The organism is Phyllobacterium sp. T2-21 (assembly GCF_055378485.1).
Genome location: NZ_AP027916.1, coordinates 57,672 through 115,342, shown reverse-complemented (window position 1 = coordinate 115,342; position 57,671 = coordinate 57,672). Strand labels below are relative to the sequence as shown.

The window sequence follows — 57,671 nt, the reverse complement described above, 5'->3', positions numbered from 1 at the left end:
CAGAACCGCGTCGCCAACGGTTCCTGTCGTTCCATCTGTGCGAGTATATTGCGACGTTCCCTTGATGGACGAGCCATCGGTAAAGTTTTGCCCGCTACCCTTTGGCGTCAGGTCAATTGAAGCAATACCGAGCTCGCCCAGCGTCTTCATCTCGCCGTTGACCATCACCTTGAATTCGTTCCAGCGTGCATCGCCGGAATCGAGTTTGCCATTGTGGTTTGAATCGAAAACGTTCTTGATCGCTTCCAGATCACTCGATGCCGACTTGTCCCATTCGGTAAAGACGAACTCGTTCGACTGGTTGATTTTGCCGTCATTGTTCGTGTCGATGACAAGAACGCCAGTGCCCTTGCCCGCCCAGGCCGTGCGATGCAGATAGCCGTCGCCGTTCAGATCAAGGAACTGGGTGGAAGATGAAAGCGGATCGATGTTGATGCCATTGCCATCCACATCAATCAGCACAGGTTTACCACCACCTCCAACGCTACCAGTAGTGCTATAACCCTGTGGCTCTAAATCGTAGACGTCCTTCGTAATATCCATTTTTAATCCAGGTGAATCATCTGGATTGGTGCCCATACCGTCTCCATAGGTCGATTTTTCGCCTAGGCCGTTGCCTTTTGTCGCCTTTCCGTCCCCTAATCCATATCCACCACCTCCATTTGCGTTGGTACCTCCTTTACTTCCGCCGCTTGACCGGCCACCGCCGCCACCGGCACTACCAGTACTGCTCCTACTCCCGCCCCCGCTCCCGCTTTTTCCGCGACCCTGACTTCCACCAAAACCAGACATTCCTCCGCCTACGCTGGATACCCCGCCGCCGACATTGCCTCCGTTGCCTTCGCCACTTCGCCCCGAGGCAGTACCCCCACCGCCAAAGTCACCATAACCTGATGGCCAACCGCCAAGACTAGTTTCTCGTCCGCCGACTGGTCTGGAGGGATCAGACGGATTTCCTGGAGCGACCGGCATCCTTGGAGCATCAAGCTGAGATATGGGACCAGTCACATAACCGGGAGCGATACCGCCCGCCACTTGCGACGGTGTAGGTGTTGTTGCAGGAGCGAAAGCGATGTCCGATGGCGTGACGACATCAGAGATTTTTCGGGGTCCAAAGAATTCAGGATTGTTCCAAGGTTCGAACTTAAAGTATTCATTGGTCAAAGGATCAATATTTGGTCTCGGAAATGCTGGAGATTTGTCGCGAGGCACGTTTCCAAAGTAAGCGCTGTTCTGAGGCCACGGCCAAGGGAGGAGCTTAGTGCTACGTTGCGAGCTGGCGAGCAGTTATAGCCTCCGCGTGTGCCATCGCGGCAGCCTTGGTTTTGAAGGGGCCGACATCGTTTTCTTCGGTGTCAGGTAACCACTTCGGAAGGAACCACCAGCCTCCAGGACGATAACTGGAACTGCTCCTCACTGAGCCGACATCCTTGGCGAAGAACCAGCCGGAGTCAACTCCATCCTGCTCCCAGGAGATACTCTGCACTGTCATGACATATCCAATCGCTGCCGATTTTACCGGAGCATTTTATCCGTGCGATATGCCCAGGGCAATAACTCTTCGATCCGACTATTGGGGTGGCCGTTGACGATCCTGGTGAGCACGTCCGCGAGATAGCCGAGCGGTTCGACATCATTGAGCTTGGCGGTCTCGATGAGCGAAGCGATGGTCGCCCAGTGTTCCGCTCCGGCGTCGGAACCTGCAAACAATGCATTCTTGCGATTGAGAGCAATTGGCCTGATGGATCGTTCGACGGTGTTGGAGTCGATCTCGATGCGACCGTCGTCGATGAACCTAGTCAGTCCATCCCAGCGTGACAGGGCATATCGGATCGCTTCAGCCAGCTTTGTCTTCTGGCTGATGAGCCCGAGCTGTTGGGTGAGCTAGGGCGCAAGGTCATCGGTGATCGGACGGCTCTTCTCTTGTCTGATGGTACGACGATCATCCTGCGTCCGGCCGCGCACCTCGCCTTCAATCTTGTAAAGTTCGGCAATGCGCCGCAGCGCCTCGGCGGCAATGGGTGCGGGACCGGCGGCGGCCAATTCGTAAAAGCGCCGACGAACATGAGACCAGCAGAACGCCAACGAGACGGTGTTCTTGGCGGCCAACGGGCGATAGCCACTGTAGCCGTCGACTTGAAGAATGCCGACGAAGCCGTCGAGATGGGTCATCGGGCGCTCGGCTTTGCGGTCTGGTGCATAGACATAGACAACACCGGGTGGATCGGTTCCCAGCCATGGTCTGTCGTCGCGGGCATAAGCCCAAAGCTGTCCCGTTTTGGTCTTTCCTCGCCCTGGATCGAGCACCGGCGCTGTCGTTTCGTCGGCAAATAGCTTTGATGATGTCTTCAAAATATCGAGCAGCCTTTGATGAATGGGCCGCAGATGCCAGGCAGCGCGTCCGACCCAATCACCAAGGGTCGAGCGGTCGAGGTCGATTCCTTGTCGCTTGTAGATTTGCGCTTGCCGGTAGAGCGGTAAATGATCGGCGTATTTGGAGACCAGAACCTGGGCGACGGTTCCCTCGGTCGGAATACCACCTTCGATCAGCCGGGCGGGAGCTGCGGCTTGGACGACCACATCCTCGCAGGATCGGCAGGCATACTTGGGGCGACGCATCACCAGCACACGGAACTGAGCGGGAATGATATCGAGCTTCTCGCTGACGTCTTCACCTATCCGATGCAGATCATGACGGCAGCCTGGACACGTATGGTCGTCGATATCGATGATCATTTCGATGCGCGGTAAATGGGCTGACAAAGAACCCCGGTTCGCTCGCCGTTTGGCAACGCGTGCCTGGCGCTCAGCGACCGACGCCTCTTCCTTCGCTTCGAGACCAGCCGCCTCGACCTGTTCGGCTTCTTCCAAGCCTAACAGAAGCTGGTCTTCGGGAAGCGTTTCGGCGCGACGGCCAAAGCGATGACGCTGCAATTCCTTGATGATCTGGCGTAGGCGCTGGCACCCTCGTCAAGCGAAGCAATGGCACATGGACTCTTGACCAGACCCAGAACGGCCTCACGACCAGCGACACCCAATTTGAGGGCGGCGCCACGATCGTCAGAACCAACTGGAAAGCGCCAAGGTCGTGGCGATTTCAAGCAAACGGCGTGCGGCTCTTTCCGCCCGTTCACTTACCCAAAACCGCTACCCGGTCCTGTGCCTCGGCAAAACCCTTCAACGATACGCTCAGCATCACCGGCTTGTTGTCGGCACTGGCAACTGCATTGATCTTCAGGGCCTGCCCCTTGCGCAATGCAGCCAGCTTCGCCGCATCCAATGACAGCGGAACAATGCAACCGATTGGTAGGCAGGTTTTGAACGGTAAGGTTGCATCGGGCTTACCGTCATCGATTTGCAGGGTTGCGCCGGATGCCAGCGCCAGGCCAAAGGGCAGCACCAAATTGCCCTCGGCATTCTTTTCGCTCTGCATCGCCAACTCGATATTCAAAACGAGCTGGCCATTCTGCTGCGACTGCTGCTGCGAAAAGGCACAGTGCTTGGCTGCCTCCTGCTGCACGCAGGCAACGCGCCAATCCTGAAACATCTCCTGTATCGACGAGGCTCCACCCGGAAGGGTGGAAGCCGGAGCCTGCGCATAGGCCTGACCGCACACCAGGAGAGTGCCGGCCAGAAATCCCAATCGCTTTATCATGTTGTTACCACTTGATCCTGAAACCGGTCGTGCCATTCAGGCTATAGCTATCGCCGAAATTGGCAAGGCTGGTATTCACGGAAACCTCGCCGTAAACCGAATATTTGTCGTCGGCCCAATTGTAGCTGCCGCCTGCTCCGATGCCGCCCCAGAACCGCTCGTTGCCACTGACAAATTTCGTCGTGGATACATCAACCTGCGTGCCGTCGAGGAATTCGTAGTAGAGGTTAGCAATACCGTAGAGGTTTGTCCGGGTCATTTTGCCGGATTTGTCCGCCCAGGCGTTCTGGTAATTGGCGGCAAGGCCAAGACGACCCTTCAGGCTATCGCCGCTATCCAGCGATATCCTGGCACGGAACGGATCGGTAAAGCTGTCGAAATCGACGGCAGAATAGGAGAGCTGTGCCTGCGGTGTCAGCGTCCAGTTCTGGTTGATGGCGATCCGTTTACCGGCTTCGAGACTGAAGGCGTAGCCAAAGCCGTTATTGCCATGGGCCATGGTCCGCGCTGCGGTATCGGACTTCAGATCACTGTCGAACCATGTCGCCTGCGCCTGACCGTCGACATAGAAACCATTCTGGCCATACCATGTCAGCGTTCCGCCGAACCCATAGCCGTCGGTGTCGATCGTGCCTGTTCCATAAACCGATGAAATATCGGCAGAGACATTGCCGTAATGGGCGGTGATGCCGCCGATCAGAGTACCGGCGTCGCTCTCATACAGCTTTCCGTCGACACCCGACTGGAGCTTCCAGATGTCATACTTGTAGTCTGTGCCGCTGGTCGACGTCTTCGGCTCGGCGTTCATATGGGCCGCTTCGATACGGGTCCAGATCGCCCGGCCGTCGACGCGGGTCGTGCCTCCGTCGGACGGCAGAGGTTCGGCTTCCGGTGTACCCGGTCCGTCGCCCTGCGCAATGGCGGCATTTCCGGCGCCCATCCAATAGCGATTGCCCACACGCTGCTGCAGTGTCGGCAGCCCGTTCAGGCCGAGAAGCGTCTGGGCATAGGCTTCATAGAGCGGCACACCCGGTTGATAGAGCGGGTCAACAACCTGCGGCACGACAGGCGGAACCGAGGGCGGCGTAGCCGGGTTGGTCAGGCTCGAACGCAGATACCAGTCGCCATCGGTTGGCGTGGTCACGCCATTCTTGTAAAGCCGGTAGCCATAGGCGCCTGCGACGATCGCCTGCTGACCCTGGAAAATGTAGTCGCCTGCCAGCGCGAAGGTCGCGTTGGAAGCACCAGCGATATCGACGACCTTGATGCCGTTAACCGTCGCCGCGCCAATACCGCCGATATTGGTCACTTTCAGGGTTGACGTACCCTGCGTATCACCACCGACTTTCACGAGGTCGGTCACGGAGGAATCGTTGCCAAGCACCGTGTTGAGCGCAATCGTACCGTTGTTGCCGGTATAGCCGCCCGACATGGCAAGAACAGTGCCGGGTTTGCCGCCTAGCGTTACAAGACCGGCATTGCTCAGCGACTGTACCGTCTGATCATAGCCCTTCAGGTCGACCGACGCATTAGCGGCCACCGTGTAGGCCGAGGCTGCGCTGAAGACATTAGTTCCGCCGGCAACCAGCGTTCCCGCCTTGACCGTTGTCGGCCCACTGTTGGAGGCGTTGCCGACGAGAAGCATGGTGCCGCTGCCATCCTTGGTGATACCGCCTGCCCCGCTGAGCGTGCCATTCAGGGTCAGCGTCGTTCCCGCATCGGTGAGCAGCGTTCCCGTGCTCAGCGTATTGACCGCCCGCGGTGTCGCAATGTCCTTGGTGGTGTGGAGCGTGCCGCCGTCGAAAGTCAGGCCACCGGCAGCCGCACCGAGATTGTTGTCGCTGGACACCTGGAGGGTGCCGCCGCGGATGGTCGTTCCGCCGGTATAGCTGTTGGCATGGTTGAGAACCAATGTGCCGAGGTCGGTCTTGATGAGCTGAGAATTGCCGGTCAGCTCGGCATTGATGGTCGCGGTGTAGCCTGTACCGTCGGACGTACCGTCGCCCACACGGATAATGGACGATGGCGCCCCTACCAGCGTAATGGCATCGCCATTGACGACATAGCCGTCGGAGGCAAACTGCATGCCCGATACATTGACCTTGCCGAGACTGTTGTCCACCAAGACGGTGCCCGGCTTGGCCAGGAAGATGGCAAATGCGGCATCCTGGAACGGCGCATTGACCGATCCGGTCTGTTCCGTCCAGTTGTCGTTGCCGGCAAAGTTCTGCCAGACACCGTCACCGCCGTTGACCGCGCCATTGTTCTTCGGTCCGGCATTGCCATCCCAGTAGTTCAGCACGAGACCGTTGGTATTGACCAGATTGACCTGATTGGCCACCGATGTCTGCACGTAGAAGTCGGGCGACGGAATGGTTCCGATGTTCAGGCCGTTGTTGGTGAGGGCGCCGCTATAGCTGATCACCCGATAGACACCGGGGTCGAACGTACCGCCGGATGTGGTCGCCACATTCAAGGTACCATCGAGAACGAGATCGCCCTTGACCTTCGTTAGGTCGTTGAATGCACCACCGACGATGTTTGCCTGGCCGAAACTGTAATCGAGAATCGAGCCCGAGGTGAGGGAGAGGTTCTGATTGATCGTCAGCGTGCCGGGAACGGTGCCGAGATCGCCGGGCGACAGGTGGGCGCCATCGGCAACCACAACGCTGCCACCGATGGTACCCGTACCGCCAAGATTGGCGCCACTATTGACCGTGGTCAGGCCGGTCGCCGCCGATTGATCGCCGTTGACGTAGAGACTGCCAGTGGCAACTGTCGTCGCCCCGGTATAGCTGTTCGTGCCGGTCAGCACCGTATTGCCGGAACCGCTCTGGAGCAGAGTGCCGGTGCCGGAGATCACGCCGCCGAAATTGACCGTGTCGGACCGGTTGAACACCAGCGCACCGTTGTTGGCGACATTCCCAGTAATGTTGCCGGATGTTCCGCCGTTGCCAAGCTGCAAGGTGCCGCCGGCAATCGTAGTGCCACCGCTATAGCTGCTGCTCCCGGTCAACACCAAAGTACCGGTACCGGCTTTCGTCAGATTGCCCTGCCCCGTTATTCCCTGCGATACGGTCGAATTGAAACCTTGCGTGTCGATCGTTCCACCCGGCGCATTGACGCTAATGGCGCGCGATGCGGCCAAATTCAGCGCCGTGTTCAGTTGCAGCGTACCGCCGTTGAATGTCAGTGAACCGGACGCCGCGCCGAGAGCACTATCGGCGCCGATTGCAATCGTCCCCTGATTGATCCGGGTACCGCCGGAATAGGTGTTTCCACTTGGGGATGCGGGGCTGAGCGTCAGAACGCCAGCGCCTGTCTTCTCCACTGCACCCATGCCGGTGATGAGGCCTGTGTAAGTTCCAGCATCCGGCTGGGCAAACCGCACCAGACCATTATTGGTCACTGTTGGCGGCAAGCTTTGCGCGCGCGCCTCAAGTGTGCCAGGTCCGTTGACGGTAACGCTTCCGTTGAAACTGCTGTTGTTGCCGGTCAGCGCGAGCGTGCCCTGCCCGACTGTGACCGCCAGAGGCGTTCCGCCGCCATTGTTGCCGATCGTTCCGGAGAGTGTCCAGCGGCCGTCGCCTGCCTTCAGAAGCGTCTGGAAATTGCTGATGCTTCCGGCCAGAACGTCCTGCGAGCCTGCCACCCCGTCAAGGACCAGCGCGTTCGTCCCGCCGCCGCCGTTGAAACTGCCGGTGATGACCGACCCGGCTTCGAGTGTCAGTTTGTCGTTACCGCCGCCGAATGTGAGATTTCCCTCGACCCGCGCGCCGGTGCGATTGATGAAGTTCACATCGCTTGTGCCGCCATTGCCGATAACGTTGGCATTGCCGCCGTTCACCAGCGTCCGGATGATGCCGTAATTGTCGATGACATTCGGCGCGCCGTTGACCTGGTCCTCGAACCATATTGCAGCGCCTGATTTTGATTGAATCAATCCATTGTTGACGATGCGATTGCCAAAGCCGTGCACATTGATGGCTTCGGCATTACCTGCGGTGCCCGTCGACAGTATCTGGCCGCCCGTCTGGATGGTCAGCGTGCCGTTGCTGCCGAATTCGACAGTGTTTCTGCCGGTGCCGAAGCTCCCGCCGCTGGTCGTTGTTGCTGCATTCTGGACCGTTGCATTGGATCCGATGGTGATAGTGGCATTGTTGCCGAGGCTGATGGCATTGTCGTTGCCAGTGCTAACCTGGGCATTGGGATCAACATTCACCGTCGCACTGTTCAGGCCTGGACCGGTGCCAACCTTGCTGGCCTGGATACCATTCGTATTGCATGTTGTCGTTCCGCCGGTGACGGGTGCCGGTGCGCAGACAGCGAGCGCTTGCGAGGTCAGGAACAGGTCAGCGATGACAATGAGGGCAGTGGAGGCTAACAGTTTAGTGACGATCACTGATTTCTGGCTCAAGCTATAGACCCCTGTTTGAAATATTGATTCAAATTTTGAATTATATTTTAAGTACGGCGCTACAACCGGATCGTGCAACCTAAAATAGTATCGGTTGCAACGGCTTTGTTACCATCTGTGTCATCTGCGCATCACATGTGGCCATACATGTAGAAAAAAGAATGAGAAATTCCAATGTTGCCGATATTTCAAACTCAACCTGCAGAAGAAATATCAATCAAATCACGCCGCGAACAACATTCAGTCGAATCGCTCTTGACAACCATCCGCCACCTAAACGCGCGCTTGGCCAAATGCCGAAACATTTGCTGACAAGCATCGCCGCTCTCAAAGGTTGGGATTGGGGAGTATCCGTTATGATCAAGGGGTGATTTCTTGCCATTTTCCGTTGTGTTCAAGATAGGAGTTGGCGAGGATCAGGAGCTTGCGCATGATAGCGGTGTTAGCGACTTTCGTCGGTTTTCTAGCTTTTCTCAACGCCTCGTACTTGGCCTTTAGCTCGGGATTGAAAAAGATCGAAATCCAATCAAACCACGATCCGTGCACCAAAGCCCTCCTAATGGCTTAGGCTGTTGTGCTGCCCCGAGGAGGCGGATCGTGATAGATAACATCGTATCACTCCGCTGCTCGCTGAATATCAGCATAGATGGCCTCGATGCGCGCGGCCTCTGCGTCGCTGAGCGCCAAAAACTCCTTGTCGCGGGCCCGTTTTGACAGTTGTCCTTCGTTCTGGCGCAGGAAACGGAACAAGAGGTCCAGCAAGCGATCGGGCATATCGATCATCTGCTGGACTTCGATCTTGAACGTGTCATAGATGCGTAGGAATGCTGTCTCGGCCGGGAGATCTACGTCGATCGTTCGAGCTACGCACTCAAACAGGAATTCGGCGTGTGGTGTCGCGTCGAAGTAGCGGTAGAAGTCGGCAGTGTCGTTCAGCACCGTGATATTGCCGCGATCCGTTGATTGCCAACGAACAAGTGGCAAAAGGCGACGTGAGTAGCTTTCCAATACGGTCCGATAGGCATCAATGCGGTCCAGGATGACGGACGAGACCGGAAAGACGAGACCGGGAGGGTTAAACCCGCGCTCGGCGAGAACATGATGGACCAGGTAGCGGTGCAGTCGGCCGTTCCCGTCCTCGAAAGGGTGGATGTAGATGAAGCCGAAGGCAAGAGCCGTTGCGGCGAGAACAGGATCGAGGTGCTGCGCCGAGTTGCGGTCGAAAGAGGTCAGTCCATCGATCAGGGAGGGCAGATCTTCATGTCTGGCGCTGACATGATCGGGGATCGGCGCGCCCGTCAGGCGATCATGCTCGCCGATGAAGCCACCCTCAATGCGCAGGCCGAGATGGACGAAGCGCGCGTCGCCGATAACGATGCGCTGCAACCGCTCCAGTTCTGCGCGGTCTATCGGACGGCGGCCAGCCTCACCGATCACTTGCCCCCAACGCTGGACGCGATCTTGCGGCGGATCCTCTCCCTCTATCTGGAAGCTCGAGCGCGAATCCTTGAGCAGCAGGAATGCAGCGGTGCGTGCAAGCAGGTCCGCCGGCACTTCGGCGATCAACTGCCGCGCTTCGTTGCCAAGCCCACGCGCAACGAACGCTTCGAGCGCGGGCGTGCGAAAAATCAACGGACAGAAGGCCGGTGTACCAGGCAAATTGTTCTTCACCCTGTGTCGGGTGGAACTCGTTCCACCCGCCGCGAACTGCAGGTCCGGATCGACGATAAGGGCATAAGTGCCCTGTGTCGCATCAGGCAGATCAAGCCGTGTATCGAGCAGCCATTCGTAGATAAACCACAGCCGTCGCGCATAAGCGCCAGTGGGTGCGGCGCGCACTATGTTGGCGACCGATTCAGGACCTGTTTTTCGGAACAGTTCTTTCAGAACCGCGAGGTCCAGTCCTTCGTAACGTAAAGCGAATGTCAGGTGTCCGACAAGAGTATTGTCCGGCTGGTGGCGTGGGGTGTAAATGTTCCAATCCTCAGCCTGATAGACTTTGTGACGTGGACCGATCGCCGACAGGGTAATTGGCACAGGCACTGGTAATTCAAAAGCATCGATCAGGGTCGCATAGCCGACAGGGATGGCAGTTTCCGGCATTCTACGGCCGTGAAAAATGCTGACAGCACCTGAAAACGGCTTTCTTTGTCCCTGTTGCATGAATCCTGATATCCGTCACTGAAAATTAGTTTCACAGAGAAGCTCTCATGAAATTCAATTACTTGCAATGAATTTCGATAATAAAGAAGCTATCTTTGCGAAGACTGATTCTGGCGACACATTGGGCATGGCAATTTCCAAATACAGAAGATAAGGGGTTCTGTCGCAAATTTTTCGGTTGAATAGCCGCGACCTTATCTCTAGACGCACTTATGCTGCGAGTTCCGCAAAGACCTGAAATGGTGAGCGGTTGTCGTTGGCGAACTGGTTCTTACGGATCATGTGGGCCACTTCGACCCCCGCGATAATAGCTGAGGCGGAATGCAACGCCTTGAAGCCCACCATCGGCTTGGTCATCCGCTTGATGAGCCTGTGGTCTTGCTCAAGGATATTATTCAGATATTTAGCCTGCCGGATTTCAATGATGTCGCCCGTTCCAGTGAATTTCAGGATCGTGTTGACCGCCTGCAGCCCAGCCAGACTGGCTCCACTTTTGTCAATGACCACCTTGTCTGGAACGCCGTTGATTGCGATGGCTTTCTCGAAAAATCTGCGCGCCGCAGTTGTTGATTTGCATTGAGAGCTGACCCGGGATTGCGGGAGAAGCAGAAATAACACCCTCAAAATGGGATGGATTGAAGCGGCACATTGGGAACCCGTTCCTGCATTCAAATCACCACGTGTAACTGAGGCCTGCGCTGCCCCTGATGGCATTGCGCTTGCCACCACCTGAATCGCCCAGCGCAAACTGGTAGTCGGCATTGGCGTAGAGGCTCACGCCATTGCTGACTTTCGCGGTGACGCCAGCGCCGAACTCCAAGCGTGTGCCCTTTTCGATCAGCGGCACGAGGCCGGTGCCCGCATAGGTCGTCATGGAGCGCCCACCCCAATCCTGCCAGAGATTAGCCCTGAGATAGGGTTCCCAGACCCGCCCGCTCTCAGTCTGAACGTTCCATTTGGCCCGCACGCCGAGACGACCGCTGGCGCCAGAGCTAGTGCCGAGCCCAACTTCGCCCAGCCCGTCATAGCCGTGCTCGAAGGCGACCCGCTGCCAGAGAATCTGAGCCTGCGGCTCCAGCACGAAGCCGGGGCCGTAGGGCAGATGGAAGGGATAGCCGCCCTCCAGTGAGGAAATAAAGCCGGTGCCGGTGGTCGAGAGCTGGGCATAATCGGTCCTGGCCGAACCGCTATAGCGGGTCGCCTGCACGACCGCGTCCACATACCAGCCGTCGGGGCCGTAATGGGTCCAATAGGCGCCTCCCGACCAAGCATCGAGAGCGAGATTGCCGGTTTTGCGCAGGTCGTAGCCGGTGGCGGCCTCGTTGGTGACAAGGCCCTTGGCGTCGACATCGGCTTGACCGTAGGCGACATAGAGACCTGCCTGGTCGTGGTGACCGGGGGCAAGCGAGCCGCGCCAGAGATCGAGACCGGCTTGGAAACCGGCGATGTTACCCTCGGCGCGCGGATCGGTGAAGGAACGGTAGCGGTTATCAACATGTTCGCCAAAGACGCGAGCCCAGATGGCGGGACGCCATGCGCCAGTCGGATCAGCCTGGTTCGCACCGCTATCGCCGACACGGTCGTTGAGCGTGCCGAGTGACGCCATGCCCAACTGACGGGCCATCGGCTGTACGATGCTGTAGGTGGCGATCTCGGGACCGATGATCGGATAGACGCCGGGTGGCAGGACGGGGTCCGGCGGATCGGGCGGCAATATGGGGGGCTCGGGCGGTTCCGGAGGCTCGGGCGGCCCGACGACGAAGTCAGAGCGCAGGAACCAGTCCTGTGGAGCGACATCGCCGATGCCGCCACGGAACAGGCGATAATAATTGAAGCCGCTGCGCAACTGTCCAGGCATGGTGAAGGCGGTCGCGGTGGTGGTTGCACCGTTGATCGCCTTGACAACGAGGATACCGTTGCCGGTTGTGCCCTGACGATGGCCCCCGACATTGGCAACGGCGACGCGGGTGACGCCTGTGGCCGTGCCTCCGTCGATGACGAGCTTGTCGGAAGGCGACGTATCGGAATCAAGCACCGTGTTCAGCGCCAGCATGCCACCAGCACCTATATAGTTGCCGCGCACGGTGAACGTGCCGAACGTGCTGGCGCCTGCTACCGCGCTGCCAGGCGTTAAGGTGCCGGAATTGGTGAGATCGCCCACCAGGGTGCCGAAGCCGGCGAGCGTTGCTCCCGAGGCGATGGTCGCCGTCGGGACTGTCAGCGAGCCGTTCAGATTCAGAATGCCGCTGTTGAAGAAGGCGCTCGTCGCGAAAGTGCTCGCACCGGTGAGCGTCCACTCGCCGCCTTGCATGTTCAACGTCTCGAAATTGGAGAACTTGTCCAGGTTCTCCATATTGGATCCTTGCAGGGTGAGACTGTCGTCACCGGCTCCACCGACGACTCTGCCGTTGATCACCGAGCCGGTGGTCAGCGTCAAGCTGTTAGGAGACGTGCCGACCTGATCGAACGCAATCGCCGTGCCGCCCGTCCCGGTGATGGTGCCGGAGTTGGCGATATCCATGCTTCCCAGCGTGGCGCCGATGCCGGTGTTGCCGGAGATGGTGCCAGCATTGGCGACGACCGTGCCAGGAACGCTGGAGGCATTGATGAGCGGTCCCTGATAGATACCGTAGGCGCCGCCATTGATCAAGCCGCCTGCTTGGTTCGTGACGGTGACACCGCGCGACCCGCCAATGTATACGCCCGCGCCGGCGCCGAGCGACGGGCTGCCGTAGGTCTCATCGAGGGTCGTCGCCGTGCCGGTGATTGTCCCGGCATTAGTGACGGAGAAATTCGTACCGCGACCGAAGGCGACGCCGCCGGCACCGGTGATCGTAGCGCCAGCGCGGTTGTCCACGGTGCTGCTGCCGTAAAGATAGGCGCCGGCGCCGGCGCCACCCTCGACCCGACCCGAGTTGGTCAGCCCAACGAACGTATTCAAGTCGGCGCCGTAAATCCCCTGTGTCGTCCCCACGATCAGTGCGCCAGCTTCGTTGGTGATTGTCGTGGGGCCGCGCAGAAGCTGGATGCCCATCCCGCTCGTGCCGCGAATAACGCCGGTTCCCGTGTTGGTGATGGTGTTGGCGCCGAAACCGGAAAGGCTGATACCGACCACCCCCCGGATTGTGCCGTCGTTGCTGATGGTGGCGCCTCCGACACCGGCAACGCCCATCCACGCGCCAGTGACAGTGCCGTGATTTGTCAAGTTGATACCGATATCCGACGAACTCAGGCCGTGGCGGCCGCCGCTAATTAGGCCGCTCACCTCGTTGACGATGGGAACGGGCGAGTTGTCGAGACGGATAGCATCGTAGGTGCTCTGGATCGTGCCCGTATTGGTGATCGTACCAGTCGCGTTCGACAGCCATGCAGCGTAGCCGGACGGAGCTGAGCCCAGGCCGGTGCCGACGATCAGACCAGCGTTAGTCAGGTTCACGGCGGCGTTCACCGCCGAAACACCGATCCCACCGGCAATCTGTCCGCTCGCCCGATTGTCGACGGTCAGCCCGCCGCCGGCGCTAGAGATGCCGGCATCCGTGACATTAGTGTTGCCACCACTGATTGTCCCGGCGTTGGTGATGACCATCGGCGCGTTGTTCAGGCTGCTGATGCCAATTGTGCTGCCGGTGATCGAAGCGCCAACGGCATTGCTGACATCGGCCGTGCCGCCGGAGATTTGCACTGCAGATCCGGCAGTCCCGGTAACGGAGCCACTGTTGGTCAGCGTAGCATTCCGGCTGGTCGAGATGCCGGTTGAACCCGAGACTGAGCCCTGGTTCTCTATGTTCGAAGTGACGGCATTGGCAGAAATGCCGATGCCTGCCGCATCGACGATACCGCTCTGGAGAAGCTGAAACGTGCCGTTGTTCGTGCTACCCGTTATTCCGATAGCGGATAGGCCAGTCGTCCGCACCGTACCGCTGTTGTTGATAACGATATTGCTACTACCCGAAGCTGCTTGCCCATAGATCCCGTAGGCGCCGGATCCTGCCGTCGTGATCTTGCCAGCATTCGTGATATTGATGCCGCCGGTGGTGAAGACATGGATGCCGCGTCCATTTGAGCCTGAGGTCGTGATCTCGCCGTTATTGACTACCGTCCCCGATGAGGTGCCTGTCGAGCCACGGAGCATGATTCCGAAGGTATTGTTTTGCGTCGTGTTGATGCGGGCGCCCGACTCAACCGTGATCACTGCTGCCCCCGAAACAGTTGTGTTGGAAGTGGGAAGCCCGAAGCCGACCGTATAGCCGCCAGTCGGCGGCGCCCCTGTCGATGTGTCGACAATGGCTCCGGCGGACAGACTGAGGTTAACGTTCTGACCCGTATATCCCACACCATTGGCATAGGGGTTGCCGGATGGGCTGCAGGTGATCGTCGTGCCGGTGCCACACTCGTTCGCCGCCCAGGCAGCGGGAATCGCAGTGCCCAGCAGGATAGCAACGGCGCTCGTGGACAACACGAGCCGATTGCCGTACTGCCTGGCGGTGCCTCGTGATAAGCCAAAAGGAATCATGTTTCCGGCGCCCCCAGCGAAACAAAGTTACTTGATTAAGAATCAGGCAGAACATTAAAAGCATAGAAGAGGATTATTTTAACAGCAATATAAGCAAGTTGTTGATTGGGGAGAAGAAGAGAATTCTCGAGAATCGCTTCTATTCTCTATGTCATTCTTGCGATACAGCATCGTTGGCGAATAAGACGGCCATCACATTTCAGTACTCTGAGGGGAACCGAAAAAGTCACCAGCGACAAGATCAAGGCATCACGCTTTCGGAAATCAAATGTCTATTGACACTATTTTCCGATGCCAATTCACCACGCTGCGACTATATTCGCATTACCTGCTCGTAAAATGCAGAAGACCCAAACATCCTAAAGTGAATCAATATTCCACGTTTAATCACAATCGGACATGGCTTTCGGAATGGCAAGTTTAACAAGAGTTTCGATGAAGCCCATCTTTTGAGGGTCAATATATGAGCCTTGATGAAGCAACACATCCGATCTGATATTGTCCCCGTTAACGGCCTCATTGATACGATGAGAGATCGTGGCTGCCGCAGAGGCGGCGGCGTCGTACGATTCCGAGTCGGTGCGGTCGGAGCCACGAGCGACCAGCGCAATTATGTGACCTTTCTGGCGTATGATCATGCCTGGAAGCACAGCCTTTAACGGGCGGCTTAGCTGCATGAGCGCTGCTGCGTGGATCGCGGCGAAAGAGGGTCGTGGCACGGAATCGCCCTCGACATTGAACGAAACACAGTTCACTAGAACGTCAATCCGCCCAATCGATTGGCACTGACGATCCAGTTCCTCGATTATCCCGGCTTCGCTTTCAGTGGAAACCACTCCTGACCCGTCAGTTGAAACCGTGAATGGTACATCAATCCAATATACACCGCTTCCCCGTGCCTCGAACGCCGTGGCCAGGTCAGGCCTGACTTCCTCGTCAACTCCAACCAGGAGGATCGCGTGTTGTTTTGGCTTTAACATATCAAAGTCAACTCCGATAAGAACAGCAGTAAGCTGCGGTGCCGGCGATACTCTGGATTGATTTGAGAGGCCGGAATGGCCGTTAATTCGCGCAAAACGTGTCCAATGTCGCAGGAAACACCTTCCACATTGGAGGCAAAGGCTCTCAAGCTGAGGAGTTAAAATCTAACCAATTGTTTTATATAATAAAAAGTGCTGCCAAAATGGGTGTTTTTGCTGGCGGAAATGTGTCCTGAACGTCAGGACGGTTGGATTTTAATCGTGGAAGCAATGCATATTCTGATAACCTTTTTATTACCTCGTGAAATCGCAAGAGTGTCCGTTTTCAAGACTTCATCGGTTAACCAGTTGGCCGGTTAGCGCAGCTGCCGGTGCAGCGTATAAAGATAGGAATTGAGCAGTTCCACTGCACGATCTGTCAGACGGGCATATTGGCGACGTCCGTCGTCAGGATCATTCCACTTTTCAATCAATCCCGTTTCTTCCATCTCATCCAGCCTGCGGGATGCCGTCGACGCTGATACTCCGGATGCAATGTAGAGGCTCGAAATCGAAACATTGCGTTGCAGCAAACGGTTCTCCATAAGATCGAGAAGCATATACCATGCCGGATCTGCGAACAGTTTGTCGGTGAAATAGCGAGTTCGAATGTCGCGTGTTTGCAGGAGTTCGAGCAGCCGTTCCGTAGAAGGCGTATCATTTTCACTGGGATTGTTGCTGATATTCTCAACCGGCACAACAGCCGACTGCTGCATCTTGTCAGGAAACGACATCAGCATCTCGGAGAGGCGCTTTGCTTCCTCGCTGATACGGTGCAGATGCTCTTTTCCTTCGGTCCACGCATTTACGGCGCTTCGTTGTTCTCTTGCCCGGAGCGCACAACGCTCGACAGCTTCGAGCAACTGTTCCCGGCGCACAGGTTTTTGGAGAAAATCCACTGCCTCCAAGCGCAGCGCTGCAACCGTATTATCAATCGTGGCGTGGCCAGTGACGAATATCACCTGCAGCCATTTCCGATCATCATAGCGCTCACGTATCGCCTTGAGCAATTCAATTCCATTCATGCCAGGCATGCGGATATCGCTGACAATGACGTCTATATCTGGGGTCGTTTCAAGAAAACGGAGCGCATCCACGGCCCTATTGGCCCGAATGCAATCATACCCGCCATCGGTCAGTGCCGTGCCAAGCACACCGAGCAAAGCGATTTCATCGTCCACGAGCAGCACTCTCGATTTCGATGCAACAGTGACGGGAACGCTCATGAGCCTAGCCTTCTAATTCGTAGATAACTGTTCAACAGATTCCGCATTTTCGTATTCTCGCATCAGAATGCGAAACTCTGCGCCGCTGCCCGTGTTGCACGCTTCGATGCTACCACCGAGATCACGGGCCATTCCATAGCTGAGTGACAATCCCAATCCCGTACCTTTGCCAATCGGCTTCGTCGTAAAGAACGGTTCGAAAAGGCGGTCAAGAACACCTGATGCGATTCCGGGGCCTGAATCCGCAATCCTTATCTCGATCATACCTGGATGATCACTATCGACAATACTGACCTCAATCCACTCGTAGGAGTCAAAGCTCTCGTTCACAGGGCCTGGCTTTTCAAGGATTGCATCGCGGGCATTCAAGAGGATATTCAGCACGATTTGTTCCAAGAGAGTTAAATCGCCCAGTATTTGAAACCGACCAAACTTATAGTTCTTTATTAATCCAATTCCCGAGTTCTCAATCTGCGTTTGCGCCAGCGACAGAGCTCCATCTACGGCACGAGCTGGATCAAGCGGATGCGCGCGTCCATCTGTACGGTGACCATAAATTCGCATGTGCCCCACAATAGCTGCAGTTCGTTCAATCTGCTCGCTGACCAACTGGAGACTGGTATCAACAAATTCCTGCTCAGCGTTGCCCGTTTTGATCCTTTCGCGGAGATTATCGAGCGCCATGGTGATTGTTGCCAATGGCTGATTGATTTCGTGGGCAATGCCTGTTGCCATCTCACCGAGCGTAATCATTTTGCCGGACTGGTAGATCGCCAGCTCGGCCGCACGCCGCTCGGTGATGTCGAAGCCGATCGCCACCAAGTTTTTAATTGATCCGTCATTGGCGCGAATGGACGTTACCGTCCACGAGAGTTCACGCTTCTGGCCGCTGCGCGAAACAACATTGCGGTTTGTTTGATAAGGCAAACGGTCGATGATGGACTGCAATTCATGGCCAAGCGCATATTCAAGAGGATTGGTACCCGTGTCCATCGCTGCGGCTTGAACGGTCTCGAGCTGGAAGATTTCCCGAAAAGCCGAGTTGGCAACGACAAATTGACCCTGAGCGTCCGTAACCGCCACGAGCGCACCACCGGTGTTCAGGATCGATTCCAGAAACTCCCGCTCCTGGCGCTCCCGCGCAATATCGAGCGTACTTGACATCAGTGAAGCGCGATTTTTGATGTATTTTCCAAAGATTATGCCAAGTGCAACAAGCGCAGCAAACAATGCGAGTAGAGCAGTGACTATTATGCCCGATACCGTTAGCCACGCCCGATAAATCGGCCCGGTTGGAACCCCAACATAGGCGAGTAGTGGGGCCGCCGATGATTTACTATAGGCGAATATCCGCTCGATACCCGTTCGAACGGAAGGGCCAACAACGATCCCCCCACCGTCTCTGATAACGGTTTGGGCCAACGCGCTAAGGTTTCTTCCGATTACTTCCGTAACGTTCGACGCACGAACAACTCCATCCTGTCCAACAAGACCAACGACGCGTCCGCTCTGTTCCTGCAGAGTGTTATAAAAGCCGTAAAGATATGGCCCATCAACAACGACCAGGATGAAACCATTGAAGCTCCCGTCCTCGGAAAGAATTTTCCTGGCATAATTCATTGTCCAGCCGCTCCAATCCTTCCTTCCTCCAAAGTCTGTCTGATAGGGTGGGCTGACGTATCGAACCAGCCCGGGTTCTGTACTCAATATCTTAAATGAAGCGTCCGCGGACAAATCCCGGCCAACTGGATAGGTCAGAACGTTGCTCGCAACGACGTGCCCGACCTTGTCCACGATGGCGATGGCGGTCGCTGCCGGTTCGGCTTTCGCACGACGATTTAACACTTCCGACAACATGTCCTGTGAAACGATCGGATTGGCACGGTCTTCCATCACGGCACGACTGACTGCTTCCAATGAGACAAAAATTTGAGTGGTGTGCTCCGATAGAGCTCTCGCCAGATTCATTGCGTCCTGGCTCGCAGCGTTCATCCTGCTATGATAATCCTGCCAGATCATTGTGACTGCGCCGATAAAGGCGATCGACATAACAAAAGTTACTGCCGTCCAATAGGAGGCAATTGTCCGCCGGTCCATTTTTCTATGGAGACTCATTTTCCCACGCCCGCTCGTTGATCGGCCATACTAGTATATGCGCCGCTATCAATAGCAACTTTCGGTGGCTGGGGGTACGTCATGCAATCGTCCCAACCTTTGGCTTCAATTACATCAATGCATTTCCGGATGCTCTTCGCTGGACACCAGGACAGCGCAGACCCATATCAGACTGTACTGGCTGCAATCAAAACTGTTTCACATTTGCTGATTTCCTTGGAAGACAGGGCTGTTCAGTGTTTTTTCGTGAGATGAACGGAAATCACGCTCATTCCGCACAGGGTGACGCGGCCCTAGTCGGAATTCCGGCCGAATGCCTTTCTAGCATCCGGCCGGAACAATGTGCACCATTTCTACCCGGTAATCAGAAGTCGAACCGGGCAGGTGCTGCGTCCGGACGTCGTCAAGAACTGGCGTCCGGTTTTCGTTACCAGGTGATCTTGAGACCGCCCGAAACCGTGCCGGCCACATTGGTGCTGCCACCAAACTCGACCGATGCCCGACCAAACAGGCCGACATTCTTGGACAGTTTGGCTACTGCGCCGACACCAACATCATATCGCGTGCCGCGCGTATCATTGCCAATGGCATTGTCGGACGCGGTGAGACCGTTCCTGCCCTTGAACTCATGCTTGACATTGGCATCGACGTAGGTCGTGACCGACTTGACGAATTTCTTCTTCTTCGGCTGTTCGACAACAACCTTGGTCTTCACCTTGCCATTGGCCTTCGCTTTGCCCTTTGCCGGCTTTTCTGGAGCTGGCATCAAGGAGACCTCATCTTCCTGATCATCACCAAAGAAGAAGGTCTTCTCCAGGCGGATACCAAGACGTCCGCGCAGAGATTCTGCTTCCTGACCCCGAACAGCAACGCCGGTGCTGTCGACAAAATTGTCCGCTGTCACTTTCGACCAGGTCAGCTGTGCCTGCGGCTGCAGAACGACATTGTTGCCAAGATCAAAACCATACCCTGTCTCAATCGATGCCGAGCTGGCCTTGCCATGATAGTTGTGGCCAATATCGAAACCTGAAACAGACTTGGCTGAAACACCGAAATCGAGCCAATCCTGCTTGACGACCGCATCGACATAGGCGCCGGTGCCGGGCTTGGTTGATGTTGGCGCATTCTGCTGCCACGTCGCATAGGCTCCAATGCCCTTGCTGGAGATCGAGCCACTTGCGGTGCGACCACGAACATCAAAGTTCGAATGGGCATATTCACCGAACACGCCAACGGTCAACTTGTCGCCGGGGGTGAACGCACCGCCAAGCGAATAGTCGCCGCCAATCTGCACGCCGCCTGTCGTCAGATCAAAACCATGGCCATTGTAGCCGGTGATGCTCTTCGGCGAATAGGAACCGGTCTTGCCAATGCCGCGGGTCCAGGCATGGAAGCCATCTTCCATATCCTCCGAACGCAGTTCACCAACACGCTCGTGGAACGTGTCAAGCGTCGTCAGGACGTGCTCCTGTGCTCCGGCAAGCGCGACGTTGTAGCCCGGAACCGTATCAACGACGTGGCCGGCGCCAGGATTGCCGGGGTCGGTTGGATCACTCTCACGCGACTGCAGATACCAGTTCTGGCCGTCGGCCTTGTAGACATCGTAGTCGTAGATGCCTGCGACGACGGCATGCGCCAGCTTGAACTCGGCATTGCTTTCGCCGCCGATCTCCACGACCTTGATGCCGTCGGTTGGATTGGAACCAGTCAGCCCTCCGGTGCCGCCCATATTGTTAACGGCGATTTTTCCCGTGCCTGACGTGTCGCCGGCGATCACAACCTTATCGGTCTGCCCGTTAGCGCCACCCTCGTTGAGAACCGTGTTGAGAACAAGTGTGCCCCCACTACCGATGTAATTGCCGCCCACCGTTAATTGGTTACCCACGCCGGAGCCGGCAACGATAACACTGCCACTGTTGGCAAGATCACCGAGGATACGGAAGTTGGCCTCGCCCTTGGGGCCGCCGGTCAAGCCGATCGCATCGCCGACCGCAATCACACCATCATTGGTCACATTGCCTGCAATGCTACCATAACCGCCGAGCACGGCACCCGCTGACACATTCACCGCCGTGCTACCGGAAAGTGCGGCATCCGTGCTTGTCGCCGTGCCGACGACAAGCGCGCCCCCCTTCACTGCCGTATCGCCCGTATAGGTATTATTGGCCGTAAGGATCAGTGTGCCGTAATCGGTCTTCACCAGACCTCCGGAACCGGTCAGTTCCGATTTGATCGTCGCGGTCATATCCGCACCTGCACGCGAGCCAACACCAACACGAACAACACTCTCCTTTTCGGAGAGCTTGATCGCATCACCTTCGACGACATAACCATCGGTTGCGAACTGCATGCCCGCAGCGGCAACCTGGCCCTTATTGTTGTCAACAGTCACGGTTCCGGCCGCACCCTGGAAGATGGCGAATTCACCATTCCACTGACTATTGATCGCTCCATTTGCGTCGGTCCAGTTCACATTTGAAGCGTCCCAGATGCCATCCCCGCCGGCAATCACGCCGTCGCCGCGCTGCATATTGCCATCGACAGGCGTGATCGTGCCGTCCCAGAAATTGAGCTTCACTCCCGCAGCACTGATCAGATTGACTTGCTTATCAATCGCCGTCTGGATTGAAAGATCAGCCGAATTGATGCCGCCAGGCAACGTGCCAAGAGCAAAGCCGTTATCAGTAAGCGAGCCGCCATAGTCAAAGATGCGGTAAACGCCCGCGCCGAATCCACCGAGATCCGAGACATTGAGCTTCCCGGCAATTGTCAGATCGCCCTTCACATCGAACAAGCCGTTGCTGCTGGGCGCGCCCAGTGCCACGTCAACATTGGCATATTCATTCAATGCCAGATTGCCATCGATCGTCAGAACCTGACCCTGGCGGCCGACAAGCGTCCCCCCGTAGCCAACGTCAACTTCACCAGCAATCACGCCAGAACCTGCTAACATTCCGTCATATTGCACAGTCAGATTTGGTGTTGCCAACGCACCGTCGACAACCAATGTTCCGGATTCAACTGAGGCCGATTGTGAGAAGGTGCTGGAACCCGTCAGGGTCCAATTGGCCGGAGTATTATCCGGATCCATCCAATCACTATGCAGCTGCAAAACCTGAAAGTTCTTGAACTTCGAGATATCCTCGCTTCCCGTTCCGGTTAGCTCTAGAGAGTTATATGCATTGTTGCCGACGCTGCCGATGACATCACCCTTGATGACGGAACCGGTCTTGAGCCGCAGGCTGTTCCAGTTAAACGAATCGGACTGGGCAAAGGCAATGGCAACGCCGCCCGTACCTTCGATCGTACCGGCGTTGACGATGCTCATACCAACACCATCAACCCCAATGCCGGTATTGCCAGTAATCGTGCCCGCATTGTCTAAGGCAGAATTACCAGGGGCAGTACCGTACAGGGCACCCGTATAAATGCCATAAGCACCACCTTCGATGCGGCCGGACGCGAGATTTTGAATATTGGCAAAGCCGCCGCCAATATAAATGCCGGCACCTGCTCCTAGATCGTCATAGCTGGCGTCTCCTTCGACAAGGGTCGTACCGGTTCCCTTTATCGTTCCGGCATTGGTCAAGGTATGATAAGAAGACCGCCCCAACATAAGGCCGCCGGCTCCGCTGATCGTTGCGCCTTCCTTGTTGTTGACCGTGCTGCTCGCATAGAGGTATGCACCGGCGCCAGTTCCGCCCTCGATCGTCCCGGCGTTATCCAGATTGACCCACGTATTAAAATAGGCCGAGCTAATCCCGCGACGGCCACCACTAATGGTGGAGCCAGCTTCATTGGTTATGTTGAACGAACCGGAATTCGCTACATCGATACCGTCACCACTGGTCCCGCCAAGAATCTGACCGCCACCGGCATTAAGAATCTCGGTTCCATACCACAATGAGATCGCTGTCCTTCCACCGGAAATAGTTCCGTAGTTGGCAATGGACTTTGACTTGTCACCGTCTGTCTTGCCGCTGTTGGTGCCATATACGCCTACATTACCGCCGGAAATCGTGCCGTGGTTTTCAACCTTCAAGCCATCCCAAGCATTGATCCCATTGCTGCCGCCACCGATCGTCCCGCCCGCCAGATTGGTGATTGAAATTGTGTCCAAATTGCTGAGGTAATTGGTTCCGCTCTGTAGGCCAATATAACTGCCATAAATAGAGCCTGCGTTTATAACTGCGCTCGCGTCTCCAATAAGCTGAACGCCATATCCGCCACTGCCAGGGTCGTAGTTAATCGTTCCGTTATTAACGACAGTCCAGTTCAGGGCGTCAATTCCGCCAAGAGCAAAACCGGCAGCTGGCGTGTTAGGACTGACCGTCACCCCGTCCTGTACCAGAACCGCGCCCCCAGATGCAGGAAGCTGCACCGCGGATGTCTGGTCAGAGTCAATGACAAGGTCATAGCTTTGACCAAATGCAGGAACAGCCAACACTGATACGAGTGCCGTCGACAGTCCCAGTCGCTTGATGGAGGAGCTGATGGAGAGCCCTCCTCTGCGTTTAGATTTCGTTTGCATGTTATGAACTCACTGTTGTGCGCTGACGCCACTGGCCGGCAGCTGGATCGTTTGATTGTTGTGTAAGTTGGCGATAATCGGCGTGGCGAAGCATCGGGCTCTTCCGATGAAGAGCCCGCCACATGCCTTCAGTTGATTGATCGCCTTAGTTTTTCAGCGCGACAGCGCGGTTGAATGCGCTTTGGAAGCCATCAAGGGTGATGGTGAAATTTGCATCCTTACCCTCATCCGTCATAGTTTTGACCGCCGCCGCCTTACCGTTCCCCAATGCAGCTAGCATTTTGGCATCGGCTTTGATGCCGACAATGCAACCCGCAGGAACGCATGTTCGGAATGGATTGGCTTCACTCGCCTTGCCATCATCGATTTGAAGAATGGCGCCACTGTCCAACTTAAGACCAAGTGGCAACACTAACAGAGCGTCTGCCTCTTTCCCCTTAGGCTGAATCTCAACGGCCAAGAAGCGCTGGCTTGGGCCATTCTTGACCTGACGAACCTGCTCCTGTTGCAGGATACAGTTCTTGGTCTGCTTGTCGTCAACACCACAGATGACTGTCCAGGCGCCATACTGTTCACGCAATGATGTTGCACCTCCTGGCAGCCCACTGTCGGAGGCTAGGGCCGGGTTACAGATTGCAAGCGCGGCAATGCCAGCGCCTGCGAGAGAAAGTAGAACTGATTTGAGCATTTGAATTTCCTTTTAAGCACGTCGAACCAAGAGGTCCGCACGTGCATTCGTTTTTCTGTATCCCGGCTGGCCAAAAAGCGCGGTCGTGCCAAAGGACTCTGAATGTCATTTCTATGGGGCGTCGCTGCGCACCCTCGCCCTCAGAAATCCAGCAAGAGTGTCGCGATGAATACCCAGAACAACAGGCAGACAGCGATCACTCCGATCCAGATCGGCAGCAAAATATGAGGAGGGCCTTTGATTTCCTGCTCTGCCCTTGCTTCCGAACACGATGTCGTCAGGTGCTGCGGATGACCTTCCCCGCTGCAATCCGCCTTCAGCACAGCGCGACGAACCTTTTGCTCCGGGTGGTCACAACTGGATGCATTTCCATTGGATCCCTGTTTCATCATGACAACGCCCGCTCCCGTTACGATGCAGTCAACACTGTCATCGGGGCGACATTCACATGCGTTTGGAAGGCCGCTTGGCCTGCTATTTCTTATAAAAATGCCCAAAAGTAATTCGGAACTGGTTCCATTTCGGGACCATTTCAGATTGAAGAAGGCTCTGATCCTCCAACCTACTGAAATTGCTAAATTGTTATGCTTTCATATTGGAAGCGATTATAGGCGATAAGCGGTTCTGCGGCGTCATGCTAAGTGGGGAGCATGAGGATACGTAGTGCAGTCCGGGACGACGTATCTCGTCGTCGTTGAATTTCAACAGCATCGGCCGCGGTGAAACGACGCGTTGTAAGATTGCGACGCTGAGTGCGGTCAATTGTTATAAACATATTTTATTTTCACCACCTGGGGTCAGCTCTCAGTGCAAATCAACACACCGGTGTACCCACAATTCCACAGACAGATGCAATCGTTACAGCATTGAGGCCATCCGTATTGGGCATGCCCAGCGTATTTGCCATGTAGCTCAATGTGAAAGCACTCAGCAGATAGACATTGGCATGGTGGGTTCCGTTGCAAATGAAGAAGCTGGGTCAGGTTATTATTCTGAATATGTAATATTCTGGCATCTATGCCAGCAGTTACTTTGGCATGCCTTGCGGGCGAATATGGCGTTTCTGGGCAGCGATCCGAAAAATGGCATTCGGTCCTCCATATCCCCCGTAACCGCGCCGCTCGACGATCTCGAAGAAGAAACCCTCGCCATAATTGGGACTATAGAGCTGGAAATACTCGCCGTATTCATCGCGGTCATAGAGAATATTGGCCGCTTTCAGCCTGTCGGACAGATCGGGATCAAGCCCGAAACGCGCTTCGACGTCATCATAGTAATTCGGTGAGATTTCCAGAGGCGTAAAGCCGTTGGCATTTAGCGCCGCGGCGGTCGCAAAGATATCACCCGTTTCGAATGCAAGGTGCTGCATGCTGGAGCCAAATTTTTCCGCGAGAAAATGACCCGCGAGGGTCCGGCGATTTTCCGCGCCGTTCATGGTGATGCGCAGCGAGCCCGCCTCGTTCTCGACGACCTGGCTGCGAACGATGCCCGAGGGATCGATAATATCGACCATCGGTGTCTTCTTCGCCTTCAGAATGGAAGTGTAGAACAGAAGCCATGTGAGCATTTCATCGAAATTCATGGTTTGCGCCACATGGTCGAAACGCAGCAACCCGGCATCCCCCAATGCCCCGGCGTCATCGACCGGGTCGAACTCCTCGTCCCAAATGCCGGCAAGTCCGGGCTTGTTGTCGACGAAATAGAGAATATCCCCGCCGACACCACGAACCGCCGGCATGCTGATCCCGGACGGTCCCGCGGGCTGTTCAAAGGGTTCGGCGCCCAATGCCAGTGCACGTTCAAATCCAGCACGTGCATCGGCGACATCGAGACCGAGCGCATAGGCCGACATGCCGTGGACCGCGTGGGAGGAATGGGCAAAACCCTGCCGCTCGGTATTGATTATGAGGTTGATCGCGCCCTGGCTGTAGCGGTCGACGCGCTTGGTTCTGTGTTTGCCGGTCTTGCGGAAGCCCAACACCCGTAGAAGCGAGGCAAGGTCCTCCGCCTCATCCGCACTCGCCGCAAATTCCACAAACGCAACACCGTTCACCTCGACCGCATCGGGCATGGGCGGAACGATCATGGCAACGTCCGGTTCACGCCGCACCACCTGATCGCCGAGATAAACCAGCGAGCGGTGCCCGTCGACGGCTATGGATTTCGGCGAGCCGCCGCGGAACTGGTCATTGAAGATTTCGAGGGACAGATAGCCATCATATCCTGTTGCCGCCACGGACCGCATGAAGTCGAGAACGGGAAGATCGCCCTCGCCCGGCATGTTGCGGTAGTGGCGGCTCCAATGGAGAAGGTCCATGCTGATCAGCGGCGCGTCGGCAAGTTGGATGATGAAGATTTTCTCCTTGGGGATCGAGCGGATCGAGCCGACATCGATCTTGCGCGCCAGCGTATGAAAACTGTCAAGGATCAGGCCGATATTGGCGTGACCGGCACGCCGCACGATCTCCCAGGCATCGCGATGATCATTGATATGCCGCCCCCAGGCTAGCGCCTCATAGCCGACGCGCAGGTCGCGTTTGGCCGCCCGCTCGCCCAGTTCATGGAAATCCGCCGCCGCACGGTCAAGGCCGCCGAGTGCCACCGGCGAGACATTCGAACACACCAGCACCAGGTCGGTGCCCAGTTCCTGCATCACGTCGAATTTGCGCTCCGCCCGGTCGAAGGTGCGTGACCGCTGCGGTTCCGGCATGCCTTCAAAATCGCGAAACGGCTGGAAAAGCGTGATTTCCAGCCCGTGATCCCGGACCATCCTGCCCACATCGCGCGCGCTGCCGTCAAAAGCAAGAAAATCATTCTCGAATATTTCGACGCCGTCAAAGCCGGCCCTGGCGATCGCGCTGAGTTTTTCCGGCAGTTCGCCGCTGAGCGAAACGGTTGCAATCGATGTTTTCATGCGACGCCTCCGCGGGGTGACAGTGACAGGATTGCGCGTGCCTCCGGGCAGTTTGCCGCCCGGCGTCCGTAACGCATGACCGTCTGCGCAGCCATCTCGACCAGTTCGGCGTTGCTTTGGGCCAGCCGCTCCCTCGTTATGCGAATATTGTCTTCAAGACCCGTGCGCACCGCGTGCGCCTCGCGGCGCAGGGCCCATTCCATGACGCTTGCCTGATGACGGCCAATTCCCGCTGCCGTCCATGTTGCCTTCGGCAGAACCCGCCGCAACTCCTCCAGCAGGATGTCAAGCAGGTGTTCATCGGCCGGCAGGGCATTTTCGACACCCATGACGAACTGCACATGCGGGCGGTCATCCATCAATCCGGCATCAACCAGCCGCCGCGCGCCGTGCAGATGCGAGAGGTCAAAAATCTCGATCTCCGGCCGGATGGCATGCTGCTGCATCCGGCCGGCAAGATCATGCACAAGCGTAGTGTGGTTCTCGTAGACGATGGAGGGAAAGTTGACCGAGCCCGTCGACAGCGATGCCATATCCGGCCCGAGATAAAGCGATGAACCGCGCAGCCCCGGATCACGGCCACGTCCGCCGGTGGAAAACTGCACAATCATGCCCGGACAATACCTGATGACGCCATCCTGCACTTCAGCAAATTTTTCCGGCGACGAGGACGGGCTCTCATCGGGATTGCGCACATGGATATGCACCAGCGATGCTCCGGCCTCATAGGCCGCATGCGTTGATTCAATCTGCTCGGACGGACTGACCGGCACGGCCGGATTGTCCTTCTTGCGTGGCACCGATCCGGTGATAGCAACTGCAATGACGACTGGGTTCATTCGGGCCCCTCCCTTGGCCGTATTGAAATCACCGCACAGGACCGCTTTTGCACTCGTTCGAGCAGCGGTTCCGCGCTCTCTTGACATGAACGTACCAGTTCGTACATTATACGTCAATCGCAGACCGAACCACCGGTGACGTCGCGATGGGGAGAAGATGGGAGGAACCATGCAGCCGAACCGCGCCTATGCGCAGCTTTGTTCGCCGTTGAAGCGGGATGCAGCGCCATGACGGGCGGGCACCCGATTCTGGTCCTTAACGGGCCCAACCTCAACCTTTTGGGAAAGCGCCAGCCAGAAATCTACGGCAAGGAGACGCTTGACGATGTCGAGGCGGACTGCGTGCGCCATGCCGCCAAGCTCGGGCTTTCCGTTGATTTCCGCCAGAGCAATGCCGAGCACGAACTGATCACGTGGATCCACGAGGCGCGCGAGCGTGTCTCGGGCATTGTCATCAATCCTGCCGGCTATTCCCACACCTCCGTCGCGATCATGGATGCGCTGGCCGCTTGCCCCTGCCCGATCATCGAGGTTCACATCTCCAACATTCACCGGCGCGAGGCGTTCCGCAATCACAGCTACATATCCCATGTGGCAACCGGGGTGATCTGCGGTTGCGGCACGCAGGGCTACACCCTTGCCCTGACCTGCCTTGCCGCACATCTGGAAAAGGCCAACCGATGACGCCATCACCATCCCCGCATTTTCTTCTGGGCCTGATCGGATCAGGCATTCAGCAATCGCGCACCCCCGCCCTGCATGAGCGCGAAGGAGACGAACAAGGCTTGCGGCTGCTGTATCAGACCATCGACCTGGAGCGGATCGACGTTGGCCCCGAAGCACTGCCGGACCTGCTGATCGCCGCGGAACGCATGGGCTTTGCCGGGCTGAACGTGACCCATCCCTGCAAGCAGGCGATCATTCCCCATCTCGACGAACTTTCTCCCGATGCTGCAGCGCTTGGAGCGGTCAATACGGTCGTCCTGCATGGCGGCCGCCGCATTGGTCACAACACCGACTGGTGGGGTTTTTCGGAAAGCTTCAAGCGCGGCCTGCCCGGTGCATCCCTGTCTTCGGTGGTACAGCTTGGCGCGGGCGGTGCCGGCGCTGCGGTTGCGCACGCGCTTCTGACCTTAGGCGTTAGCGAGCTCGTGCTGATGGACAAAGACCTCGCCCGTGCAGAAGAGACCGCGGCAGCGCTCAACCAACGCTTCGAGCGTTTCGGCAACAGCCGCGTGCGCGTGTCGCGCGATTTGGCCGCCGATATGGCAACGGCCGACGGGCTGGTGCACTGCACCCCGACAGGGATGGACAAATATCCCGGAACACCCCTGCCCGTCGAATGGCTGCACCCGCAACTCTGGGTCGCCGAAATCGTCTATTTTCCACTTGAAACCGCCCTGCTGCGCGCAGCACACCATCTCGGCTGCCGCACGCTTGATGGCGGCGGCATGGCGGTGTTCCAGGCTGTCGAAGCGTTTCGTCTGTTTACCGGGGTGAGGCCCGATCACGAGCGCATGCTGCGCCATTTTATCCAACTCGGCTCCGGAGCGAAGGAGGCCGCAGCCTGAGCCGGGCACCCATGAAAGCCTTGAGGAGGAGACTTCCATGCATCAACCAACAGGTGTCAAAGCACCCAGAAAAGCGGCACTTGCCAGCTGGATCGGGAGTGCCGTCGAGTACTATGATTTTTTTATCTACGGAACGGCAGCCGCGCTGATCTTTCCAAAGATTTTCTTTTCGGCCGCCAATCCGCAGGCGGCCGCCATCGCATCATTTGCCACCTTCGGCGTTGCCTATATTGCCCGACCGTTCGGGGCCGTCATTCTCGGTCACATCGGCGACAAATTCGGCCGTAAGAAAGTCCTGACCTTCACATTGCTGCTGATGGGCTTTTCGACCTTCATCATCGGTTGCCTGCCGACCTATGATCACGTCGGCATTCTCGCACCGATCCTGCTGGTCGTCGCGCGGCTGCTGCAGGGCATCTCGGCTGCAGGCGAACAGGCCGGGGCAAACTCGATGACCCTTGAGCACGCACCACCCAACCGGCGGGCGTTCTTTACAAGCTTCACCCTCAGCGGGACGCAGGCCGGGCTGATCCTGGCAACCCTCGTCTTCATTCCGCTCACCCGCCTGCCCGAGGCAGACCTGTTGTCCTGGGCCTGGCGTATTCCGTTCTTCCTAAGCCTCGTTGTCGTCGTCGTCGGTTTCTGGGTACGCCGCTCGCTGCCGGAAACACCGGTCTTCATCGAAGAGGCGAAGAAGCACGAGACGTCGAAACTGCCGCTCATAACACTGTTCAAACACAACTGGGCCGATGTGCTGCGCATTGTTTTTGCGGCCCTCATTTCTGTCGTCAGCACGATCTTCAGCGTCTTCACGCTGTCCTATGCGGTCAACACCATGCAGATCGACCGCTCGACCATGCTAACGGTGCTGGTGCTGGCCAACATTGTCGCCCTCGGGGCGATCCCGGCCTGGGCCATGCTGGCTGACCGCATCGGACGCAAGCCGGTGTTCATTTTCGGCGCTGTCGGCTGCGCCGTGTTGATCTGGCCCTATATCTGGGCGATCAGCCAGGCAAACCTGACACTGATCTTTGTTCTCGGCATCCTTTTGTCCGGCGTCGTCTACAGCGCCGCGAACGGTGTATGGCCAGCCCTCTACGGCGAAATGTTCGACACACGGGTGCGGCTCTCGGGCATGGCAATCGGAACGCAAATCGGTTTTGCCCTGGGTGGTTTTGCACCGACCATCAGCGCGGCGCTGCTCGGGACCGGCCCCAATGGCTGGATACCCGTGGCGGCGTTCACGACGATAACGGCGATGATCGCCGCGATTTCCGCCGCAACCGCGACGGAGACCTATCGGACACCGATGGAAGATCTCGGCAAGAAACCGGTCACCATTGCGGCCTGACTATCAACCAGACAGGCGGGAGCATGCTCCCGCCTGTCATTTCTGCTGGAGCAGGCCGATCACTGCATCGGCAATCATCTGTTTGTGTTTCTGCCTGCGGCCGGGCTCGGACAGGTCGATGCGGTGGATCGCACCGAAGGTATGACGATTTGCGACCCGGAAAAAGCAGAAGGCACTGATCATCATATGCACATCCACCGGCTCAAGGTCGGCACGGAACAATCCCTGCGCGCGCCCTCTTTCCAGGATCGCATCAATGATCTGGATGATCCGCAGATTGATTTCGCGGATTGTTGTCGCCTCTGCGAGGTGTTTGCCCTGATTGATGTTCTCGATGGTCACGAGCCGCACGAAATCCGTATGGCTGTCGTCGTTCTCGAATGTCTGGTCAATGACGCGGCGCAACGCCGCGACAGGATCGAGCAGATCCAGTTCCAGGGCAGATTCGATGGCTCTGATATCCGCATAGGCCTTTTCAAGCACGGCGAGGTAGAGCCCATCCTTACCGCCAAAATAGTAGTAGATCATCCGCTTGGAGGTCTGGGTCCGCTCGGCAATTGCGTCGACCCGTGCGCCGCTGAGGCCGAAGGTGGCGAACTCCTCAGTTGCCACGGCAAGAATATCGGCCTTGGTCCGCTCCGGATCGTTGGTTCGGCTGCGCTCAGGTCCTGACCGTTTGCTCGAAGGAAGATGGTTTGGCATGCTGGATCAATCTGTCTGCTGCAATAAACGATACCGCATAATGGGCGAACCTGTACGTACATGGCAATAGAGTGTTGAGCTGAGCTGTCTTTGGCTGACAAGGCCAGGGGTCCGGGAGAACAGCACTTGTCCCAACCTCCATTGGATCATTCAACGACCGAAACGGTTTTTCCAATTGGCCCGAGCAGCACAACCGAATCTCATTTCGATTTCCCCCACCGAAAGCGAGGCTGTTTATGTACTCGATGGTCTGTTCGATCACGACACAATTCTGGAGATTGATGAGCATTTTACCGATACTGATGGTGCGAACGATCATGTTTTTGCGTTGTTCGCCCTGATCGGCAAGCGCTGCCACCCCGGCTGCGCAATATCAAGGATCGGAGATTCCATACTTTCGAGAAGGCTGATGCATATCCGGCGCTGGCACACCGATCAACACCGAACTGATTCTCGATCATTGCGATTACCTTTTGCGTCTGGCCACCTCGATCGCCACGCGCACAGTCGCGCCGTCAACGATCCTCAAAAGAATATCTGCCTCGTCGAATTCCAGCGGGTTGTCCGGGATGCTATCCGCCTGTGCCGCGGCAGAACCAGCCGCAAGCAGCGCAAGACATACCGGAACGGCGAAGCCCCGTTTACAGTCATTTTAACAGCTCCAATACTGGCAATTTCCAATCCCCATCAACCGCCTTTGGTTTACGGCCGCGGCAACGCGAACAATGAAGCAACGGCCGCTCGCCGTTCATGGATGCATGAGCGGTCGCGCAAGCTGCAAGGGCAAGTACGCAACTGTTAATTTGTCGAGCTAATGAGGGGAGACGTTGCGTCCAGTGCTCCCCCTTGGGGCCACTGCGGCAGCGCCAGTCCGGCCTTCATCAGGCCGGCACCAAGGGTGTCTACAAGGACAGGCGCGTACTGGCGGGCGGCCATTTCCGCGCGAAAGCTCGTCCAGAATTGCCGGTTGCGCGATTTGAGCCGGGTGACAACCTCGCCAACCGTTTCCGTATCGCCAACTTGCGCTGCGGCTGCCAACTCAAGAATATTGGCGACATAATCGTCCGAACGGCCCATTTGCTGCACGCGCAGAAGCGCTTCCGCAAATTCACCCCGCCGATAGGCGTCAAGGGCCAGGGTCAGACCTGCGTCGCTGTGCGGAACCTCGTCGATCAGGCCCGCCTTGATCGCCAGTCCAGATCCTTCGGCCCACCGTCCCGCGGCAAAGAGCATTGCACCCAATCGGGCCGGGATGGCGCTATTCTGCGGATTAAGCGCCATTGCCCGATAACCGGAGACGAAGGCCGCTTCCGTCTGGCCATTGCGGAATTGTGCCAGCATGTGCGCGTAGTTGCTCAGATCCGACATCGGCGCAAGCGAGACGGATTTGTTTGCAAGAACAAGTGCACGTTCCGTCGCATCATTGGCAATGTCAGGCGCGGTCGACTCCAGCAGAAGAACCGCCAATTGGGCATTCACATCAGCATCGTTCGGGGCGACATTGAGCGTGGCTTCAAGGCAGGTCCTGGCTTCCCACATTTCATTGCCGCTGTGCCGCTCGATGGCGACAGCGGCGCGAAGCAGACACCCGTTCCCGATGGTCGGGGCTGCCAGTTCCCGCGTCAGTTCCGTGCTGTTGATCACGCCCCGCGCACCGGCAAAGCGATTGGCCAGATTGGTCACAAGTTCGCGGCGCAAATCTTCATTGGTTTTATTGCCGACAAGAATCTTCTCCACCCCGGATCGCAAAGCCTCGCCGGTGGCCGGATTGACAACCTGCCACCAGACCGTGCGTTCGCTCGCGGTGGAATGATATTTCAGCTTCACATGGTAGCGGCTCATTCGCCGGTCCGAGTTAAGGAAGGTCACACCTGCCGTCGGCTTCGAAGCGTCGCGGCCCATGGCCTGCGGCTGGTCAGGCGCGGACAGTTTGAGCGTATGAAACTGCGACAGGGCAATCATCAGGTAGTCGCGAATGAAAACGGCCTCGCCATCGGAGGGATCACCGGCAAGTTTCATCTCGATCGCAACATTCGGCTTATCGGAATAGATAGCCCCCCGCGCCAGGAAAGCCCAAAGGCCAAGGCATCCCGCAGCGATCGGCAAACCGAACAGCAGGAGATTTCGCAGGGAACCGATGTTCGCGGATTTCACGGCGTGGGGTGCATCGTCTTTGAATGCGGCATCCTCTGCCGGACTGACGCCGCTCTCCAGCTCCGCTATTCTTGAGAAAACGGGAATGTACCGACCCCGCGGCAATTCAATGTGCACGCTTCCAACATCCGTGCGCGCCTCGTAATACTGAACCAGCGACGCACGAAGGCGCGTGGCTTCTATTCTGACGATGGGATCGGTGGAGGGATCGAAACTGGACGGACGGCCGAAAACATCAACGGCGATGGTATAGGCCTTCACCGAGGCTGAGTTGCCTTCGAAAACCGCGTCGGCAACGTATCTTAGAAAGTTCCTGTTGCGCTCCGTGGAATGAAACTGTGCATCCGAAAGAAGCCGTTCCAGCTCCACTTTGGCATCTTCATCGGTTACGCCTGTGAGTTTCCGCGCGTCGACCATCTCGTCAACGTTCATTGCAGCCCTCGGCGATAGTTGAATTTCTTCGCCGCAGCGTTGTGGCGAGGGCGTTCGCTGCGGCTGGAAGCAATATCGGCGCTATGAGCGGTGCCTTCACGAATTGCTCAAGCTTCAGGCCCAGCTCGACCTGCTGTTCCGCAAGAACAAAGGTGCTGAGGGCGATCAGGAATTTTGCCCGCGCGCCGAGATCCATGATGAACGACTGGGCCTCTGGTGAAAGGGTGGACGAAAGGGAAAGCGGACCAAGCCGCGCGGGACTGACGAAGACAAGCGTCCGCTGTCCGGCCATGAGGGCGCTGTCGCACAGGACGGAAACGCGCCTCTGCATCTGATACAAAGGGCCGCCATCATATGCCAGAAACACCAGCTGATGCTCCGGATCGGGCCGGATAGCCGTCAGGTTTTCTGGCGAATTCTCACAGCTGTTGCCTTCAACGCTCATCGACGGTCAATCCCTGGTTATGTGGTGTGATGCCCACTCAGCTGCCCGCCCGGGCAAGACGGGCGGCGTTCCAGCTGGGAGTATTTTCCCGGGGCATCGTGCGTTAGCTCACCGCGATAGTTCTAGTTGGGTTCATTTCTGGAAGCGGAGACCCACTTCGATTTCCGCTTCCAGTCGAAAAGTACTTGGTGCGACCAGACGACCACTTAATTTAAATACTCGACCTTTAGGCGATTGATCTTTCCATTGAATGCAAATGGCTTGCGGTCGAAATATGCAAGTGAGACTGGTGAATAGCTGTCTCGACCAACGTCAAAAGCATCATTGGCAGTAAACGCAAGCGGTGTTGAGCGGGGGACACGACCCTTCGCTACGTCTTTGCCATCGACGCGGATGACGACGTCGAGCGCGGAGCGTACGCCGCCGGTCGCGCGTGTTTCGACTTCTATCTTGACCTTTCCGGTTGGGAGCGGGGTCGTCGATTCCAGCCGGGTCCGTTCAATCTCGAACAGATTGTACTCAAAGCTGAGTTTGCCGTTCTCTACCCACAACGAAAGACCTCCTGAAACGGCGCCAAGCGCGTAAAGCACTCCCTTCGAGTCCGGCTGGAGCTCTGCGTCGATAGTGACAAGGCTGCTTCGAGCTCCGAGTTTCGGTGCGGTAAACTCCGGAACGGCAACAACGTCCTGCGTGAACTCGAACTTCTTGGCCGGATTGGACGGCGCATCTTCCGGATGGAAGATCACGGACCACAAGCCTCCACCGACAGGATATACCTTGTTGTCTTGCGCAACCACATCGAACGCCTTCTTCAGCTCCTCGACTTTTTCGGGATGAGCTGCCGCGACGTCGTTGGCCTGTGAGAAATCGTTCTTGAGATCGTAGAGTTCCCAAACATCTTTATCCGGTGACCATTTCGCGATCGATGGATCGACACCCGCTTGCCAAGGTACCCTCGGTCCAAAGACCGAAGCTATCCAGCCGTCCTTATACATGGCGCGGCTGCCCATAACCTCGAAATACTGTTCCTTCTTCTGATCAGGTGCAGCGGGAGAGTCGAAGCTGTATACCATGCTGGTGCCGTCGAGCGGATCCTGCGTGACACCATCAACAAGCTTTGGCGGCGTGATATGCAGGACGTCGTAGATCGTCGGCACGATATCGTTGACGTGATGAAATTGCGGATGCGGCGTCGTGTCGTGCTTGATCTTTTCTGGCCAGGAAACCACGAGCGGCGTGCGCGTCCCACCATAATGCGCGGCGATCAGTTTTGTTGACTGATAGGGAGTGGAACCCGCCCACGCCCAGCCGGCATGGTACACGTTGTCGACCTTGGGCGATCCAAGCACATCCAGACCGCCGAGTTCGTTCATCGTGCGAATGTGATCTTTGACCTCGGAAGGAAGACCATTCTGCGCCAAGAGTTCGCTGATGGTACCGTTCTGGCCCTCGGCGCTCGAGCCGTTGTCGCCCCAGATGTAGAAGATGAGTGTGTTGTCACGAATACCCAGTTCGTCCAGGGTATCGATCAACCGGCCGGCCTGAGCATCCGCATGTTCGGTGTACCCAGCGAACACTTCCATGAGCCGGCGCTGGAATGGCTTTTCGTCCTCGGGAATATCGGCCCAAGCTGCAAGCGTTTTCGGTCGCGGCGTCAGCTCGGTGTCTTTCGGTATCCATCCGAGTTCTTTCTGACGGGCGAAGACGCGCTCGCGCATAGCATCCCAGCCGTCATCGAACTTGCCTTTATATTTGTCCGCCCATTCCTTGAAAATGTGATGTGGACCATGGGAGGCGCCAGGGGCCCAATACATGAAGAAAGGCCGATCCGGCGTCAGCGCACGCTCCTGCTTCATCCATGAGACCGCCTTGTCGGTCATGTCCTCGGTGAAGTGGTATTCTTTCTTGCCCTCGGAAGGATTCACCCGAACCGTGTTTTCGACAACTGCAGGTTCCCATTGGGAGGATTCTCCAGCAAGGAAACCGTAGAAGTAATCGAACCCGATCCCCTGCCCCGCTGGCCAATTCGTATAGGGACCGACGGCTGTGGTCTCGTTGGCCGGCGTGTTGTGCCATTTCCCGAAAGCACTCGTCGCATAGCCATAATCGCCAAGCACTTTCGCCGCGGTTGCGGAGGTGCGCGGTATCCGGCCGGAGTAGCCATCCCAATCATTTGCCAGTTCTGCGATCTGGCCATATCCCACCCGGTGATGATTGCGTCCGGTCAACAATGCTGCGCGCGTAGGAGAGCACATCGCGGCATTGTGGAAGCGATTGTACGATACGCCCTGGTCAGCAACACGGCTCAATGTGCGTGTTTTAATCACTCCGCCAAAGGTATCGGGAAGCGCCGGACCAACATCGTCGAGCATAATGACGATGATGTTTGGCGCATTGGCTGGAAGGTGTGATTGTACCGGCAACGGACTATAGGTCGATTCAGCAATCGTCGGGCCGGCCTTGCTCCCCGAAGGGGTTGGCGGAAAGGGCAATGATTCTTGGGCTAACGCCGGCGATCCCAAGAGCAGGGCTGTTGTGGTCGCCCCCAACCACCGTGTCCATAAATGCTTACTGAGAGACTTTTTCATCAATTTCTCCATATCTAACAACGCATCTGAAACCGACGTGACTTGTCGAAGTATCGATCGCTTCCGGATGGCGAGCTGCAGGCCGATAGCGACGGCAGTAATTTGGTGCACAAAGATGTGATCCGCCCTTCAGGACCTTTCGCGGTATTTTAATTTCAGGCTGACACGGGTCGTAGCTGGTAGACTTACCCCCCCCCGCGAGGGTTTTTGGGGATGCAGCAGGCTTTCGTCGTGCCTGCTTCGTGCCGAGGGGAGAACCAATCGGATGTCCACTCCCACACATTTCCAATCATGTCATAGAGACCGTATCCGTTGGCCGGAAAAGCTTTCACTGGGGACGTGCGGGAGTATCCGTCCAGGTTATGATTGACCGTTGGAAACGGTCCTTGCCAGGTATTGGCCATATGCCGGCCAGCAGGGGTTAAATCCGGTCCCCAAGCGAATTCGGCCTGCTCGAGCCCTCCTCTGGCGGCAAACTCCCATTCGGCTTCCGTAGGAAGATCCTTGCCTTTCCACCGTGCATACGCCAACGCGTCCTGGTGGGTGACGTGGACGACGGGATGATCATCTTGTCCTTCGATGCTGCTCGCTTGACCATGGGGACGACGCCAGTTGGCACCCTCTAGAAACGACCACCATTGTGTCCAGTCGTGAAGATCGACACGCCTCGTCGGCTCTCGAAAAACCAGCGACCCCGCATACAACATCTCGGGCAGTATGCCGGGATAGTCTCGTGGATCGGGCGCAGATTCTGCAAATGTGCGATATCCGGTTGCGGCCACGAACTCGGCAAACTGAGTATTGGTGACGGGAGTCTCATCAATGAAGAACCCATCGACACTGACGCGGTGAGCTGGTCTCTCTTCGGGGTAGTGATGATCCGAACCCATCCAGAACGTTCCGGCGCCCATGAAGATCATGCCGTCTCGCGCACGTTCTGATCGAAAACCCGCTCGAGCGGTATCAGTATGCATAGCCGATCCCCCGTCAAACCTATAATCAGATGCATATTGAACCGCATCGTGCAGTTACCTAGGCGGCTCGCTGCAGGTTCAATCGACGTAGATTTGGACGTAGCGCCCACCGGAGGGCTGGTAGTAGACACTGCCGCAGCGCCACACCACGGCGCCATAGACGCTGGTGCTGACGCAGCCGCCAGGCAGAGTGGCGGCATATATCGTGGTGCGACGAACGACCCGGCGTGTCGTGCGTCGGGCGACGCCGGCCACGCTATATGGCGTCAACGGCCGTCCGATAATTGCCTGCGCTTCGGAAACGAACGGACTGAACGGCAGCGGCAGGACACTGTCCACCGCGAGCATGGCCAACACAGCGATGGCAGCCACCAAGAGTTTACTGTACAATTTGGGCATCTTCATTCTCCCGCCTGGAGTGACAGTTCGCCGGAGACATCGGCATGCACCTGTTCGAGCTTTTTAGCGCCCGCAGGCGGGGAGAACGCGAACTGGGCGGCATCGATCCCATCGGTCTTCCAGTTTCTCAGCCGCAGTGTGTATTCCGGCGCACCGGTGACCCATTTGGTTGTGATGACGTATTTGAGCGGCAACGGCTTGTCGCCCTTGCTGATCCAGATCTGCCAATCGACGGCATCGGTCCTGAATGCGAGATGTTCGCATTCGATCCCATCCACAACAGCCGAGCCAACGACGGTTCCCTCGGTGACCCCGTCGGTCAGAACGGCATAAGGATTGCTTGCCAGCAAGTCAGCACCGGGAGCGTCGAGGCCGGTAGATTCGCGGAACCCCTCGGTCGCTTCCTCGACACTTGGGCCGGTACTTTCGATCTGCGCGTAGACGTTCATTCCCTTGCCATAGAGCGATATCATCTTACCGTCGAATGTCACTTCCACGTCGGCATACGGTCCCTTGCGAGTTATCCGGAAGCCCTTGTCGCGATCGAGTTCAATGGAACCCGAAGCGCTGTACTGGATCTTCTGACCCTTCAGGGTGACGATCTCGTGATCGGCGTCGTAGTCGGCGCTGACAGTTGAAAGCGTCTTTAGATTGTTGGTCATGGCGCTGAGAATCTTGTCCGCGGCCGGATCGATCACAATCTGCGCCTGCGCCGAAGCTGCCAATGGCGTGAACGCCATGCCAACCGCCACGCTTAGCGCCAATACACGCATGCGCGAAGCGGAAACTTTATGCCATCGTTCAAGTATCATTTTTTTCACGGCCTTACCTTAAAAAATAGCGCGCCTATCATGAGCTGAAACCTACCTACCCGTCCCGGCAATGGAGCGTACCCCAAAGGCCTCGCCGACCTGACGTGGCGGCAGACCGACTGAGGAGGCCTGCTGTCCACTGAACCAATTCCTTCGCCCGGATAGCGCCGACTCGCCGGCAGAGATCCCCGGACTGAACTGAGACGGCTGAGCGTGAAAGAATGGGAGCGCTCAAAATAGTCCATCGAACTTCCAGCATATCTTCAATCAATCCGACTAATGCCCCGCTTGAGCCGCTTCACAGGGGCTATCCGCAGCAGCAACCGCCATCAAACCGATCATGACGTGATCAACCGGCAAATTCTAACCAGTCTGTTTCTAGCACAGGCGGATCACGGGTCTTGCCATTTTGGGCCAATGTCTGTGAGGTGACATTTTTAAATGTGGTCCACGTTTGTTGTTGGTTTTCCAGTTCAATTCCCATTGTTGACAAGGAGAATTACGGATGAAGAAACCTCGTTTTTCTGTTGAGCAGACTGTTTCGGCGCTGAAGCAGGCGGAGCTTGGATTGGCTGTCGCTGACCTGATCCGGAAAATTGGCATATCGGAACAGGCGTTTTATCGCTGGAAGAAGCAGTGTGCCGGGCTGGAATCCGATCAGGTCCGGGAACTCAAAAGGGTTCTGGAAGAGAATGCGCGGCTGAAGAAACTGGTGGCGGAACTCAGCTTGGACAAAGCCGTTCTACAGGATGTTCTGGCAAAAAAAGTTCCCGGGCCAGCGCTCATGAAACAGGTTGTTGCCTATGTGACGGCATATCACGGCGACAGCGAGCGCCGGGCCTTTGCATTGACATGCCAGCATCGTTCTACCCGCGCAAACCCAGCCAGCGTGATCCTCGAACGGAGCTTCGCCAGCGCATGCACGATATTGTCCGCACGCGCATTCGTTGTGGGTATGGACGGCTTCATGTCATGCTGCGACGGGAGGGCCGGCATGCGGGACGCAATCTAATCTATCGGCTTTATCGTGAGGAAGGCCTTGTTTTAAAGCGAAAAGGCCGCGTCGCTGCAAGATGGTGATACCGGGAAGATAAGGTTCTGCCGTTGAAATCCAATCAGGCATGGGCACTGGACTTCGTGCACGAGCAGCTCACGAACGGACAAATATCCGGGCATTGACGGTCGCGGATATCTATACCCGCGAAGCCCCGGCGATTGAAGTCAGCCACCGTTTGCGAGGAGAACATGTGGTCAATGCCCTCGATTGATTGACGCGTACGGGCGACACTCTGATCCAGGGTCGCCTCTTGCAGGTAAGTTCCGATGCCAATCTTGGAGCCTCAACGGGTGGCCTGACATTCGAGGGCGGTGCACTGCGGACGACGTCGAGTTTCGATACCTCACGCTCGATCTCCCTTCAGCCCACGGGGCTCATAGACGTTGCGGATGCAACGACGCTCGGTCTCGCCGGCGCGATAACCGGATCGGGCGATCTGCTAAAGGATGGTGATGGAACGCTGATTCTAAGCGGCAAAAACAGCTATGGAGACACGCTGATTCAAGCCGGCACGCTCATCGGCAACACCAACTCGATCTCCGGTGATATCGGCAATGCCGGTACGCTCGTTTTTGATCAGGGTGTTGACGGTAGCTTTAAGGGCAACGTCGTCGGGCTTTCGGACGCAGAAGGAGCTGTGGTCAAGCGCGGAACGGGTTGTCCTGCATCATCAGCTCGACAAGCTAGTGCCAGGCGCGTTCAGACTGATGGCCAATCTCGTGCAGCCGGCCTGACATCCCAGGCCGGCGGTTCAATCGCTCCATTCAACCCTTCGACATATCCAGCGGCGGCTCGACACCAGCCTTGAGCGGGCTGACATAGGGCGTACGAGCTGTCTGCTGGGCGAGCGCATGTTTGGAATCCTCGAGCAGAACCGGGTTGGTGAGAACAGCCAGGCCAAGCGCCGCCATGGCCTTGGCCGCATGTACCATGGCTTTGTGCGCTGCCGGCGCCTTGCCCTGCGCAACCACTTGCCACGTATGGAAGGGCGTGCCGATAGCGACCGTTGGCGCATGCACCTGCACGGTCGGAACGACCCAGCTGACATCCGCAATATCGGTGGAGCCGATGAAGGGTTTGCGCACTGTGTCAAAGGGCACAAGAAACTCCGCTAGTGGTGCATCGGTAACCGGCATGCCGATCGCTTGATAGACCGACGCTATCTCCTGCTCTGACAGAGTTTCACGAATCCGCCGGGCAAAATTGCGGTCATTGTCATCAAAAGCCGGGGCACCGAGTTCTTCCATCGCGCGGTACAGCGCCTGTTCGAGCGGCTTGTTGCCCAGCGTGTTGGAGACGGCGCTGATGATTTTCATGTCAACGCGCGTCTCGGTCATCATCGCCGCACCCTGCGCGATCTTGTGAACCCGCTCCACCAGATCGAGCATGCCCGACAAATCCATGGCGCGAATGGAGTAACGCACTCGCGCATGGGCCTGCACCACATTGGGTGCTATCCCGCCCGTATCGAGCACGGCGGAATGCACCCGCGCATCGGAAGGCATATGCTCGCGCATGTAGTTGACGCCGACGCTCATCAGTTCCACCGCGTCCAAGGCACTGCGTCCGAGATGCGGGGAGGCTGCCGCATGGGCCGCCCGCCCGGTGAAAACAAAGTCGGCACGGGTATTAGCCAATGACAGGGCAGGCGCGACTTCCCAGAAACTGTAGGGATGCCACGAGATTGCAACATCCACATCATCGAAGGTCCCGGCCCGCACCATAAAGGCCTTTGCCGCACCACCCTCTTCGGCCGGGCAGCCATAATAGCGCACCCGTCCGGCAATTCCCTTCTCGGCCAGAAAGTTTTTCAGCCCCACTGCCGCCAGCAAAGCGCCCGCGCCCAGAAGGTTGTGGCCGCAGCCGTGTCCGTTGCCGCCAGCTTCGACAGCGCTGTATTGCGTCATCCCGGCCTCTTGAGACAGGCCCGGCAAGGCATCATATTCCCCGAGGAAGGCAATGACCGGTCCGCCCTCGCCGGCCTCTCCAACGACGGACGTGGGAATGCCCGCCACGCCTTCCGTGATCCGGAACCCGTGATGCAGCAACTCCGCCTTGTGTTCGGCAACCGACCGGACTTCCGTGTAGCATACTTCCGGCATGGCCCAGACGCGGTCGCTCATTTCAATGAGCCGCTGCTTTTCGTCTTCGACCATTTGCCACAGTCCCTGTCGGTCATTCATGCTCATCTGCTTGTTCCTTTATCTCTCAGAGTTGTGCAGCGTCGTCGAAGACCAGCGCGGAAGCCGGTGGAACGGCACCTTCAAACCAGAATGCCGCAGCGGCACGTGACATGGCAGCGCCGTCATGGCCCACCCCTTCCACCCTGACAAGCCTCCAGTTGAATTCCATTCCAAGGCGCTTCGCCGCGCGCTCGGCAAACCCATAGACGAAATGCGCGCGCGCATAACGTGAACGCCCCTGTGCAAGCGCCTCCGGCTGGGAGGGCAGGTTCGGGTCATCCTCGGCTATGTCCTGATCGCCTGCGAAAATATGCATCGGATAGGCAAGCCAGCGCGCAAGCTCGGTCTCGGACAGCCCGATCCCGCCCGTCCCCTCGGGAAATTGCCGTTGCAGGTCCGGCAACGTGTACCAGCCGGGATTGGCGGCAATGACAGCGGAAAAGACACTGGGATTCTGTGTCGCCAGCAGGCGATGCGCAAACTGGCCGCCGGCGGAATGCCCGAACAGGCGGGCCTGCACCAGCCGGGTTACGCCACTGGCCTGAAGCGCGGCAAAGATGCGGGCCGGAACACCATAGAGCCATTCCTCTCGCTTGCGCGCCTCACCGTTTGCGTCCATGACAAGGCCGTTATTGTAGCTTTCGGCCTCCGGAAACTGCGCATCGGAAAATGTCGGGGCAACAATCAGCAGCTTGTGTTTCTCAGCCGCCGGTATCCAGAAATCCCGATACTCGTCGCCATTGCGCAGCATGCCGTGCTGGACAATGACCACGGGATCGTCAGGGCCATGGGCTTGCGGCCGGTAGAAATGAACGGTCAGCGGCCGGTCAGGATGGAACCTGTCAATGTGGGGTATCGCGCTGCTTCCAGTCGCGGGAATGAGGGGGACGGACGTCATGCTATCTCCGAGTTATGTAAATGGCAGGCCGCGCTCTGCCCTGGAGCGACGTCCCTGAGTTCGGGGCGGCGTTCACGGCATACCGGCATCGCCTGGCCGCAGCGCGGATGAAACGGACAGCCGGTTGGTGGGTCGAGCGGCGATGGCAAGTCTCCCTTGAGCGGCTCAAAACTGCGCTTGCGCCGGCTGATGGACGGGCTGGCATGGATCAGCGAGGCACTATAGGGATGTGCCGGCTTGCTGAAGATTGCCGCAGCGGAGCCGATCTCGACGATGCGTCCGAGATACATGATCGCTATGCGGTCGCTGATATGCCGGACGATACCCAAATCATGGCTGACAAACAGATAGGTCAGCCCGTAACGCTCGCGCAAATCCATGAACAGATTGATGACCTGCGCCTGGATGGACACGTCAAGTGCAGACACCGGTTCGTCACAGACCAGAAAATCAGGCTTCACCGCGAGCGCGCGAGCAATACCGATGCGCTGGCGCTGTCCGCCGGAAAACTGGTGCGGATACCGATCCCGGTAGGCCAGATCAAGGCCGACTTCCTCCAGTGCCTGATTGACGGTACCGGTAATTTCGCTCTTGGGCATCAGCCGGTGCACTTTAAGGGCTTCCCCGACGATCTGGCTGACACGCATGCGCGGATCAAGCGAGGCATAGGGATCCTGGAAGATCATCTGCACCTTGAGCAGGAAGTTCAGCCGTTCCTTGCCCTTGAGTTTGCCGACAGGCTGCCGGTCATAGATCACCTCACCGGCGCTTGGCTGGTGAATGCCCGTCGCCATGCGCGACAAGGTGGATTTGCCGCATCCCGATTCCCCGACGAGGCCCAGAACCTCGCCGCGCTGGATGCTCAGGTCTACCCCGTCAACGGCACGCAGGACACGTGGCGGCGCAGCCTGGCCGGCGAGGGCCAAAATACGTTCGGCCATGGAGGATTTGGCATGGAAGTGTTTCTCGACACCCCGCATTTCAAAGAAAGGTTCAGTCACGGCCTGGCCTCCTGAACTGGCGCGGGATGGGCTGCCTGCGGCACGGGATTATGGCAGTGCAAACCCCGGCCATCGATCACCTGCCGGACCGGATAGCTCTGGGAACAGACCGGCTGCACCCGTTCACAGCGCGGCCGGAACGGGCATCCGCCCGGGCGGGCGTCGATCCGGGGTGCATTGCCGTCAATCTGATGCAGGCGCTCGCCTGGCCTGACCATGCCGGTGGATGAATTCAGCAAACCAAGCGTATAGGGATGCAAGGGCCGGTCGAGCACGTCATCAACCGTACCGGTTTCCACAATCTGGCCCGCATACATCACGGCCACACGGTCGGCAAGTTCAGCCACCACCGCCAGATCATGAGTAATCCAGAGCACGGCAGTACCGGTTTCACGCGCCAATTTCTGCACTTCATAGAGAATCTGACTCTGAATAGTCACGTCCAGCGCCGTTGTCGGCTCATCGGCAATGATCAGGTCCGGATTATTGAGAAGCGCCATGGCAATGGCCACGCGCTGGCGCATGCCACCGGAAAATTCGTGCGGATATTGTTTCAGCCGCACTTCCGGCGAGGAAATCCCGACGCGCCCGAGGGCTGCCACCGCTTCCTTCGCCGCCTGGGCCTGACCGCAGGCACGATGTTCAAGAATCGCCTCGCACATCTGCTCGCCAATGGTCAGCACAGGATTGAGTGTTGACAGCGGGTCCTGAAAGATCATGGCGATGCGATCGCCGCGCAAATTGCGCAGGCGTTCGCCGGAAGCGCCGCGCAGGTTCTCGCCATTGAACAGCACGTCGCCCGCGACGATTTCACCTGGCGGGTCGATGAGCTGCACCAGCGAGAAACCGGTAACCGATTTGCCCGAACCGGATTCACCGACCAGACACAATACTTCGCCGCGCTCGACCGTCAGGTCAATGCCATCCACCGCAGGCCATGCGCCGCCGAGCAGATGAAAGACGGTTTTGAGACCGCGTACTTCCAATAGAGGCGCCATCACCCACCCTTTACGTTAAAGCTGCGGCGCAGGCGGTCGCCGACAAAGTTGAGTGACATGATCAGCAGCACAAGCGCGAGACCGGGGAAGACAGCAATCCAGTATTCGCCGGAAAGCAGGTAGTCGAACCCGTTGGCAATCAGCAATCCGAGGGATGGCTGGGTCACGGGAACCCCTACCCCAAGAAACGACAACGTGGCTTCCAGCGTGATTGCGCTGGCAATATTGATCGTGGAAACGACGAGGACCGCGCCAATCGAATTGGGCAGCAGATGTGCCAGCATGATGTAGGGTGTCGGCAGCCCGAAATTGACGGCTGCCTCGATGTATTCCTTGCGGCGCTCCACCAATGCCGATGCCCGCATCAGGCGCGCATATTGCGCCCATTGCACCAGCATGATGGCGAAAATCACCTTGTCCACGCCGCGTCCCACCGATGCCAGCAGGACGAGGGCAACAAGAATGGACGGAAAACCCAGCATGAAATCGACGATGCGCATGATCAGTGCGTCCACCATGCCGCCCAGCTGGGCGGCAAGCAGGCCTGCCGCAACCCCGATCGTCAACGCGCCCAGCGTTGAAAGCAGGCCAACTAGGAGGCTGGTGCGCAGCCCATACAGGATGGCGCTGACCATATCGCGGCCTTGCGCATCGGTTCCCAGCCAGTAGACCGAGCCGCTCATGCTCGCGGCCCCGGGCGCCAGCCGGTTATCCATGACGCTGAGCGTGGCAAGTTCATAGGGGTTTTGCGGGGCAATCAGCGGGGCAAAGACCGCAAGCAGAACGAGGCAGGCCAGCAATATGCCGGCACCGCGTGTCGTCGGCTTTTTGCGGATGCCGCGCAAGACTTTGCGGCGCAGCGGCGTCGCCGTATCATCCGGAATGATCGGCTTGTTCATACCATATCTCCGGACAGTTTTACGCGCGGATCAAGAACCGCATAGAGCACGTCGACAATGAAATTGACGGCCACGAACAAAAGCGTTGCCAGCATCACATAGGCAACGACGACAGGGCGATCGAGCTGATAGATGCTGTCGATCAGCAATTTGCCCATGCCCGGCCAGGAAAAGACTGTTTCCGTGATCGTGGAGAAAGCCACAAGGCTGCCAAACTCAATACCGACCACGGTCACAACGGGGATGAGGATATTGCGCAGCACATGCCTGCCGACGATACGCCGGCGCCTCACGCCCTTTGCCCGGGCAAATTTCACATAATCCTGCGTCATGGCTTCCGTCGTGCCGGCAGCCACCAGACGGATCATCAGCGCCATGTTCGGTATGGCGAGATTGAGCGAAGGCAGAATCAGATGCCGCAAACCATCCGTGGTAAACAGGCTGGTCTGAATGCCGAGAAATGCAACCGTTTCGCCCCGTCCCGCGGTCGGCAGCCAGCCCAGCGCCACGCTGAACAACAGAACCAGCATCATTCCCTTCCAGAAACTGGGCAGGGAAAAGCCGATCACAGTACCTGTCATAATCACCCGCGACGCGCGGCTATCGGGATTGAGGCCCGCCAGCAGACCCAGCGGAATGCCGATCACGGCGGCTCCCGTCATCGACAGGAGCACCAGTTCGAAGGTCGCTGGCAATCGGGCGAGGATCAGGGAAACGACCGGCACGCCGTGCACGAAGGAAGTGCCGAGGTCGCCTTTCATCGCATTGAGCAGAAAGGTGAAATATTGCTGCCACACCGGCAGATCCAGTCCAAGCCGCTTGATCAGCGCCAGCCTTTCGGCGGCGCTGACCTGCGGCGGAACCAGCAGTTCAACTGGATCACCAATGCCATAGACGGCGAAGAACACAGCGATGGATACTGCAACAAGAACCAGAGCACTCTGGATCAGCCGCTGAAGAATATAAGCTGTCATGGCATATCACTCAGATTTCTGTCCTGCGCCGGCTTATTTCGCCGGCTTGACGGACATCGCCAAAGTGAACTGGTCTGAGCGGCCGGTGTAGGTGAGGTTGGCCTTGTGTGCCCACACAGCGCTTTCGAAATGCAGCGGGATGAACGCAAAATCCTTCATCATTTCGGTCTGTGCCTGCTGCAGCAGGGATGAACGCTTGGCATCGTCCAGCGTCGAAATCGCCTCCAGGATCAGCTTGTCAAAAGCGGGGTTGGAATAACCACCATAGTTGGAACCGCCGACCGTGCCCTCCTTGTTGGGTGTTGCCGGCCACTGACGCAGGAAGGATGAGGCCTCACCGCTGGTCGATCCCCACCCGCCGATTGCTATACTCAACTCCTTCTTCGAACGGCGCGGGAAGTAGATGGCGCGGGTCATGGCGTCAACATCAGCCTTGATGCCGACCTGCGTCAAATATTGCGCCACGGCCTGCGTGATCTGACTGTCGTTGATGTAGCGGTCATTGGTGGTGGAAAGCGTCAGCTGAAAGCCGTTTGTATAGCCTGCTTCAGCAAGAAGTTTCTTGGCTTCAGCCGGGTCATAACGCAGCTCCGGCGGATTGGGCAGCGTGCCGAACATGCCGGTTGGCAGAAACTGGTAGGCGGGTTCAGCTGCGCCATCCATCAGGCGCGCAACGATTGCCTTGCGGTCGATGGCGAGCGACATCGCCTGGCGCACACGCACATCCTGCAGCGGATTCTTGCCGTCGGCAGCCTTGACAAAGGGGCTTTGAGCGCGACCGACATCAAGCTGGTAATAGATCACGCGCGTCGTCGGCGTAATCACATAACCGAAGCGCTTGTCATCCTTGATACGGGCCAGGTCGCGGGCGGCCGGATTTTCAATCACGTCATAGTCGCCGGCGAGCAGACCGGCCAGTCGCGGTGCTGCATTGGGCACCGGCAGAAAGCGGACGCTTTCCCACGGTTCGGCATCGCCCCAATATTTGTCATTGCGGTCGAGATCGATGGCGGAGCCCCGTACATAGCTTTTCAATTTGTAGGGGCCGGTTCCGATGGCGAGCTTGCCGTCATTGAAATCCCCGACCACCGGCCAGGCCCCGGTAACGCCGCAATTCTTGCCAATATCGAAACTGAGCTTGTCGTGCTTGACGATGGAAGAGCTCAAAACACCGACGGTGCCGAGGAATGTCGGCAGCAGCGGTTCAGGCGCCTTGGTGGTAATGACGACGGTGTGCGCGTCCGGCGTTGCGACGGATTCGAAATTGCCGGTAATGTCGGCGAATGAACCGGCAATCGCGGTTTCGTTCTTCAATGTACGGCAGAACGTAAAGACCACGTCATCCGCGGTGAAAGGCGAACCGTCCGAGAATGTGACGCCCTCACGCAGCTTGAAAGTCCAGGTGTTCTTTCCGTCATTTTCCCACGAGGTTGCGAGCGCCGGATGCAGTTTCTGTTTTTCATCCTGCCTGGTCAGCCCTTCAAAGATGTGGGCCGTTAGGGCATTATTCGGTGTAAGATCGTGATAATGCGGGTCGATCGCGGTCGGCTCGGAGCCAAGGGCAATGCGTAAAGGCTGTGCATGAGCAGAGCCGGCGAAAAGACATGTTGTCAGTAGGCATGCCAATAGTGTCTGTTTATGCATAAAGTTCTCCGTTCCCCAACGTCTCGTCATTTTTGACATGTTTATTTTCAAAAATAACGTATATGAAAATTTTATGCCGTCAACACCGGAAACGCGTATGTCAAAAACGTTGAACCCAAAATCCGATTTCTCCAACCGCATGTCTGCCGCTTACCCTTCCCTGAGCAAATCGCACCGCAGGATTGCCGACTTCGTGCTGGCAAGGCCGCTTGATGTTGTCGCGATGTCCATCGAAGGCCTGGCCCAGTCGAGCGGCAGCTCCACGGCCACCATCACCCGCTTCGTTCGCGCGGCGGGCTACAGCGGCTATGCCGAGTTCCGCGAGAAAATCGTTTCAGATTTTCAGTTTGTGCCAGAAGAAATCATTGCCGTTGACGATACGGGCAAGGAGACAGGTCAAAGGATTTTGTCATTGCACAGCCTGCTGGCGGACAATGCGGACAACATCAGGGATACGATAGCCAATATCGATAACGCCACGTCTTCCGGTTTCATCGCGGCGCTGATCAACGCAAAGCGGATCATCATTCTGGGCACCGGTGCAAGCCACTACGCCGCAACGTTTCTGGAAGAAGGCCTGGCGCTCTACACGGAAAAAAGCGTCTCGAACATTCTGTCCAGAGGCGCCTCCGAATATTCCAACAATTTCGTGCGGTCCGTGGACGAAGGCGACGTCGTCATTGCCGTCTCGATGCCGCGTTATTCAAACAATACCGTGCAGCTGTCGAAAGCGGCCAAAGAGAAGGGCGCTTTGATTCTGGCAATCACCGACAGCCCGACCTCGCCCCTGGTTCCCGTCGCTGACATCATCCTGTTTGCACCCGCCCGCAACCGTCTCTTGCCGAATTCACCCGCAGCGATTTTCGCACTCGCGGACGCCATTGTCACTGCCGTCGCAGCCCGCCGTCCGGATATTGTCGCCTCGACGATCGGCGTCCCGCCCGAAGACCTGTTCCTGTGATCCCTACTTCTCGACGGCCGCGCCAAAACCCGCGCGGAAGGCCGCAAGATCAGCAACGCTGACATCCGACACCGCCCAGAACGTCAGGCCACCACTGGACCATTCGGCAAAATTATAGCCCTCGCGTGTCCTGCTTGCCGCCGCAATGGGAGATGCCGGCCAGACGAACACATTGATGACGTAACCGTGCCGGCGGTACACCAGATCCGGTCAGAATAACCGCTTCTCCAGCTGTTTTTTCTAAAAAATGAGATGAAGGAAGAAGCTCCTCTCCTGTTCGGTATGGTGATACCGAGTTATTTGGCTTTATTCGTCACCGTCTTGACGAACTCGCCAAGTTCCATCGGGAACGGGAACACAATTGTTGAAGTTTTCTCATTTGCGATCACGTTCAGCGTACTGAGATAACGTAGCTGCATTGCTTCGGGCCGTTGGCTGAGGATTTGAGCGGCCTCCAGTAGCTTTTGCGCGGCCTGTTGCTCACCGTCGGCATTAATGACTTTGGCCCGCCGTTCGCGTTCGGCCTCAGCCTGCCGGGCGATGGCGCGGATCATGGTTTCGTTGAGATCGACACGTTTGATCTCGACATTTGCAACCTTGATGCCCCAGGCGTCAGTCTGTGCATCGAGAATTTCCTGAATATCGCTGTTGAGCTTGTCGCGCTCGGCCAGCATCTCGTCGAGATCGTGCTTGCCGAGGACGGAGCGCAACGTCGTCTGAGCAAGCTGGCTCGTCGCCATCATGAAGTCCTCGACCTGGATCATCGCTCGCTCCGCGTCGATCACACGGAAATAGAGGACAGCGTTGACGCTAACCGAAACATTGTCCCTCGAGATTACATCTTGGCTTGGCACATCAAGCACGACCGTCCGCAAATCGACACGCAGCATCTGCTGAATGAAAGGGATGAGGATGACCAGACCCGGGCCCTTGACGCCGGTGAAACGGCCGAGCGTGAACACGACGCCGCGTTGATATTCCCGCAATATCTTGATTGAGGCAGCCAGGAGCATCAGCAGGATGATGATGATCGGAACAAAAATGGCGATAAACATTGGAAAATCCTCCACTAGCTCTCCTCCGGTTGATCGGGTTCGACCCTAAGGGTGAGGTCTTCGAGACCGGCTATACGAACCTTCTGCCCTGTTTTCAGGGGTGCCTCGGACATTGCTGCCCATCGTTCACCATGGGCGAGGACATGGCCACGGCCCTCGTGCCAGTCAAGCACCGTCCCTTGGGTTCTCATCATCTCCTCGCTGCCCGTAACAACCGGACGTTTGTGAGAAGAAAAGACCAGACGGACCACAACTAAAGAAAGCGCCAGACCGGCAAGGGAAACCCCGCCAATTACCGGCCAAGAAATGCGAAAGGCCGGAATGTCGGTGTCGATCAATATCGTGGCGCCGAATATGAAAGCGATGACGCCGCCAATGCCCAAAACGCCAAAAGTCGGGTTCATCGCTTCTGCAGCCATCAACGCAAGACCAAGGATGATGAGACCAAGGCCGGCAAAATTCACAGGCAATACAGCGAGTGCGTACAAGCCGATCAGAAGGCTGATCGCACCGATCGTCCCGGGAAAATACGAACCAGGAGCCATGAATTCGAAGATCAGTCCGTAGACGCCGATCATCATCAGGATCAACGCGACGTTCGGGTTTGTGATCACCATCAACAACTGAGTGCGCCAGTCCGGTTTGATCTGCTCATAGGCAAGGCCTCTGGTGTTGAGCGAAATCCTGTTTCCTCCGACGTTTACGCTACGGCCATCTACCTGCGCTAGAAGATCATCCACACTCGTTGCGAGGATATCGATCACATTTTCCTTGAGTGCTGCGTTCGAGGAAAGGCTCAACGCCTCGCGCACCGCTTTTTCAGCCCAATCTACATTCCGTCCGCGCAATTCGGCGAGCGAGCGGATATAGGCCGTAGCATCGTTGATCGCCTTTGCCTCCATCGGGGTGTGCTGCATCGCCGAGGTCGTGGCATCTTCACGTTCTTTCTTGGTCTTGGTGTCTTGATCCTCGTCCTTCTTTCCTTCGCCGCCGCCCGGAATGGGCAAATCGGTGATCTGGACCGGCGTCGCAGCGCCAAGATTGGTCCCCGGCGCCATCGCCGCTATATGGCTGGCATAAAGAATATAGGTGCCCGCGCTCGCCGCGCGCGCGCCGCTTGGGCTGACATATGTGGCCACGGGCACGGGCGAAGCGAGGATAGCGCGAATGATAGCGCGCATCGAAACATCCAAACCACCAGGGGTGTCCATTTGCAGAATAACGAGAGGCGCGTTGCGCTCGGCCGCGGTTCGCAAGCCCCGCAATATATAGTCGGATAGCGCCGGACCAATGATCCCTTCGACCTGCAGCACAAGTGCGTTATGGGCGGCCAGAGGGGTTTGTGCATTGTTCGGCAAGACCGACAACAGGATGCCAAGAAACGCTACGGTAATGGAAAGCACGGCACGATTATACGCAAACCATTCTCCGATGATTTTCCTCATCAGTTCCATGGTTTAGTTTACATCAGAACATAAGATTCTGCTACATGACTACCTGAGTTTGCGCTGGGCTCAGGGATTTGCGTGGAGCCGGTATTAGCCATTCGCAAATGGTCTTCAAACCGAAGCTGTTGCCGGCTCGCAAGACCTCTTGGTTGAAACTCTTAGTGATCGGTTCAACCTACATTTCACCTTGTTCGGGTTGTATGTATGGTCCCTATAGCCTCGCTCATTCGCTTATCAGCCGCTCAGTGAAATGACGACAGAACTGTTTATCTGGTAAGTGACGCTGTGGCAGAAGCCGGTGTGCCTGATCGAGTTCCCCCACCATTCCGTTCTTCCATCCTCGGGCAGATTCAATCGGTTGTCGTGGTCTGCCCCCCGCAAAGTGATCCTTTAGGAAGTATGGCTTTTGAGTCGATAAAGTGTGAAAAAGCACTGAACAGTGACCCCATATCGAACCGGATCCATCGTGCTGATTTCACTGCGAAAATTGGCGCTGACCAAGGGGGTCCGGAAGACATTTGTTATGACCCTTCGAAAACATCGGAAAAAGAAGATGGATCAGACACTTGAGTGTTCCAGCGCGCCAGGATCATTGTTCAATGCGTTTTCACAATCAGTGGAATTCAACAGTGAGTTGGAATATTGCATCCGTTTTCCTTCTGTCGGCGCCTTCTCTCCGCATTCAAGCCGGGCTTGCCCGGGGTTGAATATTTCCTATGTTGAAGCAGGCAAGGTCAAGCTCAGTCTGCGGAGAAAGGATCCCCCCTTGTCTCACGCAGCTTTGCGCGCCTCCGCAATTCGCAACGGCGCGGTGGGGCGCGCGTACATGCGCTCCAGATAGGCGCTCAGATGCGGAAAGTCGCCGATGAGCCGGTATTCGTTCGCCCAGTCGATGAGATGGGCGGTCACGCAATCAGCGATAGTGATCCGGTCGCCAACGATGAACTCACGGCCCTCCATATGCTTTTCTAGGATCTTTGCCATAGTGGTGAAATCTTCTCGCGCCAAAGCAATGTCTGCGGGCGAGCGCTTTTCCTCCGGGTAGAGAAAATCGTGTCTCGTGATACGCCACAGCGGCTGCTCGAGTTCCGTCACCGCAAACATCATCCAGCGATAGACTTGGGCACGTTCCTTGATATCAGCAGGTAGGAGCTTTTTCTCCGGATATTTTTCGGCGAGATACAGCACGATCGCCGCCGATTCCGGGATGACCAAATCGCCATCAATGAGAACAGGAACTTTGCCCGCCGGGTTGAGGCGCAGGTAATCGGGCGTCCTCTGCTCGCCCTTGAGCAGATTGACCGGGATGAATTCGAAATCCAGTCCAAGCTCTTTCAAGCCCCAGAGGGCACGCAACGAGCGGGTTGCAGCAAAACCGTAAAGCTTCATGTCTTATCTCCCCATTTCGTCAAAGCGCACTTTTATCAAGCATGACGCGGCCGCTTTCTTTGCGCCGATGGCCGTGCGCATACATAACGCGTTCAGGCACCCGGAATCGGCAGAACCGGCATGACTTCGACGCCCTCGCCGGGAAAAACCGTGAAATGCGGATGGTTTTCGAATAATTTGGCCGCGTCGTCATGCGAAGCCGCACGAACCACGGTGAAGCCGACCAGCGCGTTGCTGATGTCCTTGATGCCGTGATCGCCGATCGACTTGGTTTTGCCAAGCGGTCCGCCATCGACGGCGATCAATGCTTTGTGTTTCTCGACCCAGCCTTGCCAGGCCGCTAGGCCTTCCTGCATCTTGGCTTGCCGGTCCTTTTCAGAGAGTTTTTCCCACGCCTTCATGCGTGCGCTGTCTTTGCTGCCGGTATAGACGGCCAGGAATAGGTCTTGCATGCTCATGCGTCCTCCGCTGGGTGAACGAAGCCAGGAGGCATCCACTCCTTGACATATTAAGTTGATATCAACATAATTATCTTATGTCAACCTCCGTGATTCTGCCTTTTGAAACCACATTGATGGTACGTGATTGCTGCCTGTGTCTGCATATGCAACGGGCAGCACGCAATCTCGCGCGGATATTCGACGATGCCTTGCGTCCGCTCGATCTCACTAACGGGCAATTTTCGTTGCTCATGGCGCTTAATCGCCCGCATCCGCCCACGATGAAGGAGGTTTCGTCGTTGCTGGCCATGGATCGCACCACGCTGACTGCCGCGCTGAAGCCGCTGGAGCGGCGTGGCCTCATCAAAATCGCTCAGGACGAGAATGACAAACGTAGCCGCCGGCTCACGCTGACGCCGGCAGGGCACCGCCTGCTTACAAAAGCATTTCCGATATGGCAGCAAACGCATACGGTTATCGAAAAGCAATTTTCGCAACGAGAGGTCGATCACCTGCGCGAGCAATTACGCGCGCTGTCGTGAAATGCCGTTGTGAAACCCAAGGAGCTTGTCGAGCGCCGGCGGGGCATTAAGTCCGGCAGCACGATCGCAGAAACTTCAACCCCCTCCTCTGGATCTACAAGTCGGTGCACAGCCCTTGCCGGCGCCAAATCAAAAAGGGGCTATAAGGCGATGGATCCGAACGGCTTGGGTGATGCTCCGGCAGCCCCATCCGAGATAGCCAAATTACTTGTGATGCGTCGTAATCCCCATGACGTTGACACCGGTGTCAGCACCGACCGCTTTAGGGTTCTTGGAATCACCGGTCCTGAAGTTGATATTATGATCTCAAATTCCAACATCGCGCTTCCCATGGCTGGTGTCGAACAGCCTGGGTTCAGCGTCACAGGTGAGGAAGTTGCCACTTCAATGGCTCGGCCCACTGCCGTCAATGACAGCAACGTGCCGCTCCGCAACAAGCTTTGGGCCTATCCGGCATCCCTGGTCCTTCTGAGCCTCTTTATCGTCTATCAGCTTTACCGCTATTCCTTCACGCACGGTTTTGGACCCATCGTTCTCACCGTCTTCGACATTTTCGTCATGGCGCTCATTTGGCATAAGTATCGGCTTGTCCGAAGGCATGCCACCCGACATTGACAAATTCACCACATGCTCCTCACAGGAAAGCCCCTGCGTCCGGAGATACTCATCGCACTTTGCATTTGGATCGGAATGGCAAAGAGCTTCTCGAAAACAGATGGAGACTACTCCATCGCGCACTTGAATTATGATGTGTAAAACATTACTATTTGACTTTGGTGCTTTTCAATATATGGTACAGCCACTGATTTTCATATCCGAGATGGTCATTGAAATGTTCTAAATCGAGCCGCGGCCATATTCGCAATGCCAGCCCGATTTGTTTGTTGCAGCATAATTGCTCGCGACACTGGCGCGGGAGAAAACGAGCCTGAACAAGGTGCGACCAGCTGGTTGCGGGCAGCTTTCAACGCATATTCGCAAATTTGCAGAGAGTGACGTTCACTCGAATCCAACAGAGATGCGGGTACCGAGCAGCAAGGTGTTGATAAGGTAAAATGAGTAGGCGCAGAAAAACCATCATCCCACCCATTGGTGTGATACCAGAGATCAAGCCGACAACAAGAGAAGCAAGATTGTACCAAATGTCTGATTTGGTGCTAACGGCTCTTGAGCAGGAGCAAGCGGAAACCCGTGCAAAAACGGCACGCTTGCGTCAGGAACGATTGAGTGCAGAACAGTCCGGTCCGGTACGTGCGGGAACGACAGCTCAATCGGGCGAACTTCCAAATGTAATGTCAGGAAAGAATGTCAAACGAAGGATCAAGCAATGATGTTTCGTGCCAAGATTAACCACAGCGACAGCTCTTGCCGGAAACAGGTTAAAGTCTCCGTTGAAGATTCAATAGTTCCGGGCCGTGTAGGACGCGAGATCCTTGTCCGACATTGACCAGTAAAGCCTATAATGAACCAGGAAAGGGTTTGGTCTTCACCTCGCAACGTGATGACCAACCAGACGTGAAGGAAACCAGCATATGACAGACGAGATTATTAGAGACAGCAACGGCACGGAGCTTAAGGACGGAGATTCGGTAACACTGATTAAGGATCTGAAGGTCAAAGGCACATCGGAAACGATTAAGCGCGGAACGCTCGTCAAGAACATCAGGTTGAACGGCCGCGAAGGCGAAGTCGAGTGCAATACCAAGCAGGTCAAGGGGCTTGTGCTTAAGACGGAATTTGTCAAGAAAGCTTAGCGTACCTGTATGCCAGATTGGAAGAGACGCGCTGCGGGATGATGAGAAATGGACAACATAACGAATTTGCTTCCTTTGGAGGACGAGGTTAGAGCCGTTAAGCGCAAGATGCGAGCCTTGACTGCTGACAGCCAAGGCAATGAAGTCTTCCTCGGCTTGGACAGGGAGCAATCGGAATGGTTGATAGGCTACAGGCGGCAATATCCCATGCCCATTCGGGGACAGGGTCCGTCCGCGTCTGAACGTGCCCGCTATTCTGATCTTTATGAGAAACACAACGCCGCGAGAGCATTTGCCTTATAAGGCAACAAGGTTTGCAGTCGACGCAATGCTGTTGTGTTGACGGTTGAAACCGCCCAAAGACTTCTACACCAACTGTTCAGGTTGCTGCCAGGGGATAAACCTGAAACGCTCGAGGTCACGCGCAACATCATCTGCGACCTCTGTTGGCGGCATTAAAAGCGTAGGCTCGTCGAAATGCTCAACCTGCCCCGCCACAAGCAGGGTGTTACGATCCCACAGGCCAGGGGTATCCAGAAGACGCACGTCCGCCCAGAAATTGCTGAGTTTTGCCGCCATCCGTTTGGGAAACAGGTCGCGATCATTGTGGGCCCAGATATTGCTGATCAAACAACCGTTGGTTTCGTCAAGACGTGCATGCGCGAGTTCAAAAAAGGTTTCGGTGCATAGGTGATCAGGGATATCCCCTCCCGTATAGGCATCCAAAATGATCGCATCGTAGCGATGGCGAACAGCATGCAGAAAGTTCAAACCATCCGCGACGTAACATTCTATGTTGCGCGGTAAGTTGAAATATTTCCGGGCGATGAAGAAGGCAGTGGGATTGATGTCCACGATCGTCACCCGAACACCCGTCTTGTCAAGCATCGTACCCAGGCTGCCGCCGCCACAGCCGATCA

General features: G+C 56.9%; 42 protein-coding genes and 9 pseudogenes (2 of these 51 cut by a window edge). 14 read left to right on the top strand and 37 right to left on the bottom strand.

The features are described 5' to 3' along the window. From ACZ5FP_RS25280 to ACZ5FP_RS25255, 6 genes and pseudogenes are all read right to left on the bottom strand, one after another. Positions 1–579: the 5' portion of an EF-hand domain-containing protein gene (locus ACZ5FP_RS25280; RefSeq protein ID WP_464665250.1), read on the bottom strand. 288 nt of this gene lie to the left of the window's left edge; 579 of the gene's 867 nt are visible here — the first part of the coding sequence; it begins with the start codon at positions 577–579; its stop codon lies off the left edge, out of view. A gap of 936 nt (positions 580–1,515) precedes the next feature. Then, a pseudogene (gene tnpC, locus ACZ5FP_RS25275) lies at positions 1,516–2,961 on the bottom strand (IS66 family transposase); the annotation flags it as partial. 169 nt (positions 2,962–3,130) lie between these two features. After that, positions 3,131–3,655, bottom strand: coding sequence for an invasion associated locus B family protein (locus ACZ5FP_RS25270; RefSeq protein ID WP_464665249.1), 525 nt, complete (start codon positions 3,653–3,655; stop codon positions 3,131–3,133). A 4-nt stretch (positions 3,656–3,659) separates the two neighbouring features. Further along, positions 3,660–5,048: pseudogene (locus ACZ5FP_RS25265) on the bottom strand (autotransporter family protein); the annotation flags it as partial. A gap of 180 nt (positions 5,049–5,228) precedes the next feature. Then, positions 5,229–6,716, bottom strand: a pseudogene (locus ACZ5FP_RS25260) (beta strand repeat-containing protein); the annotation flags it as partial. Between the two features lie 207 nt (positions 6,717–6,923). Next, positions 6,924–6,995, bottom strand: a pseudogene (locus ACZ5FP_RS25255) (hypothetical protein); the annotation flags it as partial. Positions 6,996–8,233: 1,238 nt separating this feature from the next. On the opposite strand from ACZ5FP_RS25255, the gene ACZ5FP_RS25250 reads away from it, so the two are divergent. Then, complete coding sequence (locus ACZ5FP_RS25250; protein ID WP_464665248.1) at positions 8,234–8,443, top strand: hypothetical protein; 210 nt, start codon at positions 8,234–8,236, stop codon at positions 8,441–8,443. Between the two features lie 244 nt (positions 8,444–8,687). On the opposite strand, the gene ACZ5FP_RS25245 is transcribed toward ACZ5FP_RS25250, so the two are convergent. From ACZ5FP_RS25245 to ACZ5FP_RS25235, 3 genes and pseudogenes are all read right to left on the bottom strand, one after another. Continuing rightward, positions 8,688–10,235 carry a Fic family protein gene (locus ACZ5FP_RS25245; RefSeq protein WP_464665247.1) on the bottom strand — a complete coding sequence of 516 codons (1,548 nt, stop codon included), beginning with the start codon at positions 10,233–10,235 and terminating at the stop codon, positions 8,688–8,690. A 210-nt stretch (positions 10,236–10,445) separates the two neighbouring features. Continuing rightward, positions 10,446–10,799, bottom strand: a pseudogene (locus ACZ5FP_RS25240) (DDE-type integrase/transposase/recombinase); the annotation flags it as partial. A gap of 109 nt (positions 10,800–10,908) precedes the next feature. Continuing rightward, positions 10,909–13,671 (bottom strand): autotransporter family protein, encoded by a 2,763-nt coding sequence (locus ACZ5FP_RS25235; RefSeq protein WP_464665246.1) that lies wholly within the window; start codon positions 13,669–13,671, stop codon positions 10,909–10,911. A gap of 142 nt (positions 13,672–13,813) precedes the next feature. On the opposite strand from ACZ5FP_RS25235, the gene ACZ5FP_RS25230 reads away from it, so the two are divergent. Further along, positions 13,814–14,089: a hypothetical protein gene (locus ACZ5FP_RS25230; protein WP_464665245.1), complete on the top strand. Its 276-nt coding sequence runs from the start codon at positions 13,814–13,816 to the stop codon at positions 14,087–14,089. Between the two features lie 1,042 nt (positions 14,090–15,131). Here ACZ5FP_RS25230 and ACZ5FP_RS25225 read toward each other — a convergent pair. The 8 genes from ACZ5FP_RS25225 to ACZ5FP_RS25190 all read right to left on the bottom strand — a co-directional run bounded on the left by ACZ5FP_RS25225 (position 15,132) and on the right by ACZ5FP_RS25190 (position 28,080). Then, positions 15,132–15,728, bottom strand: coding sequence for an SDR family oxidoreductase (locus ACZ5FP_RS25225; RefSeq protein WP_464665244.1), 597 nt, complete (start codon positions 15,726–15,728; stop codon positions 15,132–15,134). A gap of 356 nt (positions 15,729–16,084) precedes the next feature. Further along, on the bottom strand, positions 16,085–16,993 hold the full coding sequence (locus ACZ5FP_RS25220; protein ID WP_464665243.1) for a response regulator: 909 nt from the start codon (positions 16,991–16,993) through the stop codon (positions 16,085–16,087). 12 nt (positions 16,994–17,005) lie between these two features. Next, positions 17,006–19,108, bottom strand: coding sequence for an ATP-binding protein (locus ACZ5FP_RS25215; RefSeq protein ID WP_464665242.1), 2,103 nt, complete (start codon positions 19,106–19,108; stop codon positions 17,006–17,008). Positions 19,109–19,535: 427 nt separating this feature from the next. Continuing rightward, complete coding sequence (locus ACZ5FP_RS25210) at positions 19,536–23,639, bottom strand: autotransporter outer membrane beta-barrel domain-containing protein (protein ID WP_464665241.1); 4,104 nt, start codon at positions 23,637–23,639, stop codon at positions 19,536–19,538. Positions 23,640–23,784: 145 nt separating this feature from the next. Beyond that, the gene (locus ACZ5FP_RS25205; RefSeq protein WP_464665240.1) at positions 23,785–24,327 is read right to left on the bottom strand and encodes an invasion associated locus B family protein; all 543 of its coding nucleotides are present in this window, start codon (positions 24,325–24,327) and stop codon (positions 23,785–23,787) included. 140 nt (positions 24,328–24,467) lie between these two features. Beyond that, positions 24,468–24,719 (bottom strand): hypothetical protein, encoded by a 252-nt coding sequence (locus ACZ5FP_RS25200; RefSeq protein ID WP_464665239.1) that lies wholly within the window; start codon positions 24,717–24,719, stop codon positions 24,468–24,470. 635 nt (positions 24,720–25,354) lie between these two features. Then, entirely contained in the window at positions 25,355–27,241 is a 1,887-nt protein-coding gene (locus ACZ5FP_RS25195; protein ID WP_464665238.1) for a bifunctional sugar phosphate isomerase/epimerase/4-hydroxyphenylpyruvate dioxygenase family protein, read from the bottom strand. Further along, positions 27,238–28,080, bottom strand: a complete 843-nt coding sequence (locus ACZ5FP_RS25190) for a 3-oxoadipate:acetyl-CoA acetyltransferase (protein WP_464665237.1) — start codon at positions 28,078–28,080, stop codon at positions 27,238–27,240. The genes ACZ5FP_RS25195 and ACZ5FP_RS25190 overlap by 4 nt, the downstream gene beginning before the upstream one ends. 228 nt (positions 28,081–28,308) lie before the next feature. Between ACZ5FP_RS25190 and aroQ the strand changes: the two genes are divergently transcribed. Genes aroQ through ACZ5FP_RS25175 form a run of 3 tightly spaced genes read left to right on the top strand, consistent with a single transcriptional unit; the run spans position 28,309 to position 31,002 of the window. Further along, positions 28,309–28,764 (top strand): type II 3-dehydroquinate dehydratase, encoded by a 456-nt coding sequence (gene aroQ / locus ACZ5FP_RS25185; RefSeq protein WP_464665236.1) that lies wholly within the window; start codon positions 28,309–28,311, stop codon positions 28,762–28,764. Next, a complete protein-coding gene (locus ACZ5FP_RS25180) occupies positions 28,761–29,651 on the top strand; it encodes a shikimate dehydrogenase (protein WP_464665235.1) in 891 nt (296 codons plus the stop codon). Before aroQ ends, ACZ5FP_RS25180 begins: the two co-directional genes overlap by 4 nt. A gap of 37 nt (positions 29,652–29,688) precedes the next feature. Further along, on the top strand, positions 29,689–31,002 hold the full coding sequence (locus tag ACZ5FP_RS25175) for an MFS transporter (RefSeq protein ID WP_464665234.1): 1,314 nt from the start codon (positions 29,689–29,691) through the stop codon (positions 31,000–31,002). Positions 31,003–31,038: 36 nt separating this feature from the next. Here the strand turns inward: ACZ5FP_RS25175 and ACZ5FP_RS25170 are convergent, their stop codons facing one another. Next, positions 31,039–31,704, bottom strand: a complete 666-nt coding sequence (locus tag ACZ5FP_RS25170) for a TetR/AcrR family transcriptional regulator (RefSeq protein ID WP_464665233.1) — start codon at positions 31,702–31,704, stop codon at positions 31,039–31,041. A 196-nt stretch (positions 31,705–31,900) separates the two neighbouring features. On the opposite strand from ACZ5FP_RS25170, the pseudogene ACZ5FP_RS25165 reads away from it, so the two are divergent. Then, positions 31,901–32,279, top strand: a pseudogene (locus ACZ5FP_RS25165) (Tn3 family transposase); the annotation flags it as partial. A 223-nt stretch (positions 32,280–32,502) separates the two neighbouring features. On the opposite strand, the gene ACZ5FP_RS25160 reads toward ACZ5FP_RS25165, so the two are convergent. The 6 genes and pseudogenes from ACZ5FP_RS25160 to ACZ5FP_RS25135 all read right to left on the bottom strand — a co-directional run bounded on the left by ACZ5FP_RS25160 (position 32,503) and on the right by ACZ5FP_RS25135 (position 39,436). Continuing rightward, a complete protein-coding gene (locus tag ACZ5FP_RS25160) occupies positions 32,503–34,290 on the bottom strand; it encodes a hypothetical protein (protein ID WP_464665232.1) in 1,788 nt (595 codons plus the stop codon). Further along, entirely contained in the window at positions 34,280–34,735 is a 456-nt protein-coding gene (locus tag ACZ5FP_RS25155; RefSeq protein WP_464665231.1) for a hypothetical protein, read from the bottom strand. The genes ACZ5FP_RS25160 and ACZ5FP_RS25155 overlap by 11 nt, the downstream gene beginning before the upstream one ends. A 206-nt stretch (positions 34,736–34,941) precedes the next feature. Further along, the gene (locus tag ACZ5FP_RS25150) at positions 34,942–37,323 is read right to left on the bottom strand and encodes an arylsulfatase (protein WP_464665230.1); all 2,382 of its coding nucleotides are present in this window, start codon (positions 37,321–37,323) and stop codon (positions 34,942–34,944) included. Further along, positions 37,304–38,243 (bottom strand): annotated as a pseudogene (locus tag ACZ5FP_RS25145) (formylglycine-generating enzyme family protein). The gene ACZ5FP_RS25150 and the pseudogene ACZ5FP_RS25145 overlap by 20 nt, the downstream one beginning before the upstream one ends. Positions 38,244–38,375: 132 nt before the next feature. Beyond that, positions 38,376–38,645 carry a hypothetical protein gene (locus ACZ5FP_RS25140; RefSeq protein ID WP_464665397.1) on the bottom strand — a complete coding sequence of 90 codons (270 nt, stop codon included), beginning with the start codon at positions 38,643–38,645 and terminating at the stop codon, positions 38,376–38,378. A 53-nt stretch (positions 38,646–38,698) separates the two neighbouring features. After that, a complete protein-coding gene (locus ACZ5FP_RS25135) occupies positions 38,699–39,436 on the bottom strand; it encodes a DUF2092 domain-containing protein (RefSeq protein ID WP_464665229.1) in 738 nt (245 codons plus the stop codon). Positions 39,437–40,013: 577 nt separating this feature from the next. On the opposite strand from ACZ5FP_RS25135, the pseudogene ACZ5FP_RS25130 reads away from it, so the two are divergent. From ACZ5FP_RS25130 to ACZ5FP_RS25120, 3 genes and pseudogenes are all read left to right on the top strand, one after another. Beyond that, positions 40,014–40,166 (top strand): annotated as a pseudogene (locus ACZ5FP_RS25130) (transposase); the annotation flags it as partial. Positions 40,167–40,360: 194 nt separating this feature from the next. Then, positions 40,361–40,588, top strand: coding sequence for an IS3 family transposase (locus ACZ5FP_RS25125; RefSeq protein WP_464665228.1), 228 nt, complete (start codon positions 40,361–40,363; stop codon positions 40,586–40,588). 188 nt (positions 40,589–40,776) lie between these two features. Then, positions 40,777–41,046, top strand: a pseudogene (locus ACZ5FP_RS25120) (autotransporter outer membrane beta-barrel domain-containing protein); the annotation flags it as partial. A 283-nt stretch (positions 41,047–41,329) separates the two neighbouring features. Here the strand turns inward: ACZ5FP_RS25120 and ACZ5FP_RS25115 are convergent. The 7 genes from ACZ5FP_RS25115 to ACZ5FP_RS25085 are packed head-to-tail and all read right to left on the bottom strand — an operon-like array spanning position 41,330 to position 49,162. Then, on the bottom strand, positions 41,330–42,748 hold the full coding sequence (locus ACZ5FP_RS25115; RefSeq protein WP_464665396.1) for a M20 family metallopeptidase: 1,419 nt from the start codon (positions 42,746–42,748) through the stop codon (positions 41,330–41,332). A 25-nt stretch (positions 42,749–42,773) separates the two neighbouring features. Next, positions 42,774–43,646, bottom strand: coding sequence for an alpha/beta hydrolase-fold protein (locus ACZ5FP_RS25110; protein ID WP_464665227.1), 873 nt, complete (start codon positions 43,644–43,646; stop codon positions 42,774–42,776). Further along, positions 43,643–44,626 carry an ABC transporter ATP-binding protein gene (locus tag ACZ5FP_RS25105; protein ID WP_464665395.1) on the bottom strand — a complete coding sequence of 328 codons (984 nt, stop codon included), beginning with the start codon at positions 44,624–44,626 and terminating at the stop codon, positions 43,643–43,645. The genes ACZ5FP_RS25110 and ACZ5FP_RS25105 overlap by 4 nt, the downstream gene beginning before the upstream one ends. Before the next feature lie 17 nt (positions 44,627–44,643). Then, positions 44,644–45,645 carry an ABC transporter ATP-binding protein gene (locus ACZ5FP_RS25100; RefSeq protein ID WP_464665226.1) on the bottom strand — a complete coding sequence of 334 codons (1,002 nt, stop codon included), beginning with the start codon at positions 45,643–45,645 and terminating at the stop codon, positions 44,644–44,646. Beyond that, positions 45,645–46,544: an ABC transporter permease gene (locus ACZ5FP_RS25095; protein WP_464665225.1), complete on the bottom strand. Its 900-nt coding sequence runs from the start codon at positions 46,542–46,544 to the stop codon at positions 45,645–45,647. The genes ACZ5FP_RS25100 and ACZ5FP_RS25095 overlap by 1 nt, the downstream gene beginning before the upstream one ends. Then, a complete protein-coding gene (locus tag ACZ5FP_RS25090) occupies positions 46,541–47,518 on the bottom strand; it encodes an ABC transporter permease (protein WP_464665224.1) in 978 nt (325 codons plus the stop codon). The genes ACZ5FP_RS25095 and ACZ5FP_RS25090 overlap by 4 nt, the downstream gene beginning before the upstream one ends. 33 nt (positions 47,519–47,551) lie before the next feature. Continuing rightward, complete coding sequence (locus ACZ5FP_RS25085) at positions 47,552–49,162, bottom strand: ABC transporter substrate-binding protein (RefSeq protein WP_464665223.1); 1,611 nt, start codon at positions 49,160–49,162, stop codon at positions 47,552–47,554. A gap of 97 nt (positions 49,163–49,259) precedes the next feature. Between ACZ5FP_RS25085 and ACZ5FP_RS25080 the strand changes: the two genes are divergently transcribed. Beyond that, the gene (locus ACZ5FP_RS25080) at positions 49,260–50,123 is read left to right on the top strand and encodes a MurR/RpiR family transcriptional regulator (RefSeq protein ID WP_464665222.1); all 864 of its coding nucleotides are present in this window, start codon (positions 49,260–49,262) and stop codon (positions 50,121–50,123) included. A gap of 3 nt (positions 50,124–50,126) precedes the next feature. On the opposite strand, the gene ACZ5FP_RS25075 is transcribed toward ACZ5FP_RS25080, so the two are convergent. From ACZ5FP_RS25075 to ACZ5FP_RS25055, 5 genes are all read right to left on the bottom strand, one after another. Beyond that, the gene (locus ACZ5FP_RS25075; RefSeq protein ID WP_464665221.1) at positions 50,127–50,324 is read right to left on the bottom strand and encodes an anti-sigma factor family protein; all 198 of its coding nucleotides are present in this window, start codon (positions 50,322–50,324) and stop codon (positions 50,127–50,129) included. A gap of 95 nt (positions 50,325–50,419) precedes the next feature. Beyond that, positions 50,420–51,178: a slipin family protein gene (locus ACZ5FP_RS25070; RefSeq protein ID WP_464665220.1), complete on the bottom strand. Its 759-nt coding sequence runs from the start codon at positions 51,176–51,178 to the stop codon at positions 50,420–50,422. Positions 51,179–51,192: 14 nt separating this feature from the next. Next, positions 51,193–52,623: an NfeD family protein gene (locus ACZ5FP_RS25065; protein WP_464665394.1), complete on the bottom strand. Its 1,431-nt coding sequence runs from the start codon at positions 52,621–52,623 to the stop codon at positions 51,193–51,195. A gap of 774 nt (positions 52,624–53,397) precedes the next feature. After that, on the bottom strand, positions 53,398–54,015 hold the full coding sequence (locus tag ACZ5FP_RS25060; protein ID WP_464665219.1) for a glutathione S-transferase family protein: 618 nt from the start codon (positions 54,013–54,015) through the stop codon (positions 53,398–53,400). A gap of 92 nt (positions 54,016–54,107) precedes the next feature. Beyond that, positions 54,108–54,473, bottom strand: coding sequence for a YciI family protein (locus ACZ5FP_RS25055; RefSeq protein ID WP_464665218.1), 366 nt, complete (start codon positions 54,471–54,473; stop codon positions 54,108–54,110). A gap of 77 nt (positions 54,474–54,550) precedes the next feature. Between ACZ5FP_RS25055 and ACZ5FP_RS25050 the strand changes: the two genes are divergently transcribed. The 4 genes from ACZ5FP_RS25050 (at position 54,551) to ACZ5FP_RS25035 (ending at position 56,751) form a co-directional block, all read left to right on the top strand. Further along, on the top strand, positions 54,551–54,997 hold the full coding sequence (locus ACZ5FP_RS25050) for a MarR family winged helix-turn-helix transcriptional regulator (protein WP_464665217.1): 447 nt from the start codon (positions 54,551–54,553) through the stop codon (positions 54,995–54,997). 150 nt (positions 54,998–55,147) lie between these two features. Next, entirely contained in the window at positions 55,148–55,612 is a 465-nt protein-coding gene (locus ACZ5FP_RS25045; RefSeq protein WP_464665216.1) for a DUF2127 domain-containing protein, read from the top strand. Positions 55,613–56,139: 527 nt separating this feature from the next. Next, entirely contained in the window at positions 56,140–56,328 is a 189-nt protein-coding gene (locus ACZ5FP_RS25040) for a hypothetical protein (RefSeq protein WP_464665215.1), read from the top strand. Positions 56,329–56,529: 201 nt separating this feature from the next. Then, positions 56,530–56,751 carry an alkylphosphonate utilization protein gene (locus ACZ5FP_RS25035; protein ID WP_464665214.1) on the top strand — a complete coding sequence of 74 codons (222 nt, stop codon included), beginning with the start codon at positions 56,530–56,532 and terminating at the stop codon, positions 56,749–56,751. A 366-nt stretch (positions 56,752–57,117) separates the two neighbouring features. Here ACZ5FP_RS25035 and ACZ5FP_RS25030 read toward each other — a convergent pair whose 3' ends face one another. Next, positions 57,118–57,671 carry the 3' portion of a spermidine synthase gene (locus ACZ5FP_RS25030; protein WP_464665213.1) on the bottom strand. It continues 271 nt past the right edge of the window, so 554 of the gene's 825 nt are visible here — the last part of the coding sequence; the start codon falls outside the window, past its right edge — the gene reads right to left on this strand; it ends in the stop codon at positions 57,118–57,120.

Excerpts from the sequence above, each read along its gene's own strand:
- ACZ5FP_RS25270 (WP_464665249.1), bottom strand. The coding sequence starts at position 3,655 with ATGATAAAGCGATTGGGATTTCTGGCCGGCACTCTCCTGGTGTGCGGT.
- ACZ5FP_RS25250 (WP_464665248.1), top strand. The coding sequence starts at position 8,234 with ATGAGAAATTCCAATGTTGCCGATATTTCAAACTCAACCTGCAGAAGA.
- ACZ5FP_RS25245 (WP_464665247.1), bottom strand. The coding sequence starts at position 10,235 with ATGCAACAGGGACAAAGAAAGCCGTTTTCAGGTGCTGTCAGCATTTTT.
- ACZ5FP_RS25230 (WP_464665245.1), top strand. The coding sequence starts at position 13,814 with ATGACCATCGGCGCGTTGTTCAGGCTGCTGATGCCAATTGTGCTGCCG.
- ACZ5FP_RS25225 (WP_464665244.1), bottom strand. The coding sequence starts at position 15,728 with ATGTTAAAGCCAAAACAACACGCGATCCTCCTGGTTGGAGTTGACGAG.
- ACZ5FP_RS25220 (WP_464665243.1), bottom strand. The coding sequence starts at position 16,993 with ATGAGCGTTCCCGTCACTGTTGCATCGAAATCGAGAGTGCTGCTCGTG.
- ACZ5FP_RS25215 (WP_464665242.1), bottom strand. The coding sequence starts at position 19,108 with ATGAGTCTCCATAGAAAAATGGACCGGCGGACAATTGCCTCCTATTGG.
- ACZ5FP_RS25210 (WP_464665241.1), bottom strand. The coding sequence starts at position 23,639 with ATGCAAACGAAATCTAAACGCAGAGGAGGGCTCTCCATCAGCTCCTCC.
- ACZ5FP_RS25205 (WP_464665240.1), bottom strand. The coding sequence starts at position 24,327 with ATGCTCAAATCAGTTCTACTTTCTCTCGCAGGCGCTGGCATTGCCGCG.
- ACZ5FP_RS25200 (WP_464665239.1), bottom strand. The coding sequence starts at position 24,719 with ATGATGAAACAGGGATCCAATGGAAATGCATCCAGTTGTGACCACCCG.
- ACZ5FP_RS25195 (WP_464665238.1), bottom strand. The coding sequence starts at position 27,241 with ATGAAAACATCGATTGCAACCGTTTCGCTCAGCGGCGAACTGCCGGAA.
- ACZ5FP_RS25190 (WP_464665237.1), bottom strand. The coding sequence starts at position 28,080 with ATGAACCCAGTCGTCATTGCAGTTGCTATCACCGGATCGGTGCCACGC.
- aroQ (WP_464665236.1), top strand. The coding sequence starts at position 28,309 with ATGACGGGCGGGCACCCGATTCTGGTCCTTAACGGGCCCAACCTCAAC.
- ACZ5FP_RS25180 (WP_464665235.1), top strand. The coding sequence starts at position 28,761 with ATGACGCCATCACCATCCCCGCATTTTCTTCTGGGCCTGATCGGATCA.
- ACZ5FP_RS25175 (WP_464665234.1), top strand. The coding sequence starts at position 29,689 with ATGCATCAACCAACAGGTGTCAAAGCACCCAGAAAAGCGGCACTTGCC.
- ACZ5FP_RS25170 (WP_464665233.1), bottom strand. The coding sequence starts at position 31,704 with ATGCCAAACCATCTTCCTTCGAGCAAACGGTCAGGACCTGAGCGCAGC.
- ACZ5FP_RS25160 (WP_464665232.1), bottom strand. The coding sequence starts at position 34,290 with ATGAACGTTGACGAGATGGTCGACGCGCGGAAACTCACAGGCGTAACC.
- ACZ5FP_RS25155 (WP_464665231.1), bottom strand. The coding sequence starts at position 34,735 with ATGAGCGTTGAAGGCAACAGCTGTGAGAATTCGCCAGAAAACCTGACG.
- ACZ5FP_RS25150 (WP_464665230.1), bottom strand. The coding sequence starts at position 37,323 with ATGAAAAAGTCTCTCAGTAAGCATTTATGGACACGGTGGTTGGGGGCG.
- ACZ5FP_RS25140 (WP_464665397.1), bottom strand. The coding sequence starts at position 38,645 with ATGCTCGCGGTGGACAGTGTCCTGCCGCTGCCGTTCAGTCCGTTCGTT.
- ACZ5FP_RS25135 (WP_464665229.1), bottom strand. The coding sequence starts at position 39,436 with ATGGCGTTCACGCCATTGGCAGCTTCGGCGCAGGCGCAGATTGTGATC.
- ACZ5FP_RS25125 (WP_464665228.1), top strand. The coding sequence starts at position 40,361 with ATGCCAGCATCGTTCTACCCGCGCAAACCCAGCCAGCGTGATCCTCGA.
- ACZ5FP_RS25115 (WP_464665396.1), bottom strand. The coding sequence starts at position 42,748 with ATGAATGACCGACAGGGACTGTGGCAAATGGTCGAAGACGAAAAGCAG.
- ACZ5FP_RS25110 (WP_464665227.1), bottom strand. The coding sequence starts at position 43,646 with ATGACGTCCGTCCCCCTCATTCCCGCGACTGGAAGCAGCGCGATACCC.
- ACZ5FP_RS25105 (WP_464665395.1), bottom strand. The coding sequence starts at position 44,626 with ATGCGGGGTGTCGAGAAACACTTCCATGCCAAATCCTCCATGGCCGAA.
- ACZ5FP_RS25100 (WP_464665226.1), bottom strand. The coding sequence starts at position 45,645 with ATGGCGCCTCTATTGGAAGTACGCGGTCTCAAAACCGTCTTTCATCTG.
- ACZ5FP_RS25095 (WP_464665225.1), bottom strand. The coding sequence starts at position 46,544 with ATGAACAAGCCGATCATTCCGGATGATACGGCGACGCCGCTGCGCCGC.
- ACZ5FP_RS25090 (WP_464665224.1), bottom strand. The coding sequence starts at position 47,518 with ATGACAGCTTATATTCTTCAGCGGCTGATCCAGAGTGCTCTGGTTCTT.
- ACZ5FP_RS25085 (WP_464665223.1), bottom strand. The coding sequence starts at position 49,162 with ATGCATAAACAGACACTATTGGCATGCCTACTGACAACATGTCTTTTC.
- ACZ5FP_RS25080 (WP_464665222.1), top strand. The coding sequence starts at position 49,260 with ATGTCAAAAACGTTGAACCCAAAATCCGATTTCTCCAACCGCATGTCT.
- ACZ5FP_RS25070 (WP_464665220.1), bottom strand. The coding sequence starts at position 51,178 with ATGTTTATCGCCATTTTTGTTCCGATCATCATCATCCTGCTGATGCTC.
- ACZ5FP_RS25065 (WP_464665394.1), bottom strand. The coding sequence starts at position 52,623 with ATGAGGAAAATCATCGGAGAATGGTTTGCGTATAATCGTGCCGTGCTT.
- ACZ5FP_RS25060 (WP_464665219.1), bottom strand. The coding sequence starts at position 54,015 with ATGAAGCTTTACGGTTTTGCTGCAACCCGCTCGTTGCGTGCCCTCTGG.
- ACZ5FP_RS25055 (WP_464665218.1), bottom strand. The coding sequence starts at position 54,473 with ATGAGCATGCAAGACCTATTCCTGGCCGTCTATACCGGCAGCAAAGAC.
- ACZ5FP_RS25050 (WP_464665217.1), top strand. The coding sequence starts at position 54,551 with ATGTCAACCTCCGTGATTCTGCCTTTTGAAACCACATTGATGGTACGT.
- ACZ5FP_RS25045 (WP_464665216.1), top strand. The coding sequence starts at position 55,148 with ATGGATCCGAACGGCTTGGGTGATGCTCCGGCAGCCCCATCCGAGATA.
- ACZ5FP_RS25040 (WP_464665215.1), top strand. The coding sequence starts at position 56,140 with ATGTCTGATTTGGTGCTAACGGCTCTTGAGCAGGAGCAAGCGGAAACC.
- ACZ5FP_RS25035 (WP_464665214.1), top strand. The coding sequence starts at position 56,530 with ATGACAGACGAGATTATTAGAGACAGCAACGGCACGGAGCTTAAGGAC.